The sequence below is a fragment of the Streptomyces sp. NPDC101178 genome (assembly GCF_044767965.1).
Lineage (GTDB): Bacteria > Actinomycetota > Actinomycetes > Streptomycetales > Streptomycetaceae > Streptomyces.
Genome location: NZ_JBIWOZ010000008.1, coordinates 416223 through 470527 on the forward strand (window position 1 = coordinate 416223; position 54305 = coordinate 470527).

Annotated in this window: 49 protein-coding genes and 1 rRNA gene; 9 read left to right on the top strand and 41 right to left on the bottom strand. The window is 72.3% G+C overall.

Annotated elements, in window-relative coordinates; all coding sequences use genetic code 11:
- The first annotated feature begins 338 nt into the window (after positions 1–338).
- Together ACIRR8_RS24355 and ACIRR8_RS24360 are read left to right on the top strand one after the other, a co-directional pair.
- Positions 339–1121, top strand: a complete 783-nt coding sequence (locus ACIRR8_RS24355) for a hypothetical protein (protein WP_404068440.1) — start codon at positions 339–341, stop codon at positions 1119–1121.
- A 137-nt stretch (positions 1122–1258) separates the two neighbouring features.
- Positions 1259–1585 (top strand): hypothetical protein, encoded by a 327-nt coding sequence (locus tag ACIRR8_RS24360; RefSeq protein WP_404068443.1) that lies wholly within the window; start codon positions 1259–1261, stop codon positions 1583–1585.
- 72 nt (positions 1586–1657) lie between these two features.
- On the opposite strand, the gene der is transcribed toward ACIRR8_RS24360, so the two are convergent.
- The 7 genes from der to ACIRR8_RS24395 all read right to left on the bottom strand — a co-directional run bounded on the left by der (position 1658) and on the right by ACIRR8_RS24395 (position 7194).
- A complete protein-coding gene (der, locus tag ACIRR8_RS24365) occupies positions 1658–3127 on the bottom strand; it encodes a ribosome biogenesis GTPase Der (protein ID WP_356754610.1) in 1470 nt (489 codons plus the stop codon).
- A 78-nt stretch (positions 3128–3205) separates the two neighbouring features.
- Positions 3206–3862 carry a lysophospholipid acyltransferase family protein gene (locus ACIRR8_RS24370; RefSeq protein ID WP_404068446.1) on the bottom strand — a complete coding sequence of 219 codons (657 nt, stop codon included), beginning with the start codon at positions 3860–3862 and terminating at the stop codon, positions 3206–3208.
- Complete coding sequence (gene cmk, locus ACIRR8_RS24375) at positions 3859–4554, bottom strand: (d)CMP kinase (RefSeq protein WP_404068448.1); 696 nt, start codon at positions 4552–4554, stop codon at positions 3859–3861. Before cmk ends, ACIRR8_RS24370 begins: the two co-directional genes overlap by 4 nt.
- 149 nt (positions 4555–4703) lie before the next feature.
- Positions 4704–5789 (bottom strand): prephenate dehydrogenase, encoded by a 1086-nt coding sequence (locus ACIRR8_RS24380; protein WP_404068451.1) that lies wholly within the window; start codon positions 5787–5789, stop codon positions 4704–4706.
- Entirely contained in the window at positions 5786–6148 is a 363-nt protein-coding gene (gene aroH / locus ACIRR8_RS24385; protein ID WP_404068454.1) for a chorismate mutase, read from the bottom strand. The genes ACIRR8_RS24380 and aroH overlap by 4 nt, the downstream gene beginning before the upstream one ends.
- 68 nt (positions 6149–6216) lie before the next feature.
- A complete protein-coding gene (locus tag ACIRR8_RS24390; protein ID WP_404068457.1) occupies positions 6217–6819 on the bottom strand; it encodes a TetR/AcrR family transcriptional regulator in 603 nt (200 codons plus the stop codon).
- 12 nt (positions 6820–6831) lie between these two features.
- Positions 6832–7194 carry a DUF1304 domain-containing protein gene (locus ACIRR8_RS24395; RefSeq protein WP_404068459.1) on the bottom strand — a complete coding sequence of 121 codons (363 nt, stop codon included), beginning with the start codon at positions 7192–7194 and terminating at the stop codon, positions 6832–6834.
- A gap of 135 nt (positions 7195–7329) precedes the next feature.
- On the opposite strand from ACIRR8_RS24395, the gene ACIRR8_RS24400 reads away from it, so the two are divergent.
- Positions 7330–7791: a Rieske (2Fe-2S) protein gene (locus tag ACIRR8_RS24400; protein WP_404068461.1), complete on the top strand. Its 462-nt coding sequence runs from the start codon at positions 7330–7332 to the stop codon at positions 7789–7791.
- 74 nt (positions 7792–7865) lie between these two features.
- Complete coding sequence (locus tag ACIRR8_RS24405; protein WP_404068463.1) at positions 7866–8582, top strand: DNA polymerase beta superfamily protein; 717 nt, start codon at positions 7866–7868, stop codon at positions 8580–8582.
- 7 nt (positions 8583–8589) lie between these two features.
- On the opposite strand, the gene ACIRR8_RS24410 is transcribed toward ACIRR8_RS24405, so the two are convergent.
- From ACIRR8_RS24410 to ACIRR8_RS24475, 14 genes are all read right to left on the bottom strand, one after another.
- Positions 8590–9369 carry a DNA polymerase beta superfamily protein gene (locus ACIRR8_RS24410; protein ID WP_404068466.1) on the bottom strand — a complete coding sequence of 260 codons (780 nt, stop codon included), beginning with the start codon at positions 9367–9369 and terminating at the stop codon, positions 8590–8592.
- Positions 9370–9372: 3 nt separating this feature from the next.
- Entirely contained in the window at positions 9373–10398 is a 1026-nt protein-coding gene (locus ACIRR8_RS24415; RefSeq protein WP_404068468.1) for an ADP-ribosylglycohydrolase family protein, read from the bottom strand.
- Positions 10395–11159, bottom strand: coding sequence for an NUDIX hydrolase (locus ACIRR8_RS24420; protein WP_404068471.1), 765 nt, complete (start codon positions 11157–11159; stop codon positions 10395–10397). Before ACIRR8_RS24420 ends, ACIRR8_RS24415 begins: the two co-directional genes overlap by 4 nt.
- Complete coding sequence (locus tag ACIRR8_RS24425; protein ID WP_404068474.1) at positions 11156–12235, bottom strand: AAA family ATPase; 1080 nt, start codon at positions 12233–12235, stop codon at positions 11156–11158. Before ACIRR8_RS24425 ends, ACIRR8_RS24420 begins: the two co-directional genes overlap by 4 nt.
- Complete coding sequence (gene pnuC / locus ACIRR8_RS24430) at positions 12232–12888, bottom strand: nicotinamide riboside transporter PnuC (RefSeq protein WP_404068477.1); 657 nt, start codon at positions 12886–12888, stop codon at positions 12232–12234. Before pnuC ends, ACIRR8_RS24425 begins: the two co-directional genes overlap by 4 nt.
- Positions 12889–13014: 126 nt before the next feature.
- Complete coding sequence (locus ACIRR8_RS24435) at positions 13015–14352, bottom strand: pseudouridine synthase (protein WP_404068480.1); 1338 nt, start codon at positions 14350–14352, stop codon at positions 13015–13017.
- Positions 14352–15008: an SMC-Scp complex subunit ScpB gene (gene scpB / locus ACIRR8_RS24440; RefSeq protein ID WP_404068483.1), complete on the bottom strand. Its 657-nt coding sequence runs from the start codon at positions 15006–15008 to the stop codon at positions 14352–14354. The genes ACIRR8_RS24435 and scpB overlap by 1 nt, the downstream gene beginning before the upstream one ends.
- The gene (locus ACIRR8_RS24445; protein WP_404068591.1) at positions 15005–16063 is read right to left on the bottom strand and encodes a segregation/condensation protein A; all 1059 of its coding nucleotides are present in this window, start codon (positions 16061–16063) and stop codon (positions 15005–15007) included. The genes scpB and ACIRR8_RS24445 overlap by 4 nt, the downstream gene beginning before the upstream one ends.
- 77 nt (positions 16064–16140) lie before the next feature.
- Positions 16141–16716 (bottom strand): hypothetical protein, encoded by a 576-nt coding sequence (locus tag ACIRR8_RS24450; RefSeq protein ID WP_404068594.1) that lies wholly within the window; start codon positions 16714–16716, stop codon positions 16141–16143.
- Positions 16713–17831: a ParA family protein gene (locus ACIRR8_RS24455; protein ID WP_018488026.1), complete on the bottom strand. Its 1119-nt coding sequence runs from the start codon at positions 17829–17831 to the stop codon at positions 16713–16715. The genes ACIRR8_RS24450 and ACIRR8_RS24455 overlap by 4 nt, the downstream gene beginning before the upstream one ends.
- Before the next feature lie 368 nt (positions 17832–18199).
- Positions 18200–19315, bottom strand: coding sequence for an alanine dehydrogenase (ald, locus tag ACIRR8_RS24460; protein ID WP_404068596.1), 1116 nt, complete (start codon positions 19313–19315; stop codon positions 18200–18202).
- A 143-nt stretch (positions 19316–19458) separates the two neighbouring features.
- Positions 19459–21603: a tetratricopeptide repeat protein gene (locus tag ACIRR8_RS24465; RefSeq protein ID WP_404068486.1), complete on the bottom strand. Its 2145-nt coding sequence runs from the start codon at positions 21601–21603 to the stop codon at positions 19459–19461.
- Between the two features lie 199 nt (positions 21604–21802).
- The gene (locus tag ACIRR8_RS24470) at positions 21803–22429 is read right to left on the bottom strand and encodes an NUDIX domain-containing protein (RefSeq protein WP_404068488.1); all 627 of its coding nucleotides are present in this window, start codon (positions 22427–22429) and stop codon (positions 21803–21805) included.
- Between the two features lie 91 nt (positions 22430–22520).
- A complete protein-coding gene (locus ACIRR8_RS24475; RefSeq protein WP_404068491.1) occupies positions 22521–24176 on the bottom strand; it encodes a CTP synthase in 1656 nt (551 codons plus the stop codon).
- 432 nt (positions 24177–24608) lie between these two features.
- Here ACIRR8_RS24475 and ACIRR8_RS24480 point away from each other — a divergent pair, with 432 nt between their 5' ends.
- Positions 24609–26411 (top strand): glycoside hydrolase family 15 protein, encoded by a 1803-nt coding sequence (locus ACIRR8_RS24480; protein ID WP_404068599.1) that lies wholly within the window; start codon positions 24609–24611, stop codon positions 26409–26411.
- A 69-nt stretch (positions 26412–26480) separates the two neighbouring features.
- Here ACIRR8_RS24480 and ACIRR8_RS24485 read toward each other — a convergent pair whose 3' ends face one another.
- The 9 genes from ACIRR8_RS24485 to ACIRR8_RS24525 form a co-directional block, all read right to left on the bottom strand.
- Entirely contained in the window at positions 26481–28811 is a 2331-nt protein-coding gene (locus ACIRR8_RS24485; protein ID WP_404068495.1) for a sulfatase-like hydrolase/transferase, read from the bottom strand.
- Positions 28808–30631, bottom strand: a complete 1824-nt coding sequence (locus ACIRR8_RS24490) for a sulfatase (protein WP_404068498.1) — start codon at positions 30629–30631, stop codon at positions 28808–28810. The genes ACIRR8_RS24485 and ACIRR8_RS24490 overlap by 4 nt, the downstream gene beginning before the upstream one ends.
- Positions 30628–31461, bottom strand: coding sequence for a formylglycine-generating enzyme family protein (locus ACIRR8_RS24495; protein WP_404068501.1), 834 nt, complete (start codon positions 31459–31461; stop codon positions 30628–30630). The genes ACIRR8_RS24490 and ACIRR8_RS24495 overlap by 4 nt, the downstream gene beginning before the upstream one ends.
- 98 nt (positions 31462–31559) lie before the next feature.
- The gene (locus ACIRR8_RS24500; RefSeq protein ID WP_404068504.1) at positions 31560–33440 is read right to left on the bottom strand and encodes a dipeptide ABC transporter ATP-binding protein; all 1881 of its coding nucleotides are present in this window, start codon (positions 33438–33440) and stop codon (positions 31560–31562) included.
- Entirely contained in the window at positions 33437–34354 is a 918-nt protein-coding gene (locus tag ACIRR8_RS24505) for an ABC transporter permease (protein ID WP_404068508.1), read from the bottom strand. Before ACIRR8_RS24505 ends, ACIRR8_RS24500 begins: the two co-directional genes overlap by 4 nt.
- Before the next feature lie 5 nt (positions 34355–34359).
- On the bottom strand, positions 34360–35304 hold the full coding sequence (locus ACIRR8_RS24510) for an ABC transporter permease (RefSeq protein ID WP_404068511.1): 945 nt from the start codon (positions 35302–35304) through the stop codon (positions 34360–34362).
- Position 35305: 1 nt separating this feature from the next.
- Positions 35306–36910: an ABC transporter substrate-binding protein gene (locus tag ACIRR8_RS24515; protein WP_404068513.1), complete on the bottom strand. Its 1605-nt coding sequence runs from the start codon at positions 36908–36910 to the stop codon at positions 35306–35308.
- Positions 36911–37203: 293 nt separating this feature from the next.
- Complete coding sequence (locus ACIRR8_RS24520) at positions 37204–37275, bottom strand: putative leader peptide (RefSeq protein WP_319349079.1); 72 nt, start codon at positions 37273–37275, stop codon at positions 37204–37206.
- Between the two features lie 100 nt (positions 37276–37375).
- Positions 37376–38626, bottom strand: coding sequence for an ROK family protein (locus ACIRR8_RS24525; RefSeq protein ID WP_404068516.1), 1251 nt, complete (start codon positions 38624–38626; stop codon positions 37376–37378).
- 516 nt (positions 38627–39142) lie between these two features.
- Here ACIRR8_RS24525 and ACIRR8_RS24530 point away from each other — a divergent pair.
- Positions 39143–40081, top strand: a complete 939-nt coding sequence (locus ACIRR8_RS24530) for a TauD/TfdA dioxygenase family protein (RefSeq protein WP_404068518.1) — start codon at positions 39143–39145, stop codon at positions 40079–40081.
- Between the two features lie 119 nt (positions 40082–40200).
- Positions 40201–41826 (top strand): PucR family transcriptional regulator, encoded by a 1626-nt coding sequence (locus tag ACIRR8_RS24535; RefSeq protein WP_404068521.1) that lies wholly within the window; start codon positions 40201–40203, stop codon positions 41824–41826.
- Here the strand turns inward: ACIRR8_RS24535 and ACIRR8_RS24540 are convergent.
- From ACIRR8_RS24540 to ACIRR8_RS24565, 6 genes are all read right to left on the bottom strand, one after another.
- Positions 41823–42914, bottom strand: a complete 1092-nt coding sequence (locus tag ACIRR8_RS24540) for a glycosyltransferase family 4 protein (RefSeq protein WP_404068523.1) — start codon at positions 42912–42914, stop codon at positions 41823–41825. The two genes, ACIRR8_RS24535 and ACIRR8_RS24540, sit on opposite strands and share 4 nt — an antisense overlap.
- Before the next feature lie 218 nt (positions 42915–43132).
- Complete coding sequence (locus ACIRR8_RS24545) at positions 43133–43915, bottom strand: hypothetical protein (RefSeq protein WP_404068525.1); 783 nt, start codon at positions 43913–43915, stop codon at positions 43133–43135.
- Positions 43916–43980: 65 nt separating this feature from the next.
- Complete coding sequence (gene recN / locus ACIRR8_RS24550; protein ID WP_404068527.1) at positions 43981–45726, bottom strand: DNA repair protein RecN; 1746 nt, start codon at positions 45724–45726, stop codon at positions 43981–43983.
- Positions 45727–45821: 95 nt separating this feature from the next.
- Complete coding sequence (locus tag ACIRR8_RS24555; RefSeq protein ID WP_404068530.1) at positions 45822–46727, bottom strand: NAD kinase; 906 nt, start codon at positions 46725–46727, stop codon at positions 45822–45824.
- On the bottom strand, positions 46724–47539 hold the full coding sequence (locus tag ACIRR8_RS24560; protein WP_404068532.1) for a TlyA family RNA methyltransferase: 816 nt from the start codon (positions 47537–47539) through the stop codon (positions 46724–46726). The genes ACIRR8_RS24555 and ACIRR8_RS24560 overlap by 4 nt, the downstream gene beginning before the upstream one ends.
- 7 nt (positions 47540–47546) lie before the next feature.
- Positions 47547–47915, bottom strand: coding sequence for a hypothetical protein (locus ACIRR8_RS24565; RefSeq protein ID WP_404068535.1), 369 nt, complete (start codon positions 47913–47915; stop codon positions 47547–47549).
- Positions 47916–47957: 42 nt separating this feature from the next.
- On the opposite strand from ACIRR8_RS24565, the gene ACIRR8_RS24570 reads away from it, so the two are divergent.
- A complete protein-coding gene (locus tag ACIRR8_RS24570) occupies positions 47958–48305 on the top strand; it encodes an SCP2 sterol-binding domain-containing protein (protein ID WP_404068538.1) in 348 nt (115 codons plus the stop codon).
- A 127-nt stretch (positions 48306–48432) separates the two neighbouring features.
- On the opposite strand, the gene ACIRR8_RS24575 is transcribed toward ACIRR8_RS24570, so the two are convergent.
- Both ACIRR8_RS24575 and ACIRR8_RS24580 read right to left on the bottom strand, forming a co-directional pair.
- Complete coding sequence (locus ACIRR8_RS24575; protein WP_404068540.1) at positions 48433–49233, bottom strand: ABC transporter ATP-binding protein; 801 nt, start codon at positions 49231–49233, stop codon at positions 48433–48435.
- 115 nt (positions 49234–49348) lie between these two features.
- Complete coding sequence (locus tag ACIRR8_RS24580; RefSeq protein ID WP_404068543.1) at positions 49349–50410, bottom strand: HAD-IIA family hydrolase; 1062 nt, start codon at positions 50408–50410, stop codon at positions 49349–49351.
- A gap of 70 nt (positions 50411–50480) precedes the next feature.
- On the opposite strand from ACIRR8_RS24580, the gene ACIRR8_RS24585 reads away from it, so the two are divergent.
- On the top strand, positions 50481–51758 hold the full coding sequence (locus tag ACIRR8_RS24585) for a DUF1015 family protein (protein ID WP_404068546.1): 1278 nt from the start codon (positions 50481–50483) through the stop codon (positions 51756–51758).
- 73 nt (positions 51759–51831) lie between these two features.
- On the opposite strand, the gene ACIRR8_RS24590 is transcribed toward ACIRR8_RS24585, so the two are convergent.
- The 3 genes from ACIRR8_RS24590 to rrf form a co-directional block, all read right to left on the bottom strand.
- Entirely contained in the window at positions 51832–52575 is a 744-nt protein-coding gene (locus ACIRR8_RS24590; RefSeq protein WP_404068549.1) for a tetratricopeptide repeat protein, read from the bottom strand.
- Positions 52572–53702: a hypothetical protein gene (locus tag ACIRR8_RS24595; protein ID WP_404068551.1), complete on the bottom strand. Its 1131-nt coding sequence runs from the start codon at positions 53700–53702 to the stop codon at positions 52572–52574. Before ACIRR8_RS24595 ends, ACIRR8_RS24590 begins: the two co-directional genes overlap by 4 nt.
- A gap of 302 nt (positions 53703–54004) precedes the next feature.
- Positions 54005–54121 (bottom strand): 5S ribosomal RNA (gene rrf / locus ACIRR8_RS24600).
- Positions 54122–54305: the final 184 nt, after the last annotated feature.

Sequence of the window (54305 nt, forward strand, 5' to 3'; positions counted from 1 at the left end):
TTGGAGGGCGACCGGTTCACCGTCCGGCCGCCCGCCCGCCACCCGTTCCGGCGACGCTTTCCTCCGTGCTTGACGTGAGGAAAAGCGAAGAGGTTGCCTGCGTCCGGGAAAAACTTCCGGAATATCCGGCGGCGCGCCCGCCCACCGGCTTCCGTGGCGCGGCGGCCGACTCCTCGGCGTGCTCCCGGAACACAGAGGTCGACTCATCGATGTAGCGATCTGTCGACTCTGTCTCCACTTCGGTCCCCGCCGGTGCGTGACCCCGGCCACGGATCCCGCGTTGTCTCTTCATGAGCCGGGAACCCCCCGGCCCACGCACCGAGTTCGAGGAGCCACCCGTGCCGCGCATGCTCGACGTCAGCCAGGACGTACGCGCCGAGATCGGCGACGACGAAGCCGACCGGCTGCTCGTCGGCGACGACACACCCGGCAGCTACGACTGCACCTCCTGCCGCACCCCCGGCGACTCCGACCAGGAACGCACCAGCACCGTGCTGTTCATCGGGGACGAGACCGCCGTGCTCGCGTTCGCCCACGCGACGTGCATCCCCTCGCAGGTCGTCAAGGTCGCCGAGGACCAGCTCCAGGGCGCGGTGCGCAGCATCACCGGCAGCGAGCAGAAGAACACGGAGGGGCGCATGCCCGAACAGGCCGTCCTCGGCATCACCAGCGGTCTCGTTCTCATCGAGGACGATGTCCGCCCGGCCCTGGTCGTCGAACCGACCGGACCGGTCGCCCGGCCCGGCACCGACGGCAGCGGAGGCGACCAGTTCCTCCAGCTGCTGCTGGAGCAGGGCTTCCACCCGGCCCCCGACCTGCACCTGCTGCCGGCGCCGCTGCCCGGCTGGTCGGTGCTGCTCGCCGTGGGCCAGCTGCACGCGGTGCTTCAGCCGGGCTCCGGCGGCGGAAACCCGGTCGCCTGGTGGCAGGCCCACCAGCCGCTCCAGGTGACCGACGGCTGGCGGGCCGCGGTCAACAAGTCGCAGACGGTCCTGGTCTTCGCCGCGCCGGCCGGCACCATCGGCCAGCAGCCGCGCGAGGACCTGCTGCGGGACGCCCTGGAGAAGGCCGCGGTCAACGGGGTCCTGGTCGCCGCGTCCATGCCGCTGGCCGGGACCTGATCGTGTCCGCCCCGCTCGGACACCCCCGCCGAACAGCGTTTTCTCCGGTGGGCCCGCATCCGACGGGCGACGAGGTCGTTGGCACCTACGTGCACTCATACGACTCCTCCCGCCAGCACCAGAGCCAGATTCCTGCCATGCGTCCCTCGCAGGAGCCATCGGTGGGCACGTCCGCCACCCCGATCTACGACGCGCTGTACTCCGAGTACCGGCGCTCGTTCCGGGCGTTGCCGGGTGACCGGAGCGGTGAGGAGAACCTCCGCTTCCCGGCCTTCAGCGCCGGGCTCTTCGCCTCCCGGACGCCGCTGGGCGGTCACTCGTCCCCGGCCGGTCAGAGCCGCTACACCGGCACCGGCAGCGTCCAGAACCAGCACACCGGCACCCTCGGCTCCTGGCAGCGGGTGGGCCGGCACGCCGGACGGCCCCGGCCCGCGGCGCTGCCGCCGGGCTCCCGGGAGTCCTGAGAGCGGCTACGTCCCGAGAAGCGGATACGCGAGAGCCCCGACACGGACCGTGCCGGGGCTCCGCTGCGCGTCCTACTTGTTGCGGCCGCGCTTCTCGCGGACCCGGACCGAGATATGGATCGGGGTGCCCTCGAAGCCGAACTCCTCGCGCAGGCGGCGCTCGACGAAGCGGCGGTAGCCGTGCTCCAGGAAGCCGGAGGCGAAGAGCACGAACCGCGGCGGCTTGGTGCCCGCCTGGGTGCCGAAGAGGATGCGCGGCTGCTTGCCGCCGCGGATCGGGTGCGGGTGCGAGGCGACGATCTCGCCGAGGAAGGCGTTGAGCCGGCCGGTGGGGACGCGGGTCTCCCAGCCCTCGATCGCGGTCTCGATCGCCGGCACCAGCTTCTCCATGTGCCGGCCGGTGACGGCCGAGACGTTCACGCGCGGGGCCCAGGAGATCTGCGCGAGCTCCGTCTCGATCTCGCGCTCCAGGTAGTAGCGGCGCTCCTCGTCGAGCGTGTCCCACTTGTTGAAGGCGACGACGATGGCGCGCCCGGCCTCCACGGCCATGGTGATGATCCGCTGGTCCTGGACGCTGATGGACTCGCTGGAGTCGATCAGGACGACGGCGACCTCGGCCTTCTCCACAGCGGCGGCCGTACGGAGCGAGGCGTAGTAGTCCGCGCCCTCCTGGAGGTGGACACGGCGGCGGATACCGGCCGTGTCGATGAACTTCCAGGTGATGCCGCCGAGGTTGATCAGCTCGTCGACCGGGTCGCGGGTGGTGCCGGCCAGCTCGTTGACGACGACCCGGTCCTCGCCCGCGACCTTGTTCAGCAGGGAGGACTTGCCGACGTTCGGGCGGCCGATCAGCGCGATCCGGCGGGGTCCGCCGAGCGCCGTGCCGAACTTCTGGGCCGGAGCGTCCGGGAGGGCCTCCAGGACCGCGTCCAGCATGTCGCCGGTGCCGCGGCCGTGCAGCGAGGAGACCGGGTAGGGCTCGCCGAGGCCGAGCGACCACAGGGCGGTGGCGTCGGCCTCGCCGCTCTGGCCGTCGACCTTGTTGGCGCAGAGCACGACGGGCTTGCCGGCGCGGCGCAGCAGCTTGACGACGGCCTCGTCGGTGTCGGTGGCGCCGACGGTGGAGTCGACCACGAAGACGACCGCGTCGGCCGTCTCGATGGCGTACTCCGCCTGGGCGGCGACGGAGGCGTCCAGGCCCAGCACGTCCTGCTCCCAGCCGCCGGTGTCGACGACCTTGAACCGGCGGCCCGCCCACTCCGCCTCGTAGCTGACGCGGTCGCGGGTGACGCCGGGCTTGTCCTGCACGACGGCCTCACGGCGGCCGATGATGCGGTTCACCAGGGTCGACTTGCCGACATTGGGGCGGCCGACGACGGCGAGCACGGGGAGCGGGCCGTGACCGGCCTCGCCGAGAGCGCCCTCGACCTCCTCGGGGTCGAAGCCCTCCTGCGCGGCGAGCTCCATGAACTCCGCGTACTCGGCATCGCCAAGTTCTCCGTGCTCGTGGTCCGAGCCGCCGGAGTGAATCTGGTCGTTCATGAAGTCCGTTCCTCTTTGCATCATCATCGATGGACCACGGTCAGCGCGGTCCACTACTCAAGTCCGGTCAAGTCTCGCCTATCGCCCGGTGAGGCGCTTGGCGCTCTCCAGGTGGGCGGTGAGCTTCGCCTGGATCCGCAGGGTCGCCTCGTCCAGCGCCTTGCGCGTACGCCGCCCGTCGCCGGCGCTCGCGTCGAACGCGTCACCGAAGACGACGTCGACGCGGCTGCGCAGCGGGGGCAGCCCTTGTATCAACCGTCCGCGGCGCTCCGTACTTCCCAGGACGGCGACGGGGACGATCGGCGCCCCGCCGCGTACCGCGAAGTACGCGAGTCCGGCCCGCAGGGAGGCGAAGTCGCCCTCGCCCCGGGTGCCCTCCGGGAAGATCCCGAGCGCTCCGCCGTCCGCCAGGACGCCCAGCGCGTGGCTGATGGCGGTGCGGTCGACGGTCGTACGGTCCACCTCGATCTGGCCGATCCCGTGCAGGAACGGGTCGAGGGGGCCGACGAACGCCTCCTTCTTGATCAGGAAGTGCACCGGCCGGGGTGCGGTGCCCATCAGCATCGGTCCGTCGATGTTGTGGGAGTGGTTCACCGCGAGTATGACGGGTCCCGCGGCGGGCACGCGCCACGCGCCGAGCACGCGCGGCTTCCACAGTCCGTACATCAGGCCGATCCCGATCCTCCGCCCGGCGGCCGCTCCGCGCAGCGTCGGCGCCCCCGTGGCGTCGCTCACGCGGCGGCCCGCTTCTCCTCGACGAGGGTGACGACGCACTCGATGACCTGCTGGAGGGTCAGTTCGGTGGTGTCCACCTCGACGGCGTCGTCCGCCTTGGCCAGCGGCGAGGTCTTCCGGCCGGAGTCGGCGGCGTCCCGCTTGATCAGGGCCTCGCGGGTGGCGGCCAGGTCGGAGCCCTTGACCTCACCGCTGCGGCGGGCGGCGCGGGCCTCCGGGGAGGCGGTGAGGAAGATCTTCAGGTCGGCGTCGGGCAGCACGGTGGTGCCGATGTCGCGGCCCTCGACGACGATGCCGCCGACGGCGCCCGCGGCGATGGCGCGCTGGAGCTCGGTGATGATCGTGCGCACCTCGGGGACCGCGCTGACGGCGGAGACCTTGGAGGTGACCTCCTGGGTGCGGATCGGGCCCGACGCGTCCTCGCCGTCGACGGTGATCGTCGGGCCGGCCGGGTCGGTGCCGGAGACGATGACGGGCTTGGCGGCGGCGGTGGCGATCTCGAAGGGGTTGTTCACGTCGATGCCGTTGTTCAGCATCCACCAGGTGATCGCCCGGTACTGCGCGCCGGTGTCCAGGTAGCTCAGGCCGAGCGCGGCCGCGACGGCCTTGGAGGTGCTCGACTTGCCGGTGCCGGAGGGCCCATCGATGGCGACGATCACGGCGGAGCTTGCGGTTTCCACGGTGGTGGACACCTTCCTGGTACACGGGGTGGGGACGGACGGGCCAGGGAACGGCCTCGTACCAGGTTACCGAGTGCCGGGCCCGGCCTTGTACCCCGTACGGCGGGGGCGCCGGACACCGCCGGCGCCTCCGCCACCGGCTTGCGCCCCGGATGCCGGCCTCAGCTCCGGATCGACCAGCCGCGCTCGGTGAGGGCGGCGCTCAGCACCGGGGCGGCGCTCGGTTCGACCATGATCTGGACCAGGCCCGCCTGCTGCCCGGTGGCGTGCTCGATGCGGACGTCCTCGATGTTGACCCCGGCCCGGCCCGCGTCGGCGAAGATCGCGGCCAGCTCGCCCGGCTTGTCCCCGATGAGGACGGCCACCGTCTCGTACGCGGCGGGGGCGGCGCCGTGCTTGCCGGGGACCCGGACGCGGCCGGCGTTGCCGCGGCGCAGGACGTCCTCGATGGCGTCGGTGCCCGCGCGGCGCTTCTCCTCGTCGGCGGAGTGCAGCCCGCGCAGCGCCCGTACCGTCTCCTCCAGGTCCGATGCGACCCCGGCCAGCACGTCGGCGACCGGCCCGGGGTTGGCGGAGAGGATCTCCACCCACATCCGGGGGTCGGAGGCGGCGATCCGGGTCACATCGCGGATGCCCTGGCCGCAGAGGCGTACGGCGCTCTCGTCGGCCTCCTCCAGGCGCGCGGCGACCATGGAGGAGATCAGCTGCGGGGTGTGCGAGACGAGCGCGACGGCCCGGTCGTGGGCGTCGGCGTCCATCACCACCGGGACGGCCCGGCAGAGCGCGACCAGCTCCAGCGCGAGGTTGAGGACCTCGGTGTCGGTGTCGCGGGTCGGCGTGAGGACCCAGGGGCGGCCCTCGAAGAGGTCGGCGGTGGCGGCGAGCGGACCCGAGCGCTCCTTGCCCGCCATCGGGTGCGTACCGATGTACGGGGTGAGGTCGAGGCCCAGCGCCTCCAGCTCGCGGCGCGGGCCGCCCTTGACGCTGGCCACGTCCAGGTAGCCCCGGGCCACGCCGTCCCGCATGGCGGTGGCCAGGACGGGGGCGGTGTGGGCGGGCGGTACGGCGATGACCGCGAGGTCGACCGGGCCGGCCGGCGGCTCGTCCGTACCGGCGCCGAGGGCGGCGGCGGTGCGGGCCGACTGGGGGTCGTGGTCGACGAGGTGGACGTGGACGGAGCGGGCGGAGAGCGCGAGGGCGGCGGAGGTGCCGACGAGCCCGGTTCCGATGACGAGGGCGGTTCTCACTGGGCGATGTCCTTGCGCAGGGCGGCGGTGGCGCCGAGGTAGACGTGGCTGATCTCGGCGCGCGAGAGGTAGGTCTCGACGTGGGCGAGGAGGCGGACGACGCGGGGCATGGCGCCTTCGATCTCCAGCTCCTGGGCGCAGATCAGGGGAACGTCGACGATGCCGAGGCCGCGTGCGGCGGCGGCCGGGAAGTCGCTGCGCAGGTCCGCGGTGGCGGTGAACCAGATGCTGATCAGGTCGTCGGCGACCAGCTCGTTGCGTTCCAGGACGGCCGTGAGCAGCTCACCGACCCGCTCGTCCATGTGCCCGGCCTCGTCCTGATCCAGCTGGACGGCGCCTCGGACCGCTCGTACCGCCACGTCGTACTCCTCGCTCGTTCACTTCCGCGCTGCTCCTGATCACCCTAGAGGGGCGGCGGCGGGCCGGTTCACCGCGCTCTGTGGGTGAGACGGGCGGTGGCGTGGACCGCGAGGAGCATGCGCCAGATCCGGCCGGCGAGCTGTTCGGGCGTCGTGGTGGTGCGTCCGTGCACCCAGTCGGCGAGGACCCCGGTGAAGAGCCCGGCGACGGCGCTCGCGGTGAGGTCGTGTCCGGTGTCCGCCGGGCGGCGGGCGGTCAGCTCGTCGAGGCTGCGCTGCCGCAGCTCCCGGTGGAGCAGTTCACCGAGGGGCCCGCCGCCGCCTTCGCGCAGGAGGCTGCGGTAGACGGGGGCCCGGGTGTGGACGGACGCGAGGAGGGCGGCGAGCGGAGCCGGCGGGGCGTTCGGTCCCGGCGGGGCGCCGTCCCAGGCGTGCAGGGCGTCGACGGCTTCGGTGACGACCTCGGCGCAGGCGTCCACCGCGAGGGCGTGCAGGTCGTCGTAGTGGAGGTAGAAGGTGGCGCGCCCGACGCCGGCCCCGCGGACCACCTGCGCGACGCTGACCTGTTCGAGTGGCCGGTGCTCGCAGGCGGCGAGCAGCGCGGTACGGAGCTTGGCCCGGGTGCGTGCGGTACGGGGGTCGGCGCTGCCGTCGGTGACTGCGGGGCTCATCGGCCCAGGATCTCAGCCCGCGAGCAGGACGGCGCCGAGGGCCAGTGCGGACGGCACGGCCTGGACGTAGAGGATCTTCCGGCTCACGGTGGCGGCCCCGTAGACCCCGGCGACGATCAGGCAGCTCAGGAAGAAGACCTGCGCCTGGAAGGCGACCGGGTCGGCGGCGACGAGTCCCCAGACCAGACCGGCGGCCATGAAGCCGTTGTAGAGGCCCTGGTTGGCGGCGAGGGTGGCGCTCTCGCGGGAGAAGGCGGGAGTCGTGCCGAAGGCCTTGCGGCCGCGGTCGGTGTCCCAGAGGAACATCTCCAGGACGAGGAAGTAGGCGTGGATCAGCGCGACGAGCGCGACCAGGACCTGAGCTGCGATGTGCATGAGGGTCGGCCTCCCAGGGACGATTTCCTGGACGACTGTACAGGAAGTGCCCCCGATCCGCCCGGTTGCTTCACCTGCGCGCTCCCCGGCACCACGATGGCGGGCACGGATCACCCCACGACAACTGGAGAGCCCATGAACGCGAACGCACGACGAAGGACCGTTCTGACGGCGGGCGCGGCGGGCGCCGCCGCCCTGGTGACCGGCTGCGGGTCGTCCGGCGGCGAGAGCGGCGGAGGGGACGCGAGCGGTACGCCGACGGGTACGGCGTCGGACACCGCGTCACCCGGCTCCTCCCCCGGAGGCGGCGGTCAGCAGCTCGCCGCGACAAGTGACATCCCGGTCGGCGGCGGCACGGTCTTCAAGGAGCAGAAGGTGGTGGTGACGCAGCCGGAGGAGGGCGAGTTCAAGGCGTTCTCCGCCGTCTGCACACACGCCCAGTGCCTCGTCTCGACGGTCAGCGACGGCACCATCAACTGCCCGTGCCACGGCTCCAAGTTCTCCATCACGGACGCGGCGGTCGAGGCCGGCCCGGCGACCCGCCCGCTGCCCGCCGAGCAGATCACCGTCGAGGGCGGGGAGATCCGGCTGGGCTGAGCACGGGACTCCCGAGGAGCGGCGGCCGGAATTCCAGGGGCGGGCCGGCCCCCCGTCCCCGTACCCTCTCGGCCATGATCACTCCCGCCGATGAGGCTCTCGTACGCGACCACACGGTCTACGCGTGCGTGATGGGCTCCCGCGCCTTCGGTCTGGCGACGGAGGACAGCGACACCGACCGGCGGGGCGTGTTCGTGGCCCCGACCCCGCTGTTCTGGCGCCTCGACAAGCCCCCGCAGCACATCGAGGGCCCGGCTCCCGAGCAGTTCTCCTGGGAGCTGGAGCGCTTCTGCGAGCTGGCGCTGCGGGCCAACCCGAACGTGCTGGAGTGCCTGCACTCCCCGCTGGTGGAGTACGTCGACGCCACCGGCCGCGAACTGCTTCAGCTGCGCGGGGCGTTCCTCTCCCGCCTGGCCCACGCCACGTTCGTCCGTTACGCGCTGGGCCAGCGGAAGAAGCTGGAGGCCGACGTACGGCAGTACGGCGAGCCCCGCTGGAAGCACGCGATGCACCTGCTGCGGCTGCTGGCGAGCGGCCGGGACCTGCTGCGCACCGGCGAGCTGCACATCGACGTCGGCGACGCGCGCGCGGAGCTGCTGGCGGTGAAGCGGGGCGAGGTGGCCTGGCCGGAGGTGGAGCGCCGGATGAACCGGCTGGCCGGGGAGAACGACGAGGCGTCCAAGACCTCACCACTGCCGCCCGAGCCGGACCGGGCGGCGGTGGAGGACTTCCTGGTACGGGTCCGGCGGGCGTCGGTCCAGTCCGTGTCTTGTCGGCCGGGCACCCCCTAGAGGTGTGTCAGGGCGCGAGTCGCGCGCGTACCACCAGGTCGTGCAGGTCGCCGAAGGCCGTCGCGGTCTCCGGCAGCCGGGAGCGCTCCTGGGCCCCGTCCAGGACCCGGTGCAGCTCCTCGATGTCCCGGACCACCGCCTCCGCGTCCGCGCCCGTCGCTGCCACGTGTTCGGCCTCCGCCTTGGCCGCGATCAGGCCGGACAGGTAGGCGGGGGCGTCGACCTCGTCGAGCAGCGTCGGCAGATGGGCCTGGAGCTCCCCGCTGCGCATGAGGTGGATGCCGGTGAGCAGCGCCCGGAAGGTGTAGAGCAGCGGTTTCAGCTCGCCGGTCTTCGCGTGCAGCCGCCACTGCGTGCCGGCGAAGCCCCGGTAGTGGTGGGCGTGGTTGCGGGTCAGTACGCCGGGGACGAGGGCGGCCAGTTCGGTGTGGAGGCCGCTCGTGTGCACCACCAGCGGGGAGAGCAGCTGTTCCAGGACGTAGCCGTTCGGCCGGAGCATCAGGCGGACGAACTTCCGCAGGTCGTGGGTGACGAGGTCCATCTCGACCCCGTCCCGCTCCCACATCCGGGTCCGGGTCTCCTCCGGCTCGCGCAGCCCCACCAGGTCCTCGGCGGGCAGGACGTGGACCCCCCGCAGGTCCACGTCCGAGTCGCGGGAGGGGAAGCCGTAGAGGTGGGCACCGGAGACCGTGGCGAAGACCAGCGGACCCGGGGCGTGGGCGAGGTCCGGGCGCAGGTCGGCGACCGGCAGGCCGGCCCGCGCCAGGGTGAGGTGTGGGGTGCTCATCGCTCAAGCGTCCCAGAGCGCCGCCAGGGAGAGCAGGTCGCTCCGGTACTCGATGCGCTCCGACCACTCCTGGGGCCAGGCCCCCGCGCCCAGGTGGGCTCCGGCGAAGGCGCCCGCCAGGCAGGCGATGGAGTCGGAGTCGCCGCGGGTGCAGGCGGCGCGGCGCAGGGCGGTGAGCGGGTCCTCGGGGAAGAGCAGGAAGCAGTGCAGGGCGGTGGCGAGGGCCTCCTCGGCGATCCAGCCGTCGCCGGTGCGCTCGCACGGGTCGGTCTCCGGTGACGGGTCGCGCAGGGCCTCCTGGAGGGCGGCCAGCGCGTGCTGGCACTCGTCCCAGCCGCGGCTGATGAAGGCCTCGGGCGAGGTGTCCCCGGCGTACCGCCACAGGTCGCCGAGCCAGCGGGTGTGGTAGCGGCCGCTGTTCTCGTACGCGTAGCTGCGCAACTGGCCTACCAGGCCGAGCGGTTCGGCGCCTCGGGTCAGGAGGTGGACCGCGCGGGCGGTCAGGTCGGAGGCCGCCAGGGCGGTGGGGTGGCCGTGGGTGAGGGCGGCCTGGAGCTGGGCGGCGCCGGCGCGCTGTTCGTCGCTGAGGCCGGGGACGAGGCCGATGGGCGCGACCCGCATGTTGGCGCCGCAGCCCTTGGAGTGCGTCTGGCTCGCCTCCTGCCAGACCCGGCTGGTTTCGAGCAGGCGGCAGGCGGTGAGACAGGTGTTGCCGGGGGCGCGGTTGTTCTCCGGCGAGTGGTACCAGGCGATGAACTCCCTGCGTACCGGTTCCACCAGGCGCTCCGGGGTGAGCAGTCCGCTGTCCATGGCGGTGCGGATCCCCCGCCCCAGCGCGATCGTCATCTGCGTGTCGTCCGTGACGATCGCGGGGGTCGGGAGGCCCATGTGCCGCCAGGGGCCGCACTTGGCGAGGATCGAGGGCACGTCGTTGAACTCGGTGGGGAAGCCGAGCGCGTCACCGAGCGCGAGCCCGGTCAGCGAGCCGGTGGCCGCCTGCTTGGTCAGTCTTCGGGTGGCGATGGTCATGGCGTTCGTCCTTCCGGGCGGGAGTGGGATGTGTCGGTGGGCTGCGGGCGCAGCAGGGGCGGGTGGAGGGTCGTGGCGCCGCCCGCCCGGTGGAGCGCGGCCGGTTTGCCCCGGCCGCCCGTGCGGCGCGGCGGCCCGTCGACCGGCTGGACGAAGCCCGGTACGTTCAGGACCTTGCGCCGGAAGTTGGGCCGGTCCAGCTCGACACCCCACACCGTCTCGTACACCTGCTGGAGCTCGCCGAGGGTGAACTCGGCGGGGCAGAACTCGGTGGCCAGGCAGGTGTATTCGAGCTTGGCGCCGATCCGGTCGCGGGCGTCGGCGAGGATCCGGTCATGGTCGAAGGCGAGCGGTCCGGTGGCCCCCGCGTCCCACCACCGCGCGCTCGCCGCGTCGCCGCCGCCGCGCGGCTCGGGCAGATCCGGCAGGAGTGCGGCGTACGCGACGGAGACGACCCGCATCCTCGGGTCGCGGTCCGGGTCGGTGTAGGTGCGCAGCTGCTCCAGGTGGAGGGCGCCGACGGCGTCCGGGCCGAGGCCGGTCTCCTCGGCCAGCTCGCGGCGGGCGGCCTCGTCGGCGGACTCGCGGGGCAGGACGAAGCCGCCCGGCAGCGCCCAGCGCCCCCGGAACGGGTCCCGCCCGCGCTCGACCAGCAGCACGTGGAGCGCCGCGTCCCGGACGGTGAAGACCGCGAGGTCGACGGTGACCGCGAACGGCGGGAAGGCGTGCGGGTCGTACCCCTCCGGTACGCCGGTGCTCATCGCTTCTCCGGGAGCGGCGCGGTGAAGTCCCAGCCGTCGGCGAGGAGTTCGTCCACGGCGGCGACGGCCTGCGCGAGACGCACCTCGGGCGGGCCGGTGATCTCGATGAACCGCCTTCCCGTACGGGTGAGTTCGGCGCGGAAGCGGTCGGTCATCCAGGGGCGCAGCTCCTCGCCGTCGCGCAGCCCGTCGTCCTCGAAGGCGACGCCCTCGTGGTCGGTGAGCAGCCAGAGGTGGTGGCCGACCCGGTCCGCGATCTCCTCGACGAGCGGGTTGCGGCCGCCGACGTACCGCTCGTGCCAGACGGTGGTGGCGAAGGAGTCCGTGTCGCAGAAGAGGACCGGTGAGCCGGTGCGGGCAGCGGCCTCCTCGCGCTCGTTCTGGACCCGCGCGATGACGGGGAAGTCGCCGGTGGTGAAGGTGACGTCCTCCCAGGCGGCTCCGGGCCGGCGTTCGCGCGTCTCGGCGAGCTTGCGTTCGCTGTACTCGCGCCCGTACTCCGCGACGCACACCGTCCGCGCCCAGACCCCGCCACGGGCCCGGTAGTGGCCGGTGAGGGCCCGCGCGAGGGTGGTGGTGCCGGTGGACTCGGCGCCGAGGACGACGACCCGGCGGGCGAGGGTGGCCCGCACCGGCGCCCGGAGGAAGTCCCAGCAGCCGATCGGGTCCTTGCGCACGGCGGTGCCGGAGACCGGGAAGAGCGTGCGGTCGGGATCGACGAGCACGGACGCGGCGCCGAAGCGGCGGCCGAGCTCCTCCCCGTACGCCTCCGAGGTGAAGACCGCGTCCACCCGCTCCGGCACGGCGGCGGTGAAGACGGCCATGTGCGCGTCCCAGACCGCCGGGTCGTGCACGTCCATGTGCGTGTCGTCCACCGTGCCCACCACCGTGACGTCCGGATGGACTTCGCGCATCCAGGCCACCCGGTCGGCGAGCGGAACCGACTCCACGGAGGCGGCGCAGACCAGCACGGTCAGCCGCTCGCAGTGGTCCTGGGCGGTCCGGACGAGGTGGTGGTGGCCGGCGTGCGGCGGGTAGAACTTGCCGAGGACCAGGCCGTGTTCGTACGTCTTCATGCCGTGGCCACCTCCAGCGGGCGGGAGTTACGGGCCGTCAGGTCGCGGTGCCAGGCGCGCAGGCCGACGATGCAGAGCGCGAGGAATCCGGCGTACAGCAGCGAGGTCAGATACAGCCCCTTGTGCGCGTAGAGCGGGATGTAGACCACGTCCGCCGCGATCCAGAGCCACCAGGACTCCAGCCGTTTCCGGCACTGCCCGTACGTCGCCATCAGGGACAGCGAGGTCGTCAGGGCGTCCCAGAACGGGACGGTGGAGTCGGTGGCCCTGGCGAGCAGCAGCGTGATCCCCGCGGTCCCCACCACCCCCGCCGCGAGCAGCCAGGCCCATTCGGTGCGGGTAGTCCTGCGCACCGGAAGGACGGAGGAGCCTGATCCACCCCCGTGGGTCCAGGTCCACCAGCCGTACGCGGCGAGGGTGATGAAGACGATCTGGAGGCCGGCGTCGGCGTACAGGCCGGCCTGCGCGAACAGCAGGATGAAGAAGACGTTGTTGGCGATGCCGATCGGCCAGTTGGCGATGTGCTGGCGGGCCACGAGCCAGACGCAGAGCGCCCCGCTGCCGAATCCCAGCACCTCGGTCCAGCTGACCGGGGTGTCCAGGACGGTCACCAGGGGCTGTTGCAGGGGATCGAGTATGTCCGCGAGGCTCACGGGCCCGCCTCCTTCTTTAATGGTCACTCTGACTATAAAGGGTGGACGGGGACGGCAAAAGGCCCGCGGCCGGTTCTGTTCGAACTTTCCGAACGGATACCGGCCGCGGGCCTTGGTGAGGAGCTTCTAGAGGCCGACCTCGCGCATCAGCATGCCGACCTCGGTGTTGGTGAGGCGGCGCAGCCAGCCGGACTTCTGGTCGCCCAGCGGGATCGGCCCGAAGGACGTCCGCACCAGCCGCTCGACCGGGAAGCCGGCCTCGGCCAGCATCCGGCGCACGATGTGCTTGCGGCCCTCGTGGAGGGTCACCTCGACCAGGTAGTTCTTTCCGGTGTTCTCGACGACGCGGAAGTGGTCGGCGCGGGCGTAGCCGTCCTCCAGCTGGATGCCGTCCTTGAGCCGCTTGCCGAGGTCGCGCGGCAGCGGGCCCTGGATGGCGGCCAGGTAGGTCTTCTTCACGCCGTACTTCGGGTGCGTGAGGCGGTGGGCCAGCTCACCGTGGTTGGTGAGCATGATGATGCCCTCCGTCTCGGTGTCGAGCCGGCCGACGTGGAACAGCCGCGTCTCGCGGTTGGTCACGTAGTCGCCGAGGCACTGGCGGCCGTCCGGGTCCTCCATCGAGGAGACGACACCGGCGGGCTTGTTCAGCGCGAAGAAGAGGTACGACTGCGCGGCGACGGTCAGGCCGTCGACCTTGATCTCGTCCTTGTGGACGTCGACGCGCATGCCCTGCTCGACGACGATCTCGCCGTTGACCTCGACGCGCGACTGCTCGATCAGCTCCTCGCACGCGCGGCGCGAGCCCATGCCGGCCCGGGCGAGGACCTTCTGCAGCCGCTCGCCCTCCTGCTCGGCGCCCGGGTGGGTCTTGGGGAGGTTGATCTCGGGCTTGTTCGCGTACCGGTCGCGGTTGCGCTGCTCGATCTTGGCATCCAGCTCACGCGGGCGCGAGGGGGCGCCGCGACGGAAGCCGCCGGTGCGGCCGGAGCCGCCCTGTGCGGGCTTCGGGCCGCCCTTGGCACCGCCGCGGGCCGCCGAGCCGCGGCCCTTGCGCGGGCCGTCCTGCTCGGAGCGGGCGCCGGGGGCGTCGTTGCCGACGTCGTAGCGGCGCTCCTCGGGGCGGGGACGGCGGGGGCGCTGCTCCTGCTCGTCACGCCCGCCCTGGTAGCTGCCACGCCCGTCCTGGGAACGTCCGCCCTGGGAGCCCGAACGCCCGCCCTGGCCGAAGGGCCGGCCACCCTGACCGCCGGGACGACCGCCCTGGCTGCCGCCGCGCCCGCCCTGACCGCCGGAGGGACGACCGCCCTGACCGCCGGAACGACCGCCCGAGGCTCCGGGCCGCCCGCCCTGGCCGCTGCCGCCGCGTCCGCCGCCGCCCTGGCCGCCGGAGCGCCCGCCCTGGCCGCCGCTCCGGCCGCCCTGACCGCCGCTGCCGCTTCCGCTGTTCCTGCCACTGCTTCGCATCAAAATTCCGTCTTGTCGTCTGCGTGAGTATCCGGGGTGTCCGGTGCGTCCGGATCGAACGACGGCACACCCTCTAGCGTCTCAGCCTCGATCGCGTCCGCCTCGGGGAGGAAGGGCGCGAGTTCCGGGAGCTCGTCCAGGCCGCGCAGGCCCATTCGCTCCAGAAAGTAGTTCGTCGTCCTGTACAGGATCGCACCTGTTTCGGGTTCCGCGCCCGCCTCGGCCACCAGGCCCCTCTGGAGGAGGGTCCGCATGACGCCGTCGCAGTTGACTCCGCGCACCGCCGAGACCCGCGACCGGCTCACCGGCTGCCGGTAGGCGACCACCGCCAGGGTCTCCAGCGCGGCCTGGGTGAGCCGGGCGTGCTGGCCGTCCAGGACGAAGCCCTCGACGGCCGCCGCGTACTCGGGCCGGGTGTAGAACCGCCAGCCGCCCGCCACCAGCCGCAGGTCGAAGCCCCGGCGCTGCACGGTGTACTCGTCGGCCAGCTCCCGCAGCGCGTCCGCCACCGCTCTGCGGGGCCGCTGGAGCACCTTGGCCAGCTGATCGACGGTGGCGGGCTCGTCGACGACCATGAGGACCGCTTCGAGGGCGGGCTTGAGGTCGAGCGAGGCGACCGCGCCCGTGTCGTCCGCCTCGTCCGGCTGCTCACTCATTCCCGTACGTCCTCCTCGTCGCTGCCCCCGTTGAGCTCCTGGTCGAACTCGTCCGTCACCACCGGCTCCGCGCCCGTCCCGCCGGACCAGGTCATCAGCAGGTCGCCGAGCGCCTCGTCCTGGTCCAGGGTGACGGCCTTCTCCCGGTACAGCTCCAGCAGGGCCAGGAAGCGGGCGACCACGGTGAGGGTGTCGGGGGCGTCCTCGGTGAGGGTGCGGAAACTCACCGCCGCCCCGGCCTCGCGCAGCCGCTCCACCACGATGCCCGCCTGCTCCCGCACGCTGACCAGTGGGGCGTGGATGTGGTCGACGTACACCTGCGGCTTCGGCTTCGGCTGCATCGCCTTGACCGCCAGCTTGGCGAACCCTTCCGGCCCGATGCTGATGACGACCTCGGGCAGCAGCTCGGCGTGGTGGTCCTCCAGGCCGACGGTACGGGGGTGGCGGCGGGCCTCGGACTCCAGGCGGCCGCTGAAGATGTCCGCGATCTGCTTGTACGCGCGGTACTGGAGCAGCCGCGCGAAGAGCAGGTCCCGCGCCTCCAGCAGCGCCAGATCCGCCTCGTCCTCCACCTCGGCGGCGGGCAGCAGCCGGGCGGCCTTGAGGTCGAGCAGGGTGGCGGCGACGACGAGGAACTCGGTGGTCTGGTCGAGGTCCCAGTCGGGGCCCATGGCGCGGATGTACGCCATGAACTCGTCGGTGACCTTGGAGAGCGCGACCTCGGTCACGTCGAGCTTGTGCCGGGAGATCAGCTGGAGGAGGAGGTCGAAGGGGCCCTCGAAGTTCACCAGCCGGACGGTGAACCGCTTGTCGTCGGACGCCTCCGGCGGCTCGGCGGGCTCAGCCCCGGCCTGTACGGCCTCCGGCGCCGTTTCCGGCACATCCGGTACGGAGACGGCTTCCGGCTCCCGTACGACCTCAGCAGGCGCCTCCACGGCCGCCGGAACGGACTCCGCGACCGGCTTTGGACCGGGCTCCCGCTCAGGCGCCACCGCCCCAGGCCCCCGGCCCAGGGCGCGGCGGCGCGGGGCGGTGGCGTCGTGGGGCGGGGGCATGGTGGTCCAGAGGTGGGGCGCGGACGGGTCCCGCCGGGCGGCGGGTCCCATCCGGCAGGCTACCGGCGCGGCGCCGGTCAGCGGCCGCGCAGCCGCCGTACGAGGATGCTCGCGTCACCCCGGGACTCCAGGTCGGCGAGGACGACCGCCACCGCCTCGCGGACGATGCGGCCGCGGTCGACGGCGAGGCCGTGTTCGCCGCGCAGGACGAGCCGGGCGTGTTCCAGGTCCATCAGCTCCTCGGCGGAGACGTAGACCGTGATCTTCTCGTCGTGGCGCTCGCGGCCGCTGGGGCGCCGGTTGGCTCCGCGTCCGCCGCCGCGCCTGCGCTGCTGCTGGACGGCCGGGGACTGCTCCGCCGGAGCGGAGGCGGCGGACCGCTCGCCGGACGGCGGGGCCGGGGCGGAGGCGGGGGCAGCGGCGGCCTGGCGGTCGCCCTCGCCGCCCCGGCCGCGCGCGTCGCCCGCGTCCTCGGCGGAGGCGTGCTCCTCACCGGCCTCGGAGGACCGGCCCGAGGGGTCGCTCTCCCCGGCCGGCGCGGGCACCCGCGGCTCGCCGTTCGCCTTGCGTCGCCGGTCCGCCGGGGAGGAGGGCTGGAGGCCCATCCCTCCCCCGGTCGTACGGAACAGTTCGTCGGCCCCCGGCAGACTCACTCGGCGTGACACCGGGCGAGCACCTCCCTGGCGAGCTGGCGATAGGCGGCGGCACCGACCGAGTTGGAGGCGTACGTGGTGATGGGCTCACCGGCGACCGTGGTCTCCGGGAAGCGGACCGTGCGCCCGATGACGGTGTGGTAGACGTGCTCGTCGAAGGCCTCGACGACGCGCGCCAGGACCTCGCGGCTGTGCACCGTACGGGAGTCGTACATGGTGGCGAGGATGCCGTCGAGCTCCAGCTCGGGGTTGAGCCGCTCCTGGACCTTCTCGATGGTCTCGGTGAGCAGCGCCACCCCGCGCAGCGCGAAGAACTCGCACTCCAGCGGCACTATGACCTTGTGAGCGGCCGTCAGGGCGTTCACGGTGAGCAGGCCGAGCGAGGGCTGGCAGTCGATCACGATGTAGTCGTAGTCGGCCATCAGCGGCTTCAGGGCGCGCTGGAGCGTGGACTCGCGGGCCACCTCGCTGACGAGCTGCACCTCGGCGGCCGAGAGGTCGATGTTGCTCGGCAGCAGGTCCATGTTCGGGACGGCGGTCTTGAGCAGGACCTCGTCGGCCGCCATGCCCCGCTCCATGAGCAGGTTGTAGACGGTGAGGTCCAGCTCCATCGGGTTGACCCCGAGGCCGACGGAAAGAGCGCCCTGCGGGTCGAAGTCGACGAGCAGGACACGGCGTCCGTACTCGGCGAGCGCGGCACCCAGGTTGATGGTCGACGTGGTCTTGCCGACGCCGCCCTTCTGGTTGCACATCGCGATGATCTTCGCGGGGCCGTGGTCGGTCAGGGGGCCCGGGATCGGGAAGTACGGCAGGGGCCGTCCGGTCGGGCCGATGCGCTCGCGGCGCTGGCGCGCGGCGTCGGGCGCGAGTGTGGCCGCGTACTCCGGATCGGGCTCGTACTCGGCGTCGGGGTCGTAGAAGTGCCCCTCGGGCACCTCGGCGAAGTCGGCGAAGCGGTCGGTGTTCCGGCCACTCTCGTTGCCGGCCGTGGCGTTCACGTGTAGGCCGTCCATCATCTGGGGGGCTGTCGTCATGTGCTGTTGGGTGGCGAAGGTGCGGACAGCGACGGAGCCGACAGCTTCGAGCCCGATCGGGCTCAGACCCCGTGCAGGCATCCCTGGTTGACCACCCCCGGGAGTAATTGTCGACTCATTCACAAGTCGTCTTACCTCCTTGGACGTGACCAGGAAACTTATCGATAGGTCAGCGTGGCACCATGCCGACGATTGGCGACTCTATGGCGTGTCACCGGTCCGCAGCAACACAATCCGCCGGACCCGGCCCGATGTGTCGGCAATCGAACACCTCGCTGTCAAGGGTGCACAGCGACCAAGCCGCACATTTCGCCGCTGCACGAAACGGGTAAAGGGTTACGTTCGAGGCGAGTTGCGCAAGGGCCTCAGAGGCCCCGATACGCGTCCGGCCGGACCTTGCTCGGCAAGGTCCGGCCGGAGTCGCGATGTTGACGGGAAGTGTTGACCTGTCAGCCGAGGAGGGTGCTCAGCTCGACGTGCGGGAGGCCGTGCGCCTCGGCCACCTCGCGGTAAACCACCTGGCCCTCATGGGTGTTGAGGCCCTTGGCCAGGGCGGCGTCGCGGCGCAGGGCGTCGGCCCAGCCACGGTTGGCCAGCTCCACGATGTACGGGAGCGTGGCGTTGGTGAGCGCGTAGGTGGAGGTGTTCGGGACCGCGCCGGGCATGTTGGCGACGCAGTAGAAGACCGAGTCGTGGACCTGGAAGGTCGGCTCGGCGTGGGTGGTCGGGTGCGAGTCCTCGAAGCAGCCACCCTGATCGATTGCAATGTCGACAAGTACACTTCCGGGCTTCATCTTGGCGACGAGCTCGTTGGTGACCAGCTTCGGGGCCTTGGCTCCGGGGATCAGGACGGCGCCGATGACGAGGTCGGCCTCGACGACGGCCTTCTCCAGCTCGAAGGCGTTGGAGACGACGGTCTGCACCTTGGTGCCGAAGATCTTGTCGGCCTCGCGCAGCTTGTTGATGTCGCGGTCGAGCAGCGTGACGTGGAAGCCGAGGCCCACCGCGATCTGCGTGGCGTTCCAGCCGGAGACGCCACCGCCGATGACGACGGCACGGCCGGCGTGGGTGCCGGGGACGCCGCCGGGGAGGACGCCGCGGCCGCCGACCGAGCGCATCAGGTGGTACGCGCCGACCTGCGGGGCTAGGCGGCCCGCGACCTCGGACATCGGGGCGAGCAGCGGGAGCGCGCGGTTCGCGGTCTCGACCGTCTCGTAGGCGATGGCGGTGGTGCCGGAGGCCAGCAGCGCGTCGGTGCACGCGCGGGAGGCGGCGAGGTGCAGGTACGTGAAGAGGGTCTGGTCCTTGCGGAGGCGGTGGTACTCCTCGGCGACCGGCTCCTTGACCTTGAGCAGCAGGTCGGCGGCGGCCCAGACCTCGTCGGCGGTGTCCAGGATCTGCGCGCCGGCGGCGACGTACTCCTGGTCCGGGATGGACGAGCCGACGCCGGCGTCCTTCTCGATGACGACCTGGTGGCCGTGGCGGACGAGCTCATGCACTCCGGCGGGGGTGATCGCCACCCGGAACTCGTTGTTCTTGACTTCGCGGGGGATGCCGACCTTCACGTCGATCACGGTCCTTGGCTCGGAGGGTTATCCGGGCACAACAGAACAGACCCGGACATACACAGCATAAATGGAGACGCCACGAACGAGCGCGGCAGAGCCAGTCTAATGAAGGACTTCGCACTGTCTAGCCTTACAAAGCATTAACTTTCCGTCGAAGCACTACGGATTTCGTAGGCAGAACCCTCCTCGCCCAGCAATCTGTCGGCGGCGGCCCGGTGCAGCCGGGCCGCCGCCGGGTCGCCGAGCCGGTCCAGGGTGTCGGCCAGCCGGAGCTGGAGCGCCGCCTGAAGCCGCACGTCATCGGCGCGACGGGCCAGCTCGGCCGCCTCCCGGCAGGTGTGCAGCGCCTCCTGCGGCCGCCCGGCGTACTCCTGCACCCGCGCCGCCTCGCTGAGCGCGCGCGCCTGGGCCGCCAGGTCGCCGAGCCTGCGGTGGCCCGCCGCGGCGGCCCGCCAGTTGCGCAGCGCCTCGCCGTACCGCCCGGCGTAGCTGTGGACCGCGCCGAGCCGGCCGTAGAGCCGTGCCTCGTCCGCGCGCTCGCCCTGGGTGAGGCGCTGGGCGAGCGCCCGGCCGTACCAGTCGGAGGCCCGGTGGTAGTCGCCGAGCTCGGCGTACGTACCTCCTACGGATTCCATCGCTCGGCCCGTCGCGTACAGGTCGCCGGCGGCCCGTCCGGCGTCCAGCGCGGCCCGGTAGCGGGTCAGGGCGTCACGGGTGCGGCCGGTACGGGCGTCCAGGTCGGCGAGGTTCAGCAGGGCCGCCGCCTGTTCGCGGGGCAGGTCGCGGCGTTCGGCCACGTCCAGGACCAGGCCGTGCAGGCCGTACAGCTCGGGGGCGGCGGCCTCGGTGCCCCGGTGCGCGGCGAGCGCCCGGACCAGGGCGGCGACGAGGCGGCGGGCCAGGGTGTCCAGCTCGCCGTCGGCCACCGCGAGCCGGGCGGAGGCGAGCAGTGCGGGCTGGCGCAGCCGGAGCCAGACGCCCGCCTCCTCGGCGTTCGGGAAGCGCAGGGAGCGCGGCAGTCCGGCGAGCTTGCGGTGGGCGGTGGAGCCCTCCGGTTCGGTGACCGCGCGGCAGGCCTGGAGCCGGCGCACGGTCCGCTCCAGCATCCGGGCGCGGGCGAGCTGGATCTCGGCCGGTCGGTCTCGCTCCTCCAGGAGGGCCCGCAGCATCGGGGCGAGGCAGCCGGGGATGCCGTACTGGGGGTGGGCGGCGCCGTCCGTCCGTACCAGGCCGAGCTTCACGAAGTCGTCCAGGGTCTGCTCGGCAGCCGAGACCGAGCAGCCGGCCAGCGCGGAGGCGGTGTGGGCGTCGGCGAGCCCTGCGGGAGCGAGGGCGAGGAGGCGCAGTATCCGGGCGGCGGCCGTGGGCAGCGAGTCGTGGACCAGGCGGAAGGCGCGGGCCAGCGGTCGGGCCCCGGTGGGCTGCTGGTCGCCGGTGTCGGGCAGTTCGTGGAGCTGCTTGGTGACGTCGGCGACGGAGGCCACCGGGTGGGTGGCCAGCAAGCCGCCGATCAGCGCGAGCGCGGCGGGCTGGCCTCCGCACTCCTCGGCCAGGCTCTCGGCGGTGTGCGGGTCGACGGTGATGCGGACCTGGCCGATGGCCCGCGCCAGCAGCTGGACGGCCGCGCCCGCCTCCAGGCCGCCGAGGGTGCAGGGCCGGACGTCCGGGATGCCGGTCAGCGGGCCGGTCGCGACGGCGACGACCAGGCAGTCCGGGTTCTCCGGGAGCAGCGGGTCGACCTGTTCGGCGTCGGCCGCGTCGTCCAGGACCAGGACGAGGCGGCGTACGGCGAGGGCCTCGCGGACCATCTCGGACAGCTCGTCCTGATCCGCGCCGGGCGGCACGGCGAGCCCGAGCAGGCCGAGGATCTCGCCGGCCGTGCGTTCGGTGGGGACGGGTGCGCCGCCGGGTTCGGTGAGGCCGACCCGGAGCACGCCGTCCGGGTAGTCGCCGGAGCCCGTACCGCGGGCGGCCCACGGCAGCGCGCCCGTTCCGGTCTCCGGTCCCGAGGCGTCGGCCGGGGCGGAGCCCGTACCGGTGAGGGCGCCCGCGAGTTCGGCGGCCAGTGCGCTGCGGCCGGAGCCGGGGCGGCCCGCGATGAGCAGGACCCTCGCGCGCGGGGTCTTGCGCCCGGCCAGGGTGTCGAGTCCGGCGCGTTCGATGTCGGCCCGCAAGGCCTTCAACTCGCGTTCCCGGCCGAAGAATCGGGGCGGGGCGGCGCCGGACGGCTCCTCGGTCCCCGCGGTCTCGGCCGGGCCGCTGGTGTCCACCGCCTGATCGGTCACGAGCCACGCTCCACTTCGCTGCACGCGGTGCCCGCCGGAACTCCGGTCGGGGCCTTTCGAGCCTAGTTCAGCGGTGGTGTGGATCACTGCGGAGCGGGGCGGCGCCCGGGGGAACTTCCCCCGATCGGATCAGCATTTCTTACGATCGTCGTTTCTTACGATTGTCCGACCAGAGGAGTCGAGAAGAGCGGACGGGCCGTCAGGCCTCGAACGGGCGGGCCGGCCACGGCGCCTCGGCCGGTCGGAGCGAGTCGACGCCGTCGCCCGCGAGGACGGCGGTGAGCGCGAGCGCTCCGACGACCAGGCAGTTGTTGTGCAGGTCCCCCGCGAGCACCGAACGCACCAGCTCGGGCAGCGGGATGCGGGCCTGCTCCATGTCGGCCTCCTCCTCGGAGACCGCGAACCGCTCGCCCTCCACGTCGGAGAGGCCGCGCGCGAGGAAGATCCGTACGGCCTCGTCGCAGCCGCCGGGCGTGGTGTAGACGTCGGTCAGCACCCGCCAGTCCTCGGCCTTGACGTGTGCCTCCTCGTACAGCTCGCGCTGGGCGGCGTGCAGCGGGTTCTCGCCGGGCACGTCGAGCAGTCCGGCCGGGATCTCCCAGAGCCGCTGGCGGACCGGGTGGCGGTACTGGCGTACGACGAGGACCTGGCCGTCCTCGTCGACCGCGAGGATCGCGACGGAGCCGGGGTGGACCTGGTAGTCACGGCCGTGGACGGAGCCGTCGGGCATGACGACCTGGTCGGTGCGGACGCTGGTCTTGTTGCCGGTGAAGGGGGTGGTGGTCGCGGTGACCTGCCACTCCTCGGGCGTGTCCTGGATACCCACTGCGTCCTCCCACGTACCACGTACAAAACGAGAAACCGGGGCACGCATCCGTCAAGGACTGCGTACCCCGGTCAACCGTAATGCCTCGGGACTACTCGCCCGCGCCGACCTTGCGCGCGACGGCCGCCTTCACCAGGCCGGCGAAGAGCGGGTGGGGGCGGGTGGGGCGGGAGCGGAGCTCCGGGTGGGCCTGGGTGGCGACGAGGTAGGGGTGGACCTCGCGCGGGTACTCGACGTACTCGACGAGCTTGTTGTCCGGGGAGGTGCCGGAGAAGACCAGTCCGGCCTTCTTCTCCAGCTCACCGCGGTAGGCGTTGTTGACCTCGTAGCGGTGGCGGTGGCGCTCCTCGACGTACGGCTCGCCGGCGTAGGCCTCGCGTACGACGGATCCTTCGGCGAGCTTGGCGGGGTAGAGGCCGAGCCGCATGGTGCCGCCGAGGTCGCCGGCGCCCTCGACGTAGGCGAGCTGCTCCTCCATGGTCGAGATGACGGGGTGGGCGGTGGCGGCGTCGAACTCGGTGGAGTTGGCGTCGGGGATCTCGGCCAGCGAGCGGGCCGCCTCGATCACGATGCACTGGAGGCCGAGGCAGAGGCCGAGGAGGGGGACCTTGTTCTCGCGGGCGTAGCGGATGGCGCCGACCTTGCCGTCGACGCCGCGCTCGCCGAAGCCGCCGGGGATGAGGATGCCATCGACGTCGCCGAGGTGCTCGGCGGCACCCACGGCGGTGCGGCAGTCGTCGGAGGTGACCCACTTGACCTTGACGCGGGCCTTGTTGGCGAAGCCGCCGGCGCGGATGGCCTCGGTGACCGAGAGGTAGGCGTCGGGCAGGTCGATGTACTTGCCGACCAGGGCGACGGTGACCTCGTGGTCGGGGTTGTGGACGCGGTCCAGCAGGTCGTCCCAGGTGGTCCAGTCGACGTCCCGGAAGGGCAGGTCGAGCTTGCGCACGACGTAGGCGTCCAGGCCTTCGGTGTGGAGCACCTTGGGGATGTCGTAGATGGACTTGGCGTCGATCGCGGCGACGACGGCGGCCTCGTCGACGTCGCACATCAGCGAGATCTTCCGCTTGATGGACGTCGGGACCTCGCGGTCGGCGCGGAGCACGATCGCGTCCGGCTGGATACCGATGTTGCGCAGGGCGGCGACCGAGTGCTGGGTCGGCTTGGTCTTCAGCTCGCCGGAGGGGCCGATGTAGGGCAGCAGCGAGATGTGCACGACGAAGACGTTGTCCCGGCCGACCTCGTGGCGGACCTGGCGGACGGTCTCCAGGAACGGCAGCGACTCGATGTCACCGACCGTGCCGCCGACCTCGGTGATGACGACGTCCACGTCGTCGGTGGCCATGCGGCGGATGCGGTGCTTGATCTCGTTGGTGATGTGCGGGATCACCTGGACGGTGTCACCGAGATACTCGCCGCGCCGCTCCTTGGCGATGACCTGCGAGTAGACCTGGCCGGTCGTGACGTTGGCGGAGCCGTCGAGGTCCACGTCGAGGAACCGCTCGTAGTGGCCGATGTCCAGGTCGGTCTCGGCGCCGTCGTTGGTGACGAACACCTCGCCGTGCTGGAACGGGTTCATCGTCCCCGGGTCGACGTTCAGATACGGGTCGAGCTTCTGCATCGTGACCCGCAGGCCGCGCGCCTTGAGCAGCGCACCCAGGCTGGAGGCAGTCAGACCCTTGCCGAGGGAGGAGGCGACACCCCCGGTGACGAAGATGTGCTTGGTCGTCGTGGATGTGGGCTGCATAGCCAAAGGGGGCTCCCGTGGTCGCGGTTGTGAGGTGCGTACCGGCCGCCGAACCGGGGATTCCGGGGTGCCGTCGCTGCGGTTCGGGGGCCTTGTCCGCTGTCGGATACGACCACCGGTCCACGGGCTACCAGGGTAACAGCGACAGGGGGAGGCTGCTTCCGGCCACACCCTGCACAGGGACGTCACACCATCACCGCAGTCGTTTCACGTCCCACCCGATCAGCTCAGAGATGTTGCGGGGACCGTCGCGCGGATCTTCGTACCGCGTCGTATCCTGCTCGGACACTCGCTGCCGAGACGGCCGGACGGCGGCACCTCAGGCCCGCTCACCCGGTACGGGACTCGTCGGTTCCACTACGACCCTGAAACCCTCCCTCCCCCAGTAAGCGCCCCGGACGGGGCGACATGGCCGTTCGACTGGAGACGCACGTGGCCGGGCGCATCGAGGATTACGCACTCATCGGAGACATGCAGACCGCTGCCCTGGTCTGCCGGGACGGCACGGCCGACTGGCTGTGCCTGCCCCGCTTCGATTCGCACGCCGTCTTCGCGGGACTGCTGGGCACCGAGGAGCATGGCTTCTGGCGTCTGGGTCCGGCGAGGCCGGAAGGGACCGAGCCGCTGTCGGCGGACCGGCGCCGCTACCGCGGTGACTCCCTCGTCCTGGAATCGGAGTGGGACACTCCGCGCGGCACCGTACGGGTGACCGATTTCATGCCCCCGCGTGACGGGGCTCCGCAGCTCATCCGGATCGTGGAGGGCGTCAGCGGCCGGGTTCCGATGCGCTCGGAGTTGCGGATGCGGTTCAGCTACGGCCGGGTGACGCCGTGGGTGCACAAGGTGGACGGCCGTACGGTCGCCGTCGCCGGGCCGGACTCCGTCTGGCTGGACACCCAGGCCGACACCTACGGCGAGAACCTGACCACCTACTCCGACTTCACCGTCGGCCCCGGTGACCGGGTGGCGTTCACCATCAGCTGGCAGCCCTCGCACCGCGAGCCGCCCGCGCTCCCCGACCCGGAGGGATCGCTGGAGGCGACGGAGCTGTTCTGGCGCGAATGGGTCGATCAGTGTACGTACCACGGGCCCTATCGGGAGGCGGTCGTCCGCTCCCTCATCACGCTCAAGGCCCTCACCTACGCCCCGACCGGCGGCATCGTCGCCGCGCCGACCACCTCGCTCCCCGAGGAGATCGGAGGCGTACGGAACTGGGACTACCGCTACACCTGGCTGCGGGACGCCGCGATCACCCTCTCCTCGCTGCTGCGCACCGGTTACCGCGAAGAGGCCCGCGCCTGGCGTGAGTGGCTGCTGCGGGCGGTGGCGGGCGACCCGGAGAACCTGCAGATCATGTACGGCATCGCCGGCGAGCGCGAGCTCGGCGAGGCGGAGCTGGACTGGCTGCCCGGCTACGAGAACTCCACGCCGGTCCGCGTCGGCAACGGCGCCGCCAACCAGCTCCAGCTGGACGTGTACGGCGAGGTCACCGAGGCGCTGCACCTGGCGCACATGACCGGCCTGACCCGCAACGACTACGCGATGGGCCTCCAGCTCAAGCTGATCGAGTACCTGGAGAAGCACTGGGAGGAGCCGGACGAGGGCATCTGGGAGGTGCGCGGTCCGCGCCGCCACTTCGTGCACTCGAAGGTGATGGCGTGGGTCGCCGTCGACCGGACGATCAAGCTGGTCGAGTCCGGCGACGTCGACGGCCCGCTGGAGCGGTGGTACGAGCTCCGCGACGACATCCACCGGGACGTTCTTGAGCGGGGCTACGACAAGGAGCGCAACACCTTCACCCAGTCCTACGGCTCGAAGGAGCTCGACGCCTCCCTGCTGCTGATCCCGCAGATGGGCTTCCTGCCGCCGGACGACAAGCGGGTCATCGGCACGATCGAGGCGATCCAGCGGGAGCTGTCCACGGAGGACGGTTTCATCCTGCGCTACCCGACCGAGGGCGAGGACGCGGGTGTCGACGGCCTGGCCGGCGACGAGGGCGCGTTCCTGGCCTGCTCGTTCTGGATGGCCGACGACCTGGCGATGATCGGCCGGGTCGACGAGGCCCGCCAGCTCTTCGAGAAGCTGCTGGCACTCCGCAACGACCTGGGCCTGCTGGCCGAGGAGTGGGACTCCAACCTGCAGCGGCAGGTGGGGAACTTCCCGCAGGCGTTCAGCCACGTGCCGCTGATCGACACGGCCCTGCGGCTGACGGCGAGCGGGGCGTACGTGGGCTGAGGCCTCGCTGTCCGTGACGGTGGCCGCTCCTGGTTCTCCAGGGGCGGCCACCGTCCGTTTGGCGCTGTCTCACTCGAAGGCCGCTGCCGCCTGCCTGAGTGCGGTGGCGACCGCTTCCGGGGCGTCGGGGCCCGGGGCGCCGGGGGTGTAGGTGACCGAGCGCAGGGTGCCGCCGTAGCGGAAGGAGCGGTGGCGTTCGAACAGGGGCCAGGAGACCGGGGACTTGCGGTCGACGCCGACGCTGATGCCCTGGAACGGGGCCATGCCGATGAGCTGGTGGACGCTGGGCAGAGTGGCCCGTGCCTCGCCGTCGACACTGACCGTGAACGACCAGCGCAGGCCCTTCTCCGCCTCGGCCGTGAGCACGACGACATGTTCGCCCGGTGCGAGCGGGCCCGCGTCGGTCTCGTGCAGGACGCCGTACTCGTTGTACGCGAGGTGCAGTCGGCCGTTCTCGACGTACAGGCTGTAGCCGCCGCCCTGGTCGCCGTGGGAGACGAGCACCCCTTCGCCCGTCGCGTCGATGACCACGGTGATCTCGAAGGAGCGCAGGGAGACCAGCCGGGAGGAGCGGTAGCGCTCCAGCTCGGGTGTGCCGGGCAGCAGGGTCAGGGGACGGGTGAGGCGCTGTTCGGCGGGGTTGCGGCGGGCGAGGGCACCGCTGCCGTCGGGGAGCGGGAAGACGCCGTCGCGCCAGGCGGCCGTCTCCCAGGCCTCGGACAACTCCGCGACCAGGTCGGGGCGTTCGGCGGCCAGATCGTGGATCTCGGTGGGGTCGGTGCGGATGTCGTACAGCGCCCACTCGGAGTCGTCGTAGGGGGTGCCGGGGCGGTGGAGGGTGACGAGCTTGTGGCCGTCCCGGTAGTAGCTGCGGTTGCCGGTCATCTCGCAGTACTGCTCGGGGTGGGTGGAGGCGTGGTCCGGGTCGGCGAGCACGGGCGTGAAGCTGATGCCGTCCGGCTCCTGGAGCGTGATCCCGCGCCGCTCGGCCGGGCGGTCGAGGCCGGCGAGGCTCAGGAGGGTGGGGGCGATGTCGGTGACGTACTGGTACTGGGTCCGGACGCCCGGCGCGAGCAGGCCCTCGCGTGCGCCCCTCGGCCAGGACAGGACGAACGGGACACGGACCCCGCCGGCGTAGGTGTGGCCTTTGTAGAGCCGGAACGGGGTGTTGGAGGCCATGCCCCAGCCGCGCGGGTAGTGGACCAGGCTGCGCGGGCCGCCGATGAGATCGGGGTCGCGGTCGACGTCGGGGGTCCAGTCGCCGGGGAGGGCGGGGTGGTGGACGAAGCGGCTGAAGTAGGAGCGGGTGCCTTCCGGGCCGCCTTCGCCGGTGCCGCCGTTGTCCGAGGTGAAGACGATGATGGTGTTGTCGAGCTCGCCGAGCGCTTCGAGCGTCTCGGTGAGCCGGGCGAGGTTCTGGTCGATGTTGTCGACGAGCGCCGCGTACACCTCCATGTACCGCGTGTAGAGCCGCTGTTGCTCTTGGTCGAGGCTGTCCCAGGCGGGGACGTCGAGTCCGGCCTCGCTGTTGCGGTCGGGCAGTTCGGTGCCGGGCGGGAGAAGCCCTGCGGCGAGCTGGGCGGCGAAGCGGCGGGTCCGCAGGGCGTCCCAGCCCTCGTCGTAGCGGCCCCGGTGGCGGGCGATGTCCTCGGGCTTGGCCTGGAGCGGGCCGTGGACGGCGTTGTGGGCCAGGTAGAGGAAGAACGGCTTGTCGGGGTCGTGGGCGCGCAACGACTTCACCATGGAGATGGTCTGGTCGGTGATGTCGTCGGTGTAGTAGTAGTCGTCCGGGAACTCGTCGATGTCCAACGGGCTGTTGTCGCGGACCAGTTGGTGCGGGTGGAAGAGGCTGGTGAGCCCTTCGAGAACGCCGTAGTACTGGTCGAATCCCTTGTTCAGCGGCCAGTTGTCCCGGTCATCGGCCGCGTTGGAGGCGGAGTCGCGGACCAGGTGCCATTTGCCGACGGCGTAGGTGGCGTAGCCGGTGTCGTGGAGCAGCTCGGCCAGGGTGGGGATGTCGTCGGCTATCTCCATGCCGTAACCCGGGAAGCCCGGGTCGGAGTTGGCGACCATGGAGTAGCCGACGCGGTGCGGGTTGAGGCCGGTGAGCAGGGCGGCGCGGGCCGGGGAGCAGAGCGGCATCGTGTGGTAGTTGGAGAGCCGGACGCCCTCGTCGGCCAGGGTGTCGAGCGTCGGCGTGGCGATCTCGGAGCCGAACGGGCCGATGTCGCTGTAGCCCATGTCGTCGACGAGGACGACCACGATGTTGGGGGCCCTCTCGCCGGGTGCGGTGCGCGGCGGCCAGGACGGCTCGGACTCGGCGAAGGTGCGGCCGATGCGGCCGGGGAAGCCGGCGTAGGGGTCGCGGCGGGTGGGGCCGGTGGTCGGGTCGGTGGTCATCGGCTGGGCTCTCCGTGGTGGCTGGAGGGGTGGTCTGATACGGGGAAGAGACGGGCCAGTTCGTCGGCCACGGCCGTGAGCCGGTCCCGTCCCGGATGGCCGGTGAAGGCGGCGATCTGGAGCAGGGTGGCGCCGCCTCGGACGGTGAGCAGCTCGGTGTCGAGCAGGCCGGGGACGATGCGGCGGATCGCGTCGGCGGCCGACGGCTCGGCGAGCAGTTCGGCCAGTGGCGTACGGAGGTTGAGCGCGCCTTCGGTGAACTCGTCCGAACGGGCTGCCGGCCGGCGGCCCGCCTCGGCCCGCTCGCGCTGGGCGTCGACCAGCAGGTGGGCCTCGGTGACGTCCTCGGGGTCGTACGGGAGGCCGAGGCGGGCGTACTGGTCGGCGGGCGCGTCGTTGGCGCGGAGCCTTTCCACCAGCAGCCGGGCCAGGCGCAGTTCGACGGCCGGGTCACTGATGGGCCTCTCCTGGAGCGGGTCGGTCTCCAGGTCGAAGAGGAGCGTGCCGAACCGCTGCGGGCCCAGGAGCGGTGAGGGTTGGGCGGGGATGCGGAGGGTGGGCACGCCCTTGGTGAAGGGGAACGGGTCCGCCAGCGTGAGGCCGGTGAGCTCCTCGGGAGTGAAGCGGCCACGGATACGGGTGGGCATCAGCGTGTGCTCGTACAGCGGCTGGTTGGTGTCGTCGTGGCAGGCGCGCATGTAGACGTACCGGCCGTCGGTGATGTTGACGTGGCCGCCGAACATGCCGAACAGTGCTGATTCGCGTGGCTGTTGTGCGTCGGCGGTCTCGCTCAACGGTCGGCCCCGCATGTCCGGCGGGAGTGCGGCGCCGAAGAAGTCCAGCAGGGTCGGGGCCAGGTCGATGGTCTGGACGAGGGCCGCGTCCCGGGTTCCGGCGCGGTCGGGGCGGCGCGGGTCGTGGACGAAGAGCGGGGTGTGGACCAGTTCGTTGTACCAAGGCGTGACGACCTTGGCCCACCAGCCCTTCTCGCCGAGCAGATAGCCGTGGTCGGTGCAGACGATCAGCAGCGTGTCGTCCCACAGCCCGTGTTCGTCCATCGCGTCCAGGACCCGGCCGAGCGAGTGGTCGCACATGGAGAGCAGCGCGGCGTACTCGTAACGGGCGTGCCGCTCCTGGTCCTTGGTCTCGGTGACCCGGTTGTAGTCGGGCCAGTCGAAGTGCGGTCCGTCGTAGTCGTGCGGGTAGAGCTCCTTGTAGTGGTCCTGGGTGAAGAAGGGTTCGTGCGGGTCGAACGTCTCGATCTGGACGAACCAGTCGTCCTCTGTGTGGTTCGTCCGCAGGAACTCCAGACCGGCGTCGAAGGTGAGGGTCTGCGGCTGCTTCGCCTCGGTGTCCAGGTACTGCCGGTTGACCCAGTCCTGCCGCCAGAGGTCGTTGCGCGTGGCGCGCGGCGAGTCGGGGATCTCCGGGTCGGCCACCTGCCCCTTCCACGCGTCGCCCTCCTGGCCCCGGAAGAACTCCCAGGAGTTGTACCGCCCGTGGTAGGTCGCCCCGCCGTCCTCCCAGTAGTGCTGGTGGTCGCTGACGAGGTGGGTGTGGACGCCGTGCCGCTTGAGGATCTCGGGCATGGAGTCGTCGAACGGTTCCAGCGGACCCCAGCCCCGGTGCAGGAAGTTGTGGCGGCCGGTGTGGAGTTCGCGGCGGGCCGGCATGCAGGGCATGGAGCCCGCGTAGCAGGTGTCGTAGGTGACCGTACGGTCCGCGAGGCGGCGGAAGTTGGGGGCGTGGGTCCAGTCGGCGCCGTACGGCGGCAGCAGGTGCCGGTTGAGGCTGTCGAACATCACCATGACGGCCTTCACGCGGTGGCCCCTTCTTCTGTCGTCCTGTGCGGTGCCAGGTCGCGGGCGCGGCGGAAGCCACCGTGGCCGGTCGAGGAGTCGGGGGTGTTGTGGGAGCGGGCGGCGACCCGGTAGCGGTTGCAGTACGAGGCGTGGCAGAGGTAGGAGCCGCCCCGGATGACCCGTTCACCGGGTCCGAAGACGTCGGCGCACCACTCCCAGACGTTGCCGGAGGTGTTGTGGAGCCCGTAACCGTTCGGCTCGTGGGCGGTGACGGGCACGGTGCCCGTACGGCCGCCGGGCCGGTCCGAGCGGTGCGGGAAGCGGCCGAGCCAGATGTTGCACATCTCCCTTCCACCGGGGGTGAGTTCGTCGCCCCACGGATAGCGGGCGCCGTCCAGGCCGCCGCGTGCCGCGTACTCCCACTCGGCCTCGGTGGGCAGCCGGGTGCCGGTCCAGTCGCAGTAGGCGAGGGCGTCGTCGTAGGAGATGTGGACGACCGGATGGTCCGCGCGGTCCGTCAGGTCGGAGCCCGGCCCTTCCGGTGCGGACCAGGACGCCCCGGTGACGCCGAGCCACCAGGGCGCGCCGGGCACCCGGCCGAGGACGTGGCGCTCGGCGGCCTCGGGGTGGAGCAGGAGGTGGAAGACGTAACTGCTGCCGTGGCGTTCGGCGTCGGTGCGGTAGCCGGTGGCCTCCGCGAAGGCCGACCACGCGGCGTTGGTGACGGCGGTGGTGTCGATGGCGAAGGGGGCCACGGTGACCTCCCGTACCGGCCCCTCCCGGTCGGCGAGGTGGCCCTCGCCGAAGGCGTCGCCCATCCGGAAGGTTCCGCCCGGGAGTTCGGCCATCCGTCCGGTTTCGATGGGGGCCGGTCGGCGTACGGCCGGAAGCGGCAGGACCGCCGTGGACGCTCCCGTACAAGCACGCCCCGGCGTGCAGCACGCGCTCATGCGGGCACCTCGATCTTCCGGAGTGCGTGCTGGACGGGTACGGGCTCCGGCGCCGCCGCCAGCAGGGCCCGGGTGTACGGGTCCGACGGGTTCTCGCAGACGTCGTCGGCGCTGCCGCTCTCCACGATCCGGCCCTGGTGCATGACCGCGATGCGGTGACTGACCTGCCGGACCACCGCGAGGTCATGGGCGATGAAGACCAGAGCGAGTCCCAGGTCGCGCTGGAGGTCGGTGAGCAGGCCGACGATCTGCGCCTGGACGGAGACGTCGAGCGCCGAGACGGGTTCGTCGCAGATCAGGACGGACGGCTCGGGTGCGAGCGCGCGGGCGATGCCGATGCGCTGGCGCTGCCCGCCGGAGAAGGAGCGCGGCTGCCGGTCGGCCACGGCCGGGTCGAGCCCGGCGAGCGTGAGCAGCTCGGCGACCCGGGCCTCGCGCTCGTCCCGGTCGCCCAGGCCGAAGGCGATCAGGGGTTCCGCGACGATCTGGCCCACCGTCATCCGGGGGTTGAGCGAGGCGTAGGGGTCCTGGAACACCATCTGGATCTGCCGGCGCACCGCGTGCAGCTCGTGCCGCGCGGGCCGGGTGACGTCCCGGCCGCGCAGCCTCACCGTGCCGCCGTCGGAGGGATGGGCGTGGGCCAGGACCCGGGCCAGCGTGGACTTGCCCGAGCCGGACTCCCCCACGATGCCCAGGGTCTCGCCCTCGGCCAGCGTCAGCGACACCCCGTCGAGCGCGGTGAACCCGCGCCCGCGCACCCCGCGCCGCTTGTACGTCTTGCGCAGCCCGTCCGCCTCCAGGACCACGGCCCCGGTCGCCGCGCGGTCGATGCGGACGGGCGGGGCGGGTGCGGGCAGCGGTTCGGTGCGCTCGGCGGCGGGCAGGCAGGCGGCCCGTACGCCGCCGGTCAGCGTGACCAGCGGCGGCGCCGCCGTACGGCAGCGGTCCTCCACCAGCGTGCAGCGCTCGGCGAAGGCGCAGCCGTCCCCGAGGAGGGTGAGGTCGGGCGGGGAGCCGGGGATGCCGGTGAGGCGGGTGCCGGAGGGGGCGGAGAGGCGGGGGACGGCGGCCAGGAGGCCGGCGGTGTACGGGTGGCGGGGGCGGGTGAGGACCTCGGCGGTCGGGCCGTCCTCGACCACCGTGCCGCCGTACATGACGAGGACGCGTGCGCAGGAGCGGGCGACGACGCCCATGTTGTGGGTGATGAGGACGAGGGCGGTGCCGGTCTCGCGGTTGAGGTCGGCCAGGAGGGTGAGGATCTGTTCCTGGACGGTGGCGTCGAGCGCGGTGGTCGGTTCGTCGGCGAGCAGGATGTCGGGCTCGCCGGCCAGGGCCATGGCGATCAGGATGCGCTGGCGCTGGCCGCCGGAGAACTGGTGCGGGTGGTCGTCGATACGGCGGTGGGGCTCGGGGATGCCGACCCGGTCGAGGAGTTCGACGGCGCGGGTCCGGCGTGTGGCCCGGTCCCGTCCGCCGTGGGCGCGGAGCACCTCGTCCAGGTGGCGGCCTACGGTGAGGACCGGGTTCAGGGCCGTCATCGGGTCCTGGAAGATCATGCCGATCCGGGCGCCGCGCACCGCGCGCAGCTCCTGGTCGCTCGCGGCGGCGAGGTCCTGGCCGTCCAGCAGGACCGATCCGGTGGTCACGCGTCCGGTGCCGGGCAGCATCCGGGTCAGCGCGAGGGCGGTGGTGGACTTGCCGGAGCCGGACTCGCCGACGACGGCCAGCGTCTCGCCCCGGCGCAGGGTGAAGGAGACTCCGCGCACGGCGCGCAGGGTCGAGCCGTCGGGTGCGGTGAACTCGACGCCCAGGTCGCGGACTTCGAGCAGATCGTGAGCGGCTTCACCCGGTGTGGCGTGCTGGGGCGGGGCGGTCATCGGCGTACCTCCCGGTTGAGCGCCTCGGCGATGAGTGAGAGGCCGAGGACGAGCGCGGTCACGGTGATCAGCGGCCCGGCCGCGAAGTTCGGGGCCTGGGCGAGGTAGGGCATGGACTGGCTCAGGACCGAGCCGAGCGTGGGCTCCGGCGGCCGTACGCCGACGCCGAGGAAGCTCATCGCACCCTCGATGAAGACGGCGACGGTCAGCGAGACGGCGACCTGGACGATGAGCGGATCGGCGGCGTTGGGCAGGATGTGCCGGACCAGCACGCGCGGGCCCGAACTGCCGCCGACCCGGGCGGCGGTGACGTACTCCCGCTCGCGCTGGACGAGGATCCCGCCGCGCAGCAGCCGCCCGAACGCCGGGATCTCCGCGAGCGCGATGACCAGGACGACCGGGAGCCGGCCGGGGCCGAGGATGGCGGTCACGGCGAGCGCGAGGATCAGGCCCGGGAAGGCCAGGATCAGGTCGAAGATCCGCTGGACGAGGGTGTCGAGCACCGGGTGCGCGGCCGCCGCGAGGGCGAGGAGGCAGCCGAGGGCGGCGCCGACGGGGACGGCGATGGTGATGATGCCGAGGTCGGCGCGGATGCCGTACAGGACGCGGCTGAGCAGGTCGCGGCCGAGGTCGTCGGTGCCGAGCGGGTGCCCGGGGGTGCCGACGGGCGCGAGGCTGAGGCCGCTCTGGTCGGTGGGGCCGTGTCCGGCGACGATCGGGGCCAGCAGGCCGGCGAGGACGACCGCGCCGACGAGGACGAGTCCGATGCGGGCGCGGGTGGTGGAGAGCGCGGCGCGGTAGGGGTGGCGGGAGGTCTTGCGGGGGGCCTTTCGGGGGCCGGTGGTCCGCAGGGCCCGTACGGGCTTCCGCAGAGTTGCCGGGTCGGCCGGGGCGAGGTCGGGGGTCGAGGTCATGGCGGTCACTCCCACCTGATCCGGGGGTCGAGCCAGGCGTAGACGAGGTCGGTGAGCAGCTGGACGACGACGAAGACGGCGACCAGGAGGAGCAGCAGGTCCTGGACGACCGGGTAGTCGCGCCGGCTGAGGCCCTGTTCGGCGAGCTGGCCGAGGCCAGGCCAGGCGAAGATCGCCTCGACGAGCACGGCCCCGCCGAGCAGGTGTCCGGTCTGCATGCCGAGCAGCGTGACGACGGGCGGGAGGGCGTTGGGCAGGGCATGCCGCCAGAGCAGCCGGCGCGGTGCGACCCCGGCGGCGGTGGCGGTACGGATGTAGTCCTCGGCCAGCGCGCGCTCGATGCCGTCCTTGAGGTAGCGGCCGAGGACGGCGGCGCTCGGGAGGGCCAGGCAGAGTGCGGGCAGCAGCAGGTACTGCGCGGCCAGGTCGGGTGCGCCGAAGAACGCCACGCGTCCGCCCGGCGGCAGCACGCCGAGGACGACCGCGAACAGCAGCACCAGCAGGACACCGCTGACGAACGGCGGCACGGCCAGTGCGGCGGTCGTCGTCACCCGGATCGCGCTGCGGACCCAGCCGCTGCGTGACGTGGCGCCGAGGATGCCGAAGGCGCTGCCGAGCACGATGACGAACAGCAGGGCGGCCGCGGTGAGTTCGGCGGTGGCGCCGAGCCCGTCGGCGATCAGACCGGAGACCTGGCCGCCGATCGCGTACGAGGGTCCGAGGTCGCCGGTGACCAGGGAGCCGATCCACTGCCCGTACTGGGAGTGCAACGGCGCTTCCAGGCCGAGCCGTTCACGGATCGCGGCGACGGTCGCCGCGTCCGCGTCGGGCCCGGCCAGCGAGGTCGCCGGGTCGCCGGGGACGAGCCGGAGGATGGAGAAGATGAGGAACGAGGCCCCGAGCAGGACGAGGAAGGCGGAGGGCAGCCGCCTCAGCAGGTAGCGGCCCATGTCACACCAGGTAGGCGTCGTCGAGGTTGAGATAGGAGAACTTGTTGAGCGCGACGCCGCGCAGGCGCTCGGAGTTGACCTGGACCTGGCCGCGGACGACGAGGTCGATGATGAACGCCTCGTCGAGCAGGATGCCGGAGATCTTCTCGTGCAGGGCGTTGGCCTCGGCGGCGCCCGTCTCCGGCTTCGTCCAGGCCTCCTGGACGACCTTCGTGTAGGCGGTGGAGCGGTACCTGGACGTGTTCTTCGCCTCGTTGAAGGGGTACGCGCTCACCGCGAGGGTGGAGGGCTGGACCTGGGCGAAGCCGTGGCCCATGGACCAGAGCGCCGGCATCTGCTGCGAGATCAGCTTCTTCTGCGCGGTGGCGCCGTCGGTGGGCTCCAGGGTGGTGGTGACGCCGATCTGCTTGAGGTCGTACTGGATGGACTCGGCGATCGCCGTCTCACCGGGCAACGCGATGTGCAGCAGCGGGAATTGGAGCTTGCTGTGTCCGGCGGACTTCAGCAGCTCGCGGGCTTTGCCGGGGTTGTGGGTGTAGTGGGTGCGGTGGGCCTCGCTGAAGGCGGGCGAGGACTTGGGCCACGGAGCGGCGGAGGCGAGGCCGTAACCGCCCAGGGTCTGCGCGAGGAGCCGGTCGCGGTCGATGGCCCAGGCGAGGGCCTGGCGGACGGTCTTGTCGTTCAGCGGGGCGATGGTGGTGTTGACGCCGAGGTAGATGGCGCCGGCACCGGTGTCGTAGTTGGTGATCTTCAGCTCGGGGTCGCTCTTGATGACGCTCAGGCTCTTGCCGGGTACGGCGAAGGAGAGCTGGGACTGGCCGGAGCGCAGGGACGAGATCAGCGCGTCGGCCTGCGGTATGACCCGCAGTTCGACGCCGTCGAGGTAGGGCCGGCCAGGCAGCCAGTAGCTGTCGTTGCGGGTCAGGCTCAGCCCGGAGCCGGGGCTCCACTCCTTCAGCCGGAACGGGCCGGTGCCGATGAGCTTCTTGCCGGTGACGGCGTCCTCGACGCTCTTCTCATCGGCGATGATCATGAACTCGAAGAGGTCGAACAGGTTGTTCACCGGATGTGCGAGCTTCAGCACCAGCTCGTGGTCGCCGCGCTTCTCGAACCCGTTGACGGTGGCGGCCGTACTACGCAACTGGGCTGCGCGGACCGGGTTCTGGAGGTTCTTCACCGCGAAGATCACGTCGTCGGCGGTGAAGGGCCGACCGTCGTGGAAGGTGACGTCGTCGCGCAGTCTCAGCGTGATGCTGCGTCCGTCCTTCGCGTACGTCCACGAGGTGGCGAGCTCCGGCTTGGGCGTGAGGCTGTCGTCGTACCGGGTCAGGGTGTTGTAGATGAGCCGCTGCTGGAGGGACTGGCCGCTCTGCGCGAAGAGCAGGCCCGGGACGAAGTCGGCGTTGATGGCGAGGTGGAGGGTGCCACCGCGCCGGGGCTCGCCACCGGTCTCCCGCGGAGCGGACGAGCTCTCGGAGACCGCCGAGCGGCAGCCCGTCAGCCCCAGTCCGAGCAGCAGGGCGCTGCCGCCGCCGGCGAGCAGGGTGGAGCGCCGGGAGAGCCCCGCGGAAGGGGACGGGGACGGGGAGGAGAACAGCTCGGTCATCGAAGCCTGCCTGTGACAGTGAGGGACGGTGGGTGGAAGGAAGCGGGTGCGGGTGGCACCAATTGATTCCGCTGCGGGAGCAATTGAATGGAGGCGCGTCTACAGGTGTCACCGGCGGGCATGACGCGGTGGCGGTAGGGAGTCAGCGCGTACGGGTCCGGGGCGGACCGGCCGTATAGGGCCGCCCACCGGCGTACGGGAGGAAGGGGCGCTCAGCGCGCCGGATCAGCGCAGGACCGGGGCCTGGGAACGGCTCCGCGGAGGGGAGCCCGTCGGACGAGGAGGGGTCCGGGTCAGCCGTGGACGGCACAGACCGCGCTGGCCTGTCGACAGAGGTCGACGTGCCTGCGGGAGATGAGGCGCATGTCCGGGTTCACGGGAGCAATATGACAGTGGCTTCGCCGGACGGTCAACCTGGTCTGTCCGGATCTTGGTACGAATTCACCTCCTGCCCCATACGCGCGGCTACCGCTGAGAGGTCGCCAAAGGGCTTCTGAACAGGGGATTCAGCGCGATCGTGCCCCCGGCGACCGGCAGCACGGCCATTCCGGCATGCGGACCGACGATGCGTTCGGGGTCTCCGCAGACATGCGAGAGATCGACGGCGGCGCCCCTGATCTCCTCCAGGTACTCCGGGTTGAGGAGGCTGGAGTGCTCGGTGACCACGACCAGGTCCGGGTTGAGGACGTCCAGCAGCAGCGCGGTCGCCCGGCCGACCGCGCGGGCGCGCTCGCGCAGCAGCCGGTCCGCCCGCCGGTCCCCGGCCGCCGCCGCGTCCACCAGCAGGAACACATCGGCGTCGGGCACGATCCCGCGCCGCACGGCGGTCCGGGCGACCGCCGTGTTGGAGGCCGTCGCCTCCAGGCAGCCGGTCCGCCCGCACGGGCAGGTGACCGTGGAGTCCGGTACGGGCAGGTGGGCCACGTCCCCGGCGCCGGAGCCCGGCCCCTGGTGGACGACTCCGGCGATACCGAGGGCCGCGTCGACCACGTTGCCGATGAAGAGGTGGACCAGGCTGCGGCGTGCGGCGGGCCGGCCGAAGAGGATCTCGGACTGGGCGATGGCGCGGGCGTGGTTGTCGATGCGTACGTCGATCCCGCCGAGGCCCCGGGAGAGTTCGGCGGCGAGCGGCCGCTGGTGCCAGCCGAGGGTGTCGTGCCGCACCGCCGTCCCGAGTGCGGGATCCACCCAGCCGCCGAGCGCGGCGCCGACCCCGAGGAGGCGGTGGTCACCGGTGGTGTCGGCGAGGAAGTCCCGCAGCCCGGCGACGACTTGGCGCGAGAGGTCTCCGGCGGCGATCCCGTCGTGCGGGAAGGTCCGGCGGGCCAGCAGCCGGCCGCGCAGGTCCAGCAGGCCGAACGTCGACCCGGGAACCCCGATGTGCACGCCGCCCGCCACCGGCCCGTCGCTCTCGCCGGTGTGCAGGTCGACCGGGATCTGGGGTCTGCCGACGCCGCTGCTCTCCACCCGTTCGGGCAGCTCACGGACGAGTCCGAGGCGGACGAGGTCGACGCACTGGCGCGATACGGCGGCGGGGCTGAGGCCGGAGAGCTGGGCGATCGACCTGCGGGCGACGGGCCCGTGGTCCAGCACCGCGCGCAGCACCGTCGCGGCGTTGGCCTCGCGCCGGCCGTCACCGGTCGCGCGGGGCAGCCGGTCGGCGGGGCGGACGGAGAGGGCGGTGGTCGTCCGAGGGAGCTGGGGGGCGGCGGTCATGGGGCCTTCCTTCGGTCCTGCGCCACGGGGGGCACGGGGGCACTCGCAACATTACGGCGGCGTGAAATCGCGCCGACTCCCGCACCCGGTGGCCGGACGGGGTAGCAGAGCCGTCCGGGATCGCCGGTGAAACCGCTGCTCAGAGGCGGTTTGACGGAGCATCCCCGGACAGCGGCCGGGCCGTGCGCGGGCGCCGATTCAACCACCGTCGGGCACCTGCCGGGGCACGGGCGGGTGCTTGACGTACGCGGAGGAGCGCTGGAATTCTCCGGACCATGTTCGCGACGGCCGTTTCCGACGCGCGGCCCGCCCACGCCGGCCGCACCGCCACAGCGCCCGGGTGTCCCGGCCGCTGTACCGCCGCCTGACCGGCCGCTTCTCCGGCCGCATCGCGCTTCCTCCTCCCCCAGGCCTCCGCTTCACCCCTGGTTCTCCAGTGGGGGCCTCTCCTCGTCCAAATTAATTTCGCTCCAAGATTAATCAATGGATGGTCTTGGAACCCGAAAGGAACCCGCCATGTCCTCCGCGACCACCACCTCCGCCCTCACCGTCCAGAAGATCGGCGGCCGCCTCGGCGCCGTCATCTCCGGCGTCCGCCTCGGCGGCGACCTCTCCCCCGAGAGCGTCGCGCAGATCCGCGCCGCGCTTCTCGCCAACAAGGTCGTCCTCTTCCGCGGCCAGGACCACCTGGACGAGGAGAGCCACGAGGCGTTCGGCAAGCTGCTCGGCACGCCGGTCGCCCACCCCACCGTGCCGTCCGCCGACGGCCGTTACTCCCTCGGCATCGACTCCGACCACGGGGGCCGCGCCAACCAGTGGCACACCGACGTCACCTTCGTCCCCGCCTACCCGGCCTTCTCCATCCTGCGCGCCGTGACCATCCCGCCGTACGGCGGCAACACGCTGTGGGCCAACACCGCCACCGCGTACGACGGGCTCCCCGAGCCGCTCCGCGTTCTGGCCGACTCGCTGCGCGCGGTCCACTCCAACGACTACGACTACGCGGCGTTGCGCCCGCAGGCCCTGCCCGAGGCGCTGAAGCAGTACAAGGAGGTGTTCACCTCGACGAAATTCCTCACCGAGCACCCGGTGGTACGCGTCCACCCCGAAACCGGTGAGCGCACCCTGCTGCTCGGCAACTTCGTGCAGCGCATCGCGGGCCTCACGGGCCGCGACTCCCGTACGCTCCTGGACCTCTTCCAGTCGCACATCGAGCGCCCGGAGAACACCGTGCGCTGGCAGTGGCAGGTGGGCGACGTGGCGATCTGGGACAACCGCGCCACCCAGCACTACGGGGTCGACGACTCCGACGCCCACGAGCGCAAGCTCCGCCGCGTCACCATCGACGGCGACGTGCCGGTGGGCGTCGACGGCCGCTCCTCCACGCTGATCTCGCCGGAAGAGGTCCCGGACCCGTCCTTCGGCATCGCGTCCGGAGCCTCCACGACCGCCTGACCTCGCGGTCCCCACGCCTCCCCTGCCATGCGCATCCCGGGCCCCGGGCGGTAGCGTCCTGAACAGGACGACCGCCCGGGGTTCGGGCGGCGGGAACAAGGGGAAAGCGGGCCGGGTACGTGGAGAGCCACAGCGGAATCACCGTGCAGCGGGCACTGGAGCTGCCGGGGCTGCGTGCGGGGCTCCCGGAGGTGGTGGCCGGCGCGGACCGGCTGAGCCGCACGGTGCGCTGGGTGCACGCGGGCGAGGTGCCGAACATCGCCTCGCTCCTCAAGGGCGGCGAACTGCTCCTCACCACCGGCCTCGGCCTCGGCACCCGTCCCGCCGAGCAGCGGGCCTTCGTCCGCCGCCTGGCCGACCGGGGCATCGCCGCCCTGGTGGTGGAGCTGGGCCCGCGCTTCAGCAGGCTGCCCGCCTCCATCGTGGACGCGGCCCGCACGGCCGGTCTGCCACTGGTGCAGCTCCACCGCGAGGTGCCGTTCGTCGCGGTGACCGAGGAGGTGCACACCGAGATCGTCAACGGGCACTACGCCCTGCTCCAGCAGGCGGAGGAGGTGCACCGGCGCGCCACCCGGGCGCTGCTCGACGGGGGCGGGGTACCGCAGGTGCTCGGCATCCTCGCCGACTTCACCGCCAACCCGGTCTTCCTGGAGACGCCCGACGGGCAACTCCTGTACGCGGCGTCCACGGGCACGGGTCCGGTGGGCGCGGACCCGCTCCAGGTCTGGGAGGGCATGCGCGGGGACCGGGCGGCCCGGGAGTCGCCGCCGACCGGTGCGCTGCTGGTGGACGTGCCGGGCGGCGGTCCGGACACCGGCGCCGTACGGGCCCGCCTGGTGCTGCTCGCCGTCGCGGGACCCCTCGCCACCGTCCACCGGATGGCGGCCGAGCGGGCGGCGGGGCTCCTCGCGGTGGTCCTGATGCAGGCCCGGCAGGAGGAGGAGCTGGCGGCCCGGGGCCGGGGCGACTTCCTCACCGACCTCGCGGAGGGCCGGATCACCCCGGAGGACGCTCCGGCCCAGGCGCGGGTGCTCGGCTTCCGGCCCGGGGACACCCCGCTCCTCCCGGTCGTGATGCGCCTGGCGCCCGAGCTGTCCCCGTCGGGCAACTGGGCGCTGCTGGCCCGCGCGGTGCTGGAGGAGCTGGCCTCGGTCGGCGTACCGGTGCTGCTCGGCGTCCGGCCGGTGGAGGGGCGGGTTCCGCTGCTGCTCGGGCTGCGGTCGGAGGGCGAGCGGACGGCGGTCGCGGACCGGGTGGCGGCGGCGCTGCGGGCGGGCGTGGCCCGGGCCGGCCTCGACCGGGCCGGTTCGCAGCCGCCGGTGGTCGTGGTCGGCGTCGCCGGAAGCTGGGCCGGGGCGGGGGCCGGGCTGCGGCACGCGTCGGAGACGGCCACGGCGGCGCAGGGGCTGGACGACCGGCCCTGGTACGACGCCCGGCGCCTCGACATCGACCTGCTGCTGTGGCGGCTGCGGGACCACCCGGACCTCGCGGCGTTCGTGAACCGGGCGATCGGTCCGCTGCGCGAGCACGACCGCACCTCGCGCCCGCCGCTGCTGCCGACGCTCCAGGCGTATCTGGCGCACGCCGGCCGCAAGGCCGAGACCGCGCGCGAACTGCATCTGAACCGCCAGACGCTCTACAACCGGCTGGCCAGGATCGGCGAACTGCTCGGCACGGACCTGGACGACCCGCAGACGGTGCTGGCCCTCAGCCTGGCGCTGCGGGCCCGCCGCCACACGAACTAGGAACGTGAAGGCAGCGGCTGCGCCAGCTCGTCGTACACGCTGAGCACATGGGCGATCGTGTCGTCCTCGATGGGCCAGCCCGCCGCCTGCTCCCGCCCGGCCTCGGCCAGCCGCGCGCACCGCTCCGGATCGCCCAACAGCCCCGCGACCGCTCCTGCCAGCGCCTCGGCGTTCCCGAACGGCACCAACTCAGCGGCCTCACCCACCAGTTCGTGCACACCGCCGACGTCGGTAGCCACCAGGGGCACACCCAGTCGCAACGCCTCCTGCGCCAGCAGTGAGCGGCCCTCCCACCGGCTGGGCAGCACGGCCAGGTCGGCGGCGGCGATCAGCTCGCCGACGTCCTCCCGGCATCCGATCAGCCGTACGGGCAACTCCTCGTCCCGAATGCGTTGTTGCAGCGCCTCCCGCTCGCGCCCCTCCCCTGCGATGACCAGCAGAGGTACGGGGTCGAGTCCGCGCCAGGCGCGGGCCGCGTCCAGCAAGGTGTCGAAGCCGTGGTGCGGGACGAGGCTGCCGACGGCCATCAGCAACGGCCGCTCGACCGCACCGAGTTCGGCCCGCGCCTTGCCGTCGTGCAGAACACCGGCCGAACGCGGTACGGGGACGGCCACCGGGGCGAGCCGCGCGTCCCGGGCGCCTCGGACCCGCGCCCGGTCCACCAGGTCGGAGGAAGGAGCGAGGACAACGGCCGCCGCCCGTACGGCTCTTCGCTCCAGCAGGTGCAGGATCTGGCGGCGGGCACCCTCGGCGTACCGGCGGGTGTGCCAGGTCAGCACCAGCGGCACGGTCCGGCCGCTCAGCGCGAAGGCGGTACGGGAGGCGGCGTGCAGGCCATGGGCGTGGACCACGTCGGCGCCCACGCAGGCGGCGCGGAGAGCGGCGACGGCGGCCGGGTCGCTGCGGCGGGGCACCGGCAGGAAGCGTGCGCCGGTCGCCGTGAAGTCGTAGGCCCGGCCTACGGCGGACGGGGCGCAGACGGTGACCTGCACCCCGCGCGCCACCAGCCCCGCGGCGAGAGAACTGACGTGCGCGCTGCTGCCCGCACTGCCGCCGCCCAGGACTTGGACCGTACGCAGCTGTGACACGTTGATTGGCTCCCGGGGTCCCCGAGTCGGTGGTCGGTGGTGAGAGGTCAGTGGTCGGTGACCGGAGGTCAGTGGTGAGTACAGCGCCAAGGATGCCAGTCCGTACGCGCGTTCCGGGACCGGCGGAACGTTGCTGCTGACCACGCGGCGACAACCGGCCACACCTCACCACCCTCACGAGTGAACCCGGAGGCACGAAGTTGCCGCCACCGGCACGCTCAAGCCATCGCCGCACGCCCTGCCCGACCCCTCAGCGCTCCCGAGGCGCGTCGGGCGAGCCCGCTGACCCGCTCCCCGTTCGCCGCGGCCGCCACCAGCCCGGCGGCCAGGACGACACGCCCCGTACGACCTCCGTGACGTCCACCGAGCCCGGCCGCGGCCAGCCCCAGCGCCGCCCCGAGCCCATGGGCTCCGGTGTCCCCGAGCATGGTGCGTTCGCCCAGGTCGGCCGGGGCGAGCACGGCCGCCGCCGCAGCTCCCGGCATCCCGGCCGCCGCTCCCAGCAACACCACGGAAGCGACCGCCACCCCCGGCCCCACATCCACCAGGTTCACCAGATGGGCGGTCCCGGCGATCACCACCCCGCTCAGCACCCCGTCCACCGCCCGCTCCTCGGTCAGCAGCCCGGCCAGCACCCCCGCCGCCCCGATCCCGAAGAGCTTCACGGCCCCGCTGGTCACCTCGCCGCCGCGCAGCGCCCCGAGATGTGCCCGGAAACCCCGGCGCGGGTCATCGGCGGCCACCAGGTCGTCGTACGCCCCGCAGCCCCCGGCAACCAGCACCGCCAGCACTCCGGCCGCCCGCTCCCTGACCGGCCCCGGAGCGACGGCGATCCCGGCGGCTCCACCGAGGACGGCCGCCGGCCCGGCGTACAAGGTGACGGTCCGGCCGGCGTGGTTGGTCCGCAGCCACGCGGCGTCCGTACGACGACTGAGCGCCGCGTACGCGCCCGCGCCGACGAGACCTGCGACGACGACGGCCCTGCCCACGTTCGTAGCCATGGAGGAAGCCTAGGCATGCGGACGGGGCCGGGCGGGGAGACCCCCGCCCGGCCCCGTCCGCCTCGTCATCCGTCCTTGCGCGCCGTCGCCAGCAGCTCCTCCGCATGGGCGCGGGCCGTCTCGGAGTCCTCCTGGCCCGCCAGCATCCGGGACAGCTCCTTGACCCGGTCCTCGCCCTCCAGGACCGTGACCCCGCTCCGGGTCACCGAACCGTCCACGGTCTTCTCGACCAGCAACTGCCGGTCGGCGAAGGCCGCCACCTGCGGGAGGTGCGTCACCACCACGACCTGCGCGGACCGGGCGAGCTTGGCCAGGCGCCGCCCGACCTCGACCGCCGCCTTGCCGCCGACGCCCGCGTCGACCTCGTCGAAGAGGTACGTCGGCACCGGGTCGGAGCCCGCGAAGACGACCTCCACCGCGAGCATCACCCGGGACAGCTCACCGCCCGACGCGCCCTTGGCGATCGGCCGGGGCTGGGCGCCGGGGTGCGGAGCGAGCAGCAGTTCGACCTCGTCCGCGCCCGAAGGGCCGTAGACGACGCTCCGTCCGCCGATGTCGATTCCGGAGGCCTCGTCGGCCGCCTCGGTCTGCCGGACGGCGAAGGAGACCCGGGCGTGCGGCATGGCGAGCGAGGCCAGTTCCCCGGTCACCGCCTCGGCGAACCGGGCGGCGGCCTCCGTACGGGCGTCGGTCAACGCCTGACCGAGGGCGGACAGTTCGGCCCGCAGCGCGTCGCGCTCCGCCGTCAGCTCGCCGATCCGCTCGTCGTCGCCCTCCAGCTCGGTGAGCCGGCCCGCGCCTTCCTGCGCCCAGGCGAGCACGGCCGCGATGTCCTCGCCGTACTTGCGGGTCAGGGTGGTGAGCGCGGCCCGGCGCTCCTCCACGGCGGCCAGCCGCAGCGGATCGGCGTCGAGCTGGTCGGCGTACCCGGCCAGCTCACCGGAGACGTCGGCAAGCAGGATGGAGATCTCGCCCACCCGGTCCGCCAGCGCGGCCAGCGCCGGGTCATGGGCCCGGACCCCGTCCAGCGCCTGCCCGGCGGCGGCGACCACGGTCGTGGCGTCGACGCTCTCCGGGTCCTCCGGGTTGCCCGCCAGCGCGGTGTGCGCGAGGGCGGCGGCGGAGGCGAGGGCCTCCGCGTGCCCGAGACGCTCCGCCTCGGCGGCCAGCTCGGTGTCCTCACCCGGCAACGGCTCGACGGCGGCGACCTCGTTCAGCCCGAAGCGCAGCAGATCCGCCTCCTGGGCCCGCTCCCGGGCCCGGGTGGTCAGCTCGTCGAGCTCAGTGGCGACGGCGCGCAGCCGCCGGTAGGCCGCCGCGTACTTCGCGTGCGGGACCTCCACGCCGTCCCCGGCGTACCGGTCCAGCGCACCCCGCTGCCGCGCGGGCTTGAGCAGCCCCTGCTGGTCGGTCTGGCCGTGCACGGCGACCAGCTCGTCCGCCAGCTCGGTCAGCACCCCCACCGGCACGGATCTGCCGCCGAGGTGGGCACGTGAGCGTCCTTCCGCCGAAACGGTACGGCTGATGAGCAGCGCACCGTCGTCGAGCTCCGCCCCGGCCTCCTCGGCCCGCAGCGCCGCCGCGTCGCCGTCGGACACCGTGATCCTGCCCTCGACGACCGCGGCCTTGGCCCCGACCCGTACGAGAGCGGGGTCCGCGCGCCCGCCGAGCAGCAGCCCGAGGCTCGTGACGACCATGGTCTTGCCCGCGCCGGTCTCACCCGTCACCGCGGTGAAACCGGGTGACAGCTCCACCACCGCGTCGTCGATGACTCCGAGCGACCGTATCCGCATCTCCTCCAACACGGACATGACCTTACGAGGTTCCGAGGCGGACGCGCGACGGCCCCCGCTCCCGGATTCACTCTCCCGGGGTTCGCGGAGGCCGTGGAACACCGTCCGAGCCGTCAGTGCGGCGCGCCCCGCCACCCCGACACCGGCAGCGCGAACTTCGCCACCAGCCGGTCCGTGAACGAGGCCTGGTGCAGCCGCGCCAGCCGTACGGGCACGGCACCGCGCCGCACCTCGACCCGCGCGCCGGCCGGCAGCTCCACGGTCCGCCGCCCGTCGCACCAGAGCACCCCGTGCGGCGTGTGCGGCTGGACCTCCACGGCGAGGACCGAGGTCGGAGAGGTCACCAGAGGCTTGGCGAACAGGGCGTGGGCGCTGATCGGGACCATCAGCAGCGCCTCCACCTCCGGCCAGACGACCGGCCCGCCCGCCGAGAAGGCGTACGCCGTCGAACCGGTCGGCGTCGCGCAGACGATCCCGTCGCAGCCGAACCCGGTGACCGGACGCCCGTCGATCTCCAGGACCACTTCGAGCATCCGCTCGGGCGACACCTTCTGTACGGCCGCCTCGTTCAGCGCCCAGTCGGTGTGGACGACGTCCCCCTTCGCGTGCACGAGGACGTCGATCGTCATGCGCTCCTCGACCTCGTAGTCGCGGGTGACGACCCGCGAGACCACCTTGTCGAGGTCGTCGCGCTCGGCCTCCGCGAGGAAGCCGACGCGCCCGAGGTTGACGCCGAGCATCGGTACGCCGGAGGCGCGGGAGAACTCGGCGCCGCGCAGCAGCGTCCCGTCACCGCCGAGGACGATCAGCAGCTCGCAGCCGTCCACCGCCGCCGGTGAGGTGTCGGTGACCGTCTCCACGGCCTCCGGGAGCGGCAGATCGGCCGCCTCGGTGGCCAGGACCCGTACGCCGAGCCCGTTGCGCAGCAGCCCCTGGACGACGAGCTCCGCGCTGCGGATCGCGGCCGGGCGGCCGGTGTGCGCCAAAAGAAAGACTGTTCGTGCCGCATTCGTCGTCAACGAGGCCCCTCCGCCACTGCACGGTCGACATCCGCGGGATCCAGCTCAGGTGCGCCGGCCCGCAGCCACAGAAAGTACTCGACGTTCCCCGACGGTCCCGGCAGCGGACTGGCCGTCACCCCGCGTACGCCGAGCCCCAGCCCCCAGGCCCGGCGCGCCACTTCCCGTACGGCCTCGGCGCGCAGCTCCGCACTCCGCACCACGCCGCCGCTGCCGAGCCGCTCCTTGCCGACCTCGAACTGCGGCTTGACCATGAGGACCAGGTCCGCGTCGGGCGCGGCGCAGCGAGCCAGAGCGGGCAGGACGAGACCGAGCGGAATGAAGGACAGATCCCCGACCACCAGGTCGACCGCCTCCCCGTCGATGGCCTCCAACGTCAACTCCCGCACGTTGGTACGGTCCTTGACGACGACCCGTTCATCCGACTGCAGCGACCAGGCCAGCTGTCCGTACCCCACGTCCACGGCGACGACCTGCCGGGCCCCGGACCGCAGCAGGACATCGGTGAACCCGCCGGTCGAGGCGCCGGCGTCCAGCGCCCGCCGCCCTTCGACGGCCAGACCGAGCGGCACGAAGGCGGCGAGCGCCCCGGCCAGCTTGTGGCCGCCGCGCGAGACGTATTCGGGGTCGTCCTCGTCCTTGGTGACGACGATCGCGGCGGCGGTCTCGACCTGGGTGGCGGGTTTGGTCGCGGTGGTCCGTCCGACGGTGACCCGCCCCGCGGCGATCAGCTGGCTCGCGTGCTCGCGCGAGCGGGCGAGCTTGCGGCGTACCAGCTCGGCGTCGAGGCGGCGACGTGCCACTCCTGCCACGTTCGGTTCAGCTCCTGTGGTCGTGCGTGTTGTCGTACGCGGGTGTGGGGCCGGGCCTGGGCGGCCCGGGTGCGGGGGCCGGACGGGCGTCCCCGGCCGGACGGGCGTCCAGCGAGGTCAGCGCATCCCTGAGCCCACGGTGTACATCCTCGTACACCTCGGTGTGCCCGTCCGCCGGGAGGTGGTCCGCGTCCGCCAGCCGCTCCAGGACGGCGTCGACCTCGGCCCGGCCGGTGGGGGTGCGGTCCACCCCGAGGGGTGCGGGCTCGGCGGGCTCGAAGGAGGGCGCGCCGTCCGTCGGCCCCTGCCCCGGTGTCTCCGGCTCCCCGGGCGCGCCCACGGGCGGCACCTGCGCCTCCGGCATCCAGTCGCTCATGCCGAAACGCTACCGCGACGGGCCGGTGTACCGTCGAGCACGATGGCGACCATGGCGGAGTGCCGCAGCGCACTGAGAAGACTTTCCGACAACCTGGCGACGGCCGACGGCTACGTACGCGGCGCGGCCGCGCTCGACCGCTCGCTGAGCTGTCACATCAAGGACCTCGACATCACGTTCACCGGCCGGCTGGCCGATGGCCGGATCCAGGTCCAGGACACCACCGAGGGCCCGCCCCGCGAGAAGGCGGAGATCCGGCTCGCGATGACGAGCGACGACCTGGTGGCCCTGGTCGACGGCGACCTGAACTTCGCGAAGGCGTGGGCCGCGGGCCGCGTACGCCTGGAGGCGGGCTTCAGGGACCTGTTGAAGCTGAGATCACTGCTGTAGCGCGCACGATCAAGCCCGAGCGCGATCAAGCCCGAGCGCGATCAAGTCCGGGCAGATCAGAGCCGGGCAGATCAGGCCCGTCCGGCGATCGAGGACAAGGCGCCCACCCGGGGCGCCCCGCGCCCCCTCAGGCAGCCACCTTCCGCGCCTTCCGAGCGGCCGGCACCACCAGCGGCGTCCCGGTCTCAGGATCATCGATCACCTGACACCGCATCCCGAACACCCGCTCCACCAACGCCGCGTCGACCACATCGGACGGCGCCCCCTCGGCGACGATCTCCCCGTCCCGCATCGCGATGAGATGCGTGGCGTACCGCGCGGCGTGGTTCAGATCATGGAGTACGGCGACGAGCGTCCGCCCCTGCGTCTCGTGCAGCTCAGCACAGAGGTCGAGGACATCGATCTGGTGCTGGATGTCGAGGTACGTCGTCGGCTCATCCAGCAGCAGCAGCGGCGTCTGCTGGGCCAGGGCCATGGCGATCCAGACCCGCTGCCGCTGACCGCCGGAGAGCTCGTCGACGTACCGCTCGGCCAGAGCGGCGACTCCGGTCGACTCCATGGATTCCTGGACCACCCGCTCGTCCTCCGGCGACCACTGCCGCAGCAGCCCCTGGTGAGGGTAGCGGCCACGGGCGACGAGGTCGGCGACGGTGATGCCGTCGGGGGCGATGGAGGACTGCGGCAGCAGCCCCAGCGTGCGGGCGACCTTCTTCGCGGGCAGCTGGTGGATGACCTGCCCGTCCAGCAGCACCTGCCCGCGGCTCGGCTTCAGCATCCGGGCGAGCGAGCGCAACAGGGTCGATTTGCCGCAGGCGTTGGGCCCGACGATCACCGTGAAGGAGTGGTCGGGTATCTCCACCGAGAGATCCTCGGCGATGACCCGCTGGTCATAGCCGAGGGTCACCGATTCTGCGGTGAGGCGCTGCATGGTCGTACTCCCGGAGTCGGAGGGTGTCCGGTGGATCGGAGCCGGACGGACCTCCGACCAGCACGAAGTTAGGTTAGCCTACCTTCACACCACCGCCCCGGCTCCGGGCGGCCCGCTACAGCCCGAGCGCCGAGACGGCCTTCTCCGCGTCCAGCCCGAACGACCCGTCCCTCGCGAAGGTCCACGCCGCACCGCAGAGCGCCCGCAGCCCGTCCAGCGGATCCCCTTCGCCGTCCAGGACCAGCTCCTCCCCGTCCCGTACGACCGCGCTCCACCCGCCGCACCGGAACACCTCGCCCGCGTCACCCTCCACCGTCACCTCGGGCTGCCCGGTCAGCAGCCCCCGCAGGTCCCGGTCCACATACGTCGGCCGGTGGTACGGCTCCGCGGCCAGCAGCTGCGCCGCGTCCGTCACCCCGGTCAACACCAGCAGCGAGTCCACGCCTCCGTTGAACGCGCCCTCGATGTCCGTGTCCAGCCGGTCCCCGACGACGAGCGGCCGCTTCGCCCCGGTCCGCAGCACGGTCTCGCGGTGCATCGGCGGCAACGGCTTGCCCGCCACATGCGGTTCGGCGCCGGTGGCGATCCGTACGACCTCCACGGCGGCACCGTTGCCGGGTGCGATACCCCGGGCGCCCGGGATGGTCAGGTCGGTGTTGGACGCGTACCACGGCAGCCCGCGCGCCACGGCGTAACTCGCCTCCGCGAACCGCCCCCACGCCAGATCCGGCCCGCCGTACCCCTGCACCACGGCCACCGGATCGTCGTCCGCCGACTCCACCGGCACCAGCCCGCGCTCCCGCAGCGCGACCCGCAGCCCCTCGCCGCCGACGACCAGCACCCGGGACCCTGCGGGCAGCTGGTCGGCCATGAGCCGGGCCACCGCCTGGGCCGAGGTGATCACATCGGCGGCCTCGGCGGGCACGCCCAGCTCGGTCAGGTGCTCGGCCACCGCGTCCGGTGTGCGCAGGGCGTTGTTGGTGACGTACGCGAGGTGCATCCCGCCGTCCCGCGCGGTACGCAGCGACTCGACGGCGTGGACGATCGCCTCGCCACCCGCGTACACCACGCCGTCCAGGTCGAGGAGAGCCGTGTCGTACGCCTCGCTCAGCGCCGTTCCGCTCCCTGCGGGCCGATGCCGATCCCGGTCGTGCTGCTGGCTCTGGCTGTGGCTCATTTGGCTCTGCTCCTCAATCCGTCTCTCCCTCGATCATCGCGTATGCCTCGTGCACACATACGATGCCCGAATGAATACTTCAGGCCCCGACGAGCAGGGACTGCGGCTTATCCCGTTCCGCGGACTGCGTTACGTCCCCGACCGGGTCGGCAGCCTGGCCGCGGTGACCTCGCCGCCGTACGACGTGGTCGTCCGGCCCGACGGTCTGCACCACCTGGAATCGGCGGACCCGCACAACATCGTGCGCCTCATCCTGCCGCAGGCCGACACCGCCGAGGACCGGCACCGGCAAGCGGCGGAGACACTGGGGAAGTGGCTGGCCGACGGCGTGATCGCACCGGATCCGGAGCCCGCGCTGTACGTCTACGAGCAGCGCAACGAACAGATCCTCCAGCGCGGCCTGATCGGCGCCCTGGCCCTCTCGCCCGCCGCCGACGGGATCGTGCTGCCGCACGAGGACGTCATGGACGACATCGTCGCGGACCGCGCAGAGCTGATGCGCACCATGCAGGCCCACCTGGAGCCGCTGCTGCTGACCTACCGCAGCGACGAGGGCCGGGAGGGCGCCGCGGCGGTCATCGAGCGCACGGCCGAGCGGCCTCCGCTGCTGGCCACCACCACGGAGGACGGGTTCCACCACCGCCTCTGGGCCGTCACGGACCCGGCCGAGCGCATCGAGATCCAGACGGATCTCGCCCGCCACCAGGCCCTGATCGCCGACGGCCACCACCGCTGGGCCACCTACCTCCGGCTCCAGCGGGAACAGAACGTCCCGGGCCCCTGGGACTTCGGCCTCGTCCTCCTCGTCGACACGGCCCACCACCCGCTCCAGGTCCGCGCGATCCACCGTCTCCTGCGCGGCCTGCCGGTGTCCCGGGCGCTCGAAGGGCTCTCGGGCCTCTTCCGCGTCCGTACGGTGGAGGGCCCGCTCCCCCGCGCGCTCGACGCCCTCGCCGGCGCGGCTGTGGAGGGCAACGCGTTCCTGCTCACCGGCGACGGCGGCTTCCACCTGGTGGACCGGCCCGACCCGGCCCTGCTGGCCCGCACGATCCGGACGGACCGGCCCGAGGCGTGGCGCACGCTGGACGCGACGGTCCTCCACTCGGCGCTGCTCGACGAGGTCTGGCGGATCCCTGACGCTCCCGAGCACATCGGCTACATCCACGACACCGGGGCCGCCGTCGAACAGGCCGAACGCCTGGGTGCCACGGCGGTGCTGATGCATCCGGTACGCGAAGAGGTCGTCCGGGACCTGGCCAGGCAGGGCGTCACCATGCCCCGTAAGTCGACATCCTTCGGCCCGAAGCCGGCGACAGGCCTGGTCATGCGCAGCCTGACCATCGACTGAGAAGGCTGCCGGACAGGCGAAAGGGGCGGGATCCTTCAGGATCCCGCCCCTTTCGTGTGCCGGCTGTCAGCGACTAGGCGTTGTCGGCCCCGCCACCACGACGGTCGGTGCCGGTGTCGGCGTCCCGCTCATCGGCCTCGTCGTCCTCGACATCCGCGTCGTCCTCGACGGACTGCACGACCTCGACGGCCTCGTCGTCGCCGAGGGCGTCGACGAACTCCACTCCGTCCAGCTCGGCCAGCCGGTCCGACGCGTCGGTCGAGCCGTCCTTGTCGGCCTCCAGGGCCTTGCCGAACCACTCGCGGGCCTCGTCCTCGCGCCCGGCCTCCAGCAGCGCGTCCGCGTATGCGTAACGCAGCCGCGGCGTCCATGGCTGGATGGAGTTGGAGGCCAGCTCGGGGCTCTGGAGCGTGACGATGGCGGCGTCGATCTGCCCCATGTCCCGACGGGCACCGGCGGCCACCAGCCGCATCTCGACCTGGCCGGCCTTGTCCAGCTTCTGCACCTCGGGCTCACCGGCCATCGCCATCGCCCGCTCGGGCCGGCCGAGACCGCGCTCGCAGTCCGCCATGACGGGCCACAGCTCCACGGACCCGGTCATCCGCCGGGACGCCCGGAACTCGGCGAGCGCCTCCGCGTACTTCTGCGTCGCGTAGGCCGCGAACCCGGCCGCCTCGCGCACGGCGGCGACGCGCGAAGCCAGACGCAGGGCGATACGGGAGTACGCGTACGCCTCCTCCGGGTCCTCGTCGATCAGCCGGGCCACCATGACGAGGTTGCGTGCGACATCCTCGGCCAGGGTCTTCGGCAGGCTCATGAGCTCCTGGCGTACATCCTTGTCGATCTCGTCACCGGTGACGTCGTCGGGGATGGGCAGCCGCTTGATCGGCTCACGGTCCCTGTCCCGGTCACGGTCGTCACGGCCACGGAACCCGCCACGGTCGTCACGCTGCCCGCCGCGGTATCCACCACGGTCCCCGCCACGATCGCGGTCGTCCCGGCGGAAGCCGCCACCGGAGCCGCCGCCCCGGTTGTCATCGCGCCGGAAGCCGCCGCCGCTGGGCCGGTCGTCGTCGCGACGGGGCCCACGCGGCCGGTCATCGCGCCGGTCGAACCCACCACCGCTGGGACGACCACCACGGCTGTCGTCCCGCTGCTGACCACCGCGGTAACCACCACGGTCATCATCACGACGAGGCCCACGATCCCGGTCCCGGTCGTCCCGGCGGAAGCCGCCACCGGAGCCGCCGGCCCGATTGTCATCGCGCCGGAAGCCGCCGCCGCTGGGCCGGTCGTCGTCGCGACGGGGCCCACGCGGCCGATCGTCACGGCGGTCGAACCCACGACCGCTGGGACGACCACCACGGTCATCGTCCCGACGGAAGCCACCACCGCCACGGTTGTCATCACGGCGGAACCCACCACCGGAGCCACCACCCCGGCTGTCGTCACGACGGAACCCACCACCGGAGCCACCGCCCCGGCTGTCGTCACGCCGGAAGCCGCCGCCGCTGGGCCGGTCGTCGTCGCGACGGGGCCCACGCGGCCGGTCATCGCGCCGGTCGAACCCACCACCGCTAGGACGACCACCACGGTCATCGTCCCGACGGAAGCCACCACCGCCACGGTTGTCATCGCGCCAGAATCCGGTACCGGCCTTTCCACTACGGTCATCACGGGGGAAGCCGCCGCCGCTGGGCCGGTCGTCGTCGCGACGGGGCCCACGCCGCCGATCGTCACGGCGGTCGAACCCACCACCGCTGGGACGACCACCACGGTCATCGTCCCGACGGAAGCCGCCACCGCCACGGTTGTCGTCACGACGGAACCCACCGCCCGAGCCACCACCACGGGTGTCGTCACGACGGAAGCCGCCACCGGAGCCACCACCACGGTTGTCATCCCTGCGCGGCCCACGATCACGGTCACGGTCGTCACGGCCACGGAAGCCGCCACCTGTCGGCCGGCTGTCGTCGCGGCGCGGGCCGCGGTCGTTGTCGCGGCGAGGCGCTGCGGAGCCGGACCGGTCGTCACGACCACCGCGGAAACCGCCCCGGTCACCACCGTCCCGGCGACGCGGCTCGCGCTCCGGACGATCGTCGGGAGAGTTGGTGGACATGGGTGTGACTCCTGTCTTCGGGTACCACAGACATTCTCGCGCAGCCGACCGTCCGACGCGCTTCGACAAAAACAAAAGGACCCCTGGTCCCAGCGTGAACGCTGGGACCAGGGGTCCTTGAAAGATTGTTCGGCGGCGTCCTACTCTCCCACAGGGTCCCCCCTGCAGTACCATCGGCGCTGAAAGGCTTAGCTTCCGGGTTCGGAATGTAACCGGGCGTTTCCCTAACGCAATGACCACCGAAACCCTATCGGGTTCTAGCGAACAAGCACACTCTTCAATTAAGTAGTGAAACTGTTCAACCGGTGCGATAACTGTTCGCAACCCGGGAACAACACAGTGGACGCGAGCAACTGAGGACAAGCCCTCGGCCTATTAGTACCAGTCAGCTCCACCCCTTACAGGGCTTCCACATCTGGCCTATCAAC

Coding starts and splice junctions, on each gene's coding strand:
- ACIRR8_RS24420 (WP_404068471.1), bottom strand. CDS start 11,159: ATGAGCACCGGCGTACCGGAGGGGTACGACCCGCACGCCTTCCCGCCG.
- ACIRR8_RS24580 (WP_404068543.1), bottom strand. CDS start 50,410: ATGAGCCACAGCCAGAGCCAGCAGCACGACCGGGATCGGCATCGGCCC.
- ACIRR8_RS24425 (WP_404068474.1), bottom strand. CDS start 12,235: ATGAAGACGTACGAACACGGCCTGGTCCTCGGCAAGTTCTACCCGCCG.
- ACIRR8_RS24575 (WP_404068540.1), bottom strand. CDS start 49,233: ATGCAGCGCCTCACCGCAGAATCGGTGACCCTCGGCTATGACCAGCGG.
- ACIRR8_RS24530 (WP_404068518.1), top strand. CDS start 39,143: ATGTCCTCCGCGACCACCACCTCCGCCCTCACCGTCCAGAAGATCGGC.
- ACIRR8_RS24565 (WP_404068535.1), bottom strand. CDS start 47,915: ATGAGCGACTGGATGCCGGAGGCGCAGGTGCCGCCCGTGGGCGCGCCC.
- ACIRR8_RS24510 (WP_404068511.1), bottom strand. CDS start 35,304: ATGGGCCGCTACCTGCTGAGGCGGCTGCCCTCCGCCTTCCTCGTCCTG.
- ACIRR8_RS24445 (WP_404068591.1), bottom strand. CDS start 16,063: ATGCCCCCGCCCCACGACGCCACCGCCCCGCGCCGCCGCGCCCTGGGC.
- scpB (WP_404068483.1), bottom strand. CDS start 15,008: ATGAGTGAGCAGCCGGACGAGGCGGACGACACGGGCGCGGTCGCCTCG.
- recN (WP_404068527.1), bottom strand. CDS start 45,726: ATGTCCGTGTTGGAGGAGATGCGGATACGGTCGCTCGGAGTCATCGAC.
- ACIRR8_RS24455 (WP_018488026.1), bottom strand. CDS start 17,831: ATGCCTGCACGGGGTCTGAGCCCGATCGGGCTCGAAGCTGTCGGCTCC.
- ACIRR8_RS24475 (WP_404068491.1), bottom strand. CDS start 24,176: ATGCAGCCCACATCCACGACGACCAAGCACATCTTCGTCACCGGGGGT.
- ACIRR8_RS24545 (WP_404068525.1), bottom strand. CDS start 43,915: ATGGCTACGAACGTGGGCAGGGCCGTCGTCGTCGCAGGTCTCGTCGGC.
- ACIRR8_RS24525 (WP_404068516.1), bottom strand. CDS start 38,626: ATGACCGCCGCCCCCCAGCTCCCTCGGACGACCACCGCCCTCTCCGTC.
- der (WP_356754610.1), bottom strand. CDS start 3,127: ATGAACGACCAGATTCACTCCGGCGGCTCGGACCACGAGCACGGAGAA.
- ACIRR8_RS24405 (WP_404068463.1), top strand. CDS start 7,866: ATGATCACTCCCGCCGATGAGGCTCTCGTACGCGACCACACGGTCTAC.
- ACIRR8_RS24590 (WP_404068549.1), bottom strand. CDS start 52,575: ATGAGCCTGCCGAAGACCCTGGCCGAGGATGTCGCACGCAACCTCGTC.
- ACIRR8_RS24500 (WP_404068504.1), bottom strand. CDS start 33,440: ATGACCGCCCCGCCCCAGCACGCCACACCGGGTGAAGCCGCTCACGAT.
- ACIRR8_RS24495 (WP_404068501.1), bottom strand. CDS start 31,461: ATGGCCGAACTCCCGGGCGGAACCTTCCGGATGGGCGACGCCTTCGGC.
- ACIRR8_RS24570 (WP_404068538.1), top strand. CDS start 47,958: ATGGCGACCATGGCGGAGTGCCGCAGCGCACTGAGAAGACTTTCCGAC.
- ACIRR8_RS24360 (WP_404068443.1), top strand. CDS start 1,259: ATGCGTCCCTCGCAGGAGCCATCGGTGGGCACGTCCGCCACCCCGATC.
- ACIRR8_RS24585 (WP_404068546.1), top strand. CDS start 50,481: ATGAATACTTCAGGCCCCGACGAGCAGGGACTGCGGCTTATCCCGTTC.
- ACIRR8_RS24400 (WP_404068461.1), top strand. CDS start 7,330: ATGAACGCGAACGCACGACGAAGGACCGTTCTGACGGCGGGCGCGGCG.
- ACIRR8_RS24485 (WP_404068495.1), bottom strand. CDS start 28,811: ATGACCACCGACCCGACCACCGGCCCCACCCGCCGCGACCCCTACGCC.
- ACIRR8_RS24390 (WP_404068457.1), bottom strand. CDS start 6,819: ATGAGCCCCGCAGTCACCGACGGCAGCGCCGACCCCCGTACCGCACGC.
- ACIRR8_RS24415 (WP_404068468.1), bottom strand. CDS start 10,398: ATGACCATCGCCACCCGAAGACTGACCAAGCAGGCGGCCACCGGCTCG.
- ACIRR8_RS24505 (WP_404068508.1), bottom strand. CDS start 34,354: ATGACCTCGACCCCCGACCTCGCCCCGGCCGACCCGGCAACTCTGCGG.
- ACIRR8_RS24435 (WP_404068480.1), bottom strand. CDS start 14,352: ATGCGAAGCAGTGGCAGGAACAGCGGAAGCGGCAGCGGCGGTCAGGGC.
- ACIRR8_RS24410 (WP_404068466.1), bottom strand. CDS start 9,369: ATGAGCACCCCACACCTCACCCTGGCGCGGGCCGGCCTGCCGGTCGCC.
- ACIRR8_RS24515 (WP_404068513.1), bottom strand. CDS start 36,910: ATGACCGAGCTGTTCTCCTCCCCGTCCCCGTCCCCTTCCGCGGGGCTC.
- ACIRR8_RS24395 (WP_404068459.1), bottom strand. CDS start 7,194: ATGCACATCGCAGCTCAGGTCCTGGTCGCGCTCGTCGCGCTGATCCAC.